Here is a 57,671-nt window from a genome sequence, read left to right on the forward strand (position 1 = left end):
TCGGTAATAAATTATTGAGAAGAGTGGGGAGATATTGAGAGAGAGAAGGGTGGAACCGCCCCCTGGGGAGCGGTTGTCATTACCGATTAATTTGCCACTAGCCGATAAATTTCACCACACTCTCATCCGGGTCGCGGCCCTGGCCGGCATCGCGCAGGCGCTGAAGGTAAGCCTCCCAGTTGGACGAATAGTTTTCAGCTAGTTCGTGCAAATACTCCCAGGTAAAAATACCGGTGTCATGGCCATCGTCGAAATCGATTTTTAGCGCATAGCGGCCAGCCGCCTCCACCGTATCGATACCCACATGTATTTTGCCACTGACCAGCACCGGTTCGCTGGCACCGTGGCCACGCACTTCGGCGCTGGGGGAGTAGACGCGTAGGTACTCTGCCGGCAAGGTAAATTCAGCATCGCCAAATACCAGGTGCAGGCTTTTCTCTGCGCGATTTAATCGGATTTTTTGCGGTTTCATTGATTTACAAAATAAAACGCGACAGGTCTTCGTTCTGGCTTAACTCGCCCAGATGGCTGTCCACATAGGCGGCATCAATATTCAGAGAAGTATTGCCATCGCCCGCATCAAAGGAAATTTCCTCCAGCAAGCGCTCCAATACCGTGTGCAGTCGGCGTGCACCGATATTCTCGGTACGCTCATTCACCTCGAAGGCCACTTCCGCGATGCGGCGAATACCGTCTTCACTAAATTGCAGTTCCAGCCCCTCAGTGGCCAGCAATGCTTTTTGCTGCTCGGTAAGGGAAGCGGACGGCTCGGTGAGGATGCGCTCGAAATCTGCGGAGCTCAGCGAATTCAATTCCACGCGAATGGGCAGACGACCCTGCAACTCGGGAATCAGGTCCGAGGGCTTGGACAGGTGGAAGGCGCCAGAGGCAATAAACAGGATGTGGTCGGTTTTGATCATGCCGTACTTGGTGTTAACCGTGCTGCCTTCAATCAGTGGCAGCAGGTCGCGCTGTACTCCTTCGCGGGAAACATCGGCACCGCCGCTCTCCTGGCGCTTGGCGACTTTATCGATTTCATCGATAAATACGATGCCATTCTGTTCGGCAGCGCGGATCGCACGGGTCTTAACATCTTCGTCGTTGACCAGCTTGGCCGCTTCCTCGTCGGTGAGCTGCTTGAGGGCCTGCTTGACCGGCAGCTTGCTCTTGCGAGTCTTGCCCTGGGACATATTGGAGAACATGCCCTGGAGCTGGTTGGTCATCTCCTCCATACCGGGAGGGGCCATAATTTCTACGCCCATGGGCGCAGCGGCCAGATCCACCTCAACCTCTTTGTCATCGAGATCACCTTCGCGCAACTTCTTGCGGAACAGCTGGCGAGTGCTGGAATCCTTATCGGTGGGCTCGGTGGAGCGCGCCGGAGGCAACAGGGCATCGAGGATGCGCTCTTCTGCGGCATCCATAGCGCGCTGCTCAACACCAGCCATGGCCTGCTCGCGTTCCTGCTTCACTGCCATCTCAACAAGATCGCGGACAATCGACTCTACATCCCGACCGACATAGCCCACTTCGGTAAATTTAGTCGCCTCTACCTTGATAAAGGGCGCGTTCGCCAGTTTGGCCAGGCGGCGGGCAATTTCCGTCTTGCCCACGCCGGTAGGGCCGATCATCAAAATATTTTTCGGCGTGATCTCGGCGCGCAGGTCTTCACTAACCTGCATACGGCGCCAGCGGTTTCGCAGCGCAATGGCTACCGCACGCTTGGCCTCCTGCTGGCCAACAATATGGCGGTCGAGTTCGTGGACAATTTCTCTGGGTGTCATCTGGGACATACAAATTCCTGCAAAAATTCTTGCGGGGGCTTAAACAGCCCGCCAGCCGGTCACTCTAAGGTGTACCCGGTAATCAATAAGCCAGTTCTTCGATGGTGTGGTTCTGGTTGGTGTAAACACAGATATCACCGGCGATCTTCAGTCCCTGCTCCACAATAGAGCGAGCATCCATATCGGTATTGTCCAGCAGCGCACGGGCTGCCGACTGGGCGAAGGGGCCACCGGAACCGATAGCAATCAGGTCGTCTTCCGGCTGAATCACGTCGCCATTACCGGTCACAATCAAACTGGCAGTGGAATCAGCAACCGCCAGCAGGGCCTCCAAGCGGCGCAGGGCGCGGTCGGTACGCCAATCTTTGGCCAACTCCACAGCGGCGCGGGTCAGCTGGCCACCGTGGGCCTCAAGCTTGGCTTCAAAACGTTCGAACAGGGTGAAAGCGTCTGCAGTACCACCGGCAAAACCGGCAATAACCTTATCTTTGTACAGGCGACGCACCTTGCGTGCATTGCCTTTCATAACGGTGTTGCCCATGGACACCTGGCCGTCGCCGCCAATCACAACTTTGCCGTTGCGGCGACAGGATAAAATAGTAGTTCCGCGATACTGTTCCAATGGAGACCTCTCGGATTGCGCGTGTACTCTGGCAGCGGGCATCGAAGTGCCCGCGCCGGGGAATTATCTTCAGACTAGGTAAGTGAGGACGGTTCGCGCCGATTTCAATAAGAGAGGTCACAATTACTGAGTGGGGCAACACACCTTAATAAACGGAATTGATGGTCACTGGGTCGCCGGGCGTTTTAGCACCAGCGGCATCAGGCGATGCTCAGCCAGTGTCTGGCGCGCTTTGGCCATCCGGGAGCGGTTGCTATAAGGGCCCACCAGTACCCGATGCCAGGTTCCCCGGTTATCGGTGGCCGATTCCACTTTGACATCCAGGTTGGCCAGGGTCAGCTCAACGCGCAGGCGCTCCGCTTCAGAGGCATCGCGAAACGATGCCGCCTGCAGGATATATACCTGTGCCGGGGTGCTGCGATCGGGTTCCGACGAGCTACTACTCTGGGAATTGTTGGTGGAGTCACTGCGGCGCGCCGGTTGTGCCACTTTGGGCGGGGGTACCGTGACTTCGTTTTCTTTTAATTTTGTATAAAAATCAAAACGCGGTTGAGGCGATGTTTCCTCTCGCTGCTGTACCGCCTTTGGCTTAATGCTGCTTATTCCCCGGCTGTCCTTGTCCATGCCCTGAAGAAACAGTACGGCCACCGCAAAGCCACCGACAAAATTCCCCAGGACAAACCAAACCCATGCGGGTTTGCCTGCGGCTTTTTTACTGCGGCGATTACTGGTGCGACGGCTCATCGAAAATTTCTTCCCTGCAAGGTTTTAGCGGTTTGTGAATTGTACCGCCAATTTAGTGCCAGGCGCGTAACCCAGCGCATATTCACGATAATTCCTGCGCATCCATATCCACAGCCCAGCGCAGGCGGCGATTTTTATTGCCCTCCGCCCAAGCACACACTCGCGCCAGCAGCGGCTGTAAGTGGGCTCGGTTTTGTGCAGTGACCTGAATATAAAATCGGAAGCGCCCGGATTTGCGTTCCAGTAGTGCCGGCACCGGCCCCAGATATTGGATCTGCGGCGATGGGGGTGCCAGGGACTGCATAAAGAGTCGCGCATTTTGTAGAAACTCTTCAGCCCAACCAGGCTCTTCACACTCCGCTCTCACCAGTGCCATAGCACTCGCGGGAGGCAACTGTGCAACCGTGCGATCCCTCAGCAACTGGCGCGCAAAAGCGCCATAGCCTTTTTCCAGCAGCAATTGTAAAAGCGGGTGCTCGGGGAAGCGGCTCTGAACCAATACCCGCCCACTGAGACTGCCGCGCCCCGCACGACCCGCCACCTGTTCCAATAACTGGCCGGTACGCTCTGGCGCGCGGAAATCTGCGCTGAACAGGCCGCCATCGGCATCCTGGATCACTACCAAAGTGACCTTGGGCAAATGGTGCCCCTTGGCCAGCATCTGGGTTCCCAGCAACAGGCAGGGCTCCCCCTCTCGCGCCGGTGCTAACAATTTATCCAGCGCCTGTTTGCTCGCCGTGGTATCCCGGTCCACACGTATCACCGGGTAGTCGGCAAAGCGACGGGCCAACAGTTCCTCGCTGCGCTCCGTGCCGGCACCCAGGGCCGAGATCGAACGGCTGTGACATTGTGGACAGCTATCAACCAGCGGGCGGCGGTAATCGCAGTGGTGGCAGCGCAACTGGCGTTGCCGCCGGTGCATAGTCAGCTTGCTCGAGCAGTGCGGGCAGTCCGCCAGCCAGCCGCAATCATCACAAGTCAGCGCGGGAGCAAAGCCGCGCCGGTTGATAAACACCAGGGCCTGCTCACCTCGCGCTAGGGTATCGCCGATATGGCGCAGCACCTGGGGAGAAAATCCCTCTTCCAAAGGCTCCCGCAGTGTCGGTACTACGTGAATTTGCGGCGGCTTGGCATCACCGGCGCGATAGCGCATACGCAGGTGTTGATAGCGCCCATTCAGAGCGTTGTGCAAGGTTTCCAGAGAGGGCGTGGCCGAACCCAAAACCACCGGCACATTATTATTGCGCCCCAAAACCACGGCCAAGTCCCGGGCCGAATAGCGCACACCGTCCTGCTGTTTAAAAGAAGCATCGTGTTCTTCATCGACAATCACAACGCCGAGCCTGGGCAGGGGGGTCATAATGGCTGAACGGGTGCCGATCACAATATCTGCCTGCCCACCCGCTGCCGCCAACCAGGATTGAGCGCGCTCGCCGTCGGCCAAGCCAGAGTGCAGCGCTGCAATACTGTGCTTGGGAAATCGTGCGGCAATACGCCTCAGCGTTTGCGGCGTAAGTCCAATCTCCGGCACCAATAACAATGCCTGGCGGCCGCCATCCAGAACCCGCTGCATCAGGCGCAGATAAACTTCGGTCTTGCCACTGCCGGTGGTGCCCTCCAGTAGTGAGGCAGAAAAGCTGCTGCAATCGATACTGTCGAGCACCTGTTGCTGTTCGCTGTTCAGCTCCGGGGCCGCTGTGCTCTCTGCAGCGGGCAATGGCGCAGGTACGGTAGGGCCTAGAATCCACTCCACCAGGCCGCGATCCTGCAGGGCACGAATCACGGGGGTATTGTGGCCGAGGGCCTTAAGGTGGGTTCGGCTCTGCTTGCCATCACTCAACAGCAACTGGAACAGAGCCTGCTGCTTGGGCGCGCGCGCCAGTGCAGTTTCCGGTAAGCCCTTTCCCTCTGTCGTGAGCTGAAGCCACTGCTCCGCCCAATGATCAGACGGCTTACCTTTGCGCAGCGCCACGGGCAGGGCAGCGGCGTAGACCTCGCCGAGGGGCGCCTGGTAATAGTCGGCAATCCAGGACAGCAGCTTGCGGCTGCCATCACCAAACAGGACCTCCGAATCCACCAGTTCCAGCGCTAGCTTCAAACTGCTGTGCGGCGACTCCTGCACTATATCCAATAGTACTGCCACTAACTTACGCCCGGCAAAGGGCACCCAGAGGCGCTGGCCGGGCCGCAGTGACTCCGGCGACAGTCCCTCTGGCGGCAAATAGTCAAACAAGCGCCTCAGGGGCACGGGCACTGCCAGCCTTAAAATGACTCTTTGTTGGACTGACTCCTGCACCTGGCCCCCACTCACTCAAACAAAAGGCGCTAGTGTAATAGCAGATGTGGCAAGTTGCAGGGCTTCGTCGGGGATAATGGTTGTTATGACCGAATTGGCGACTTAGGCGTCACTGAGGAATTAGTGAGGTCAATTGTTATCAAAGCTGTTGTGCAATGCTAACAAGTGGCCATCCTCAGTTATTTCGCCACCCAATTGTGCTTGAACCGCGACATTAATCTGATAGTATGCGCCGACTTTTTAAACAGCCTGGAACCATACTGGTTCCTGCACCAATGACGATGCCGTGCTCGGCAAAAGATCGAGTGGCGGTTTCGAAAAGAGGCAATCATGAAAGCAGATATCCATCCTAACTACACCGACATCTCCGCTACCTGTTCCTGCGGCAATGTTGTAAAAACCCGCTCCACTCTGGGCAAAGACCTGCAAATCGACGTTTGCTCCCAGTGTCACCCTTTCTACACTGGCAAGCAGAAGCAGGCTACCACTGGTGGTCGTGTTGACCGTTTCAAGAAGCGTTTCGGCAGCCGTATCGGCAAATAATCCGGGCTCTTCGCTCGAATGGACCCGCCGCTTGCGGCAGGGTCCATTCCAAAAAGGCACCTCGCTCTGCGATGGTGCCTTTTTTGTATCTACTCATTCCCCATCATATCCAGCAGCCGTAAGCGTCTGTGTACAAAATCAAAATCGACTTGAATCGCTTAACCTTACCGCTATTGGCGACCATTTTATCCTTATAAATCAAAATATTGCGGCTATTTATCCCGAAAATCGTCGATAGGCACGATAAAAATAGAAGCCCGTACCACATATTGCAGATTTTCACGCTTGTAGCGCCAAGCTTCCCTCGGTTATTCTCTGGCCCCCGCAGTAACCGGGATAACACTTAAGTGTTGCCCACAGTATTCGAGAGAAAAGCCCCCAAATGACGGATTCATTGCGCCAGGCAGCGCTCGATTACCACGCGCTCCCCAGTCCCGGCAAACTTTCAGTAGAACTGACAACCCCTGCCGAAACCCAGGAAGACCTGTCCCTGGCTTACAGTCCCGGCGTTGCCGAACCGGTGCGAGAAATCGCCAAGGACCCAGAAGCAGCTTATCGATACACCGGCAAAGGTAATCTGGTAGCAGTCATTTCCAATGGCAGTGCCATTCTCGGTCTCGGCAATCTGGGCCCGCTGGCCTCAAAACCCGTGATGGAAGGCAAGTCTCTGCTGTTTAAACGCTTTGCCGATATCAACTCAGTAGATATCGAAGTTGATGCCAGCAGCCCGGAACAATTTATTCAGACCGTGGCCTCGATCGCCAACACCTTCGGTGGCATCAACCTCGAAGATATTAAGGCGCCCGAGTGCTTCCATATTGAAGAGACCCTGATCGAGCGCTGCCCGGTACCGGTTTTTCACGACGATCAGCACGGTACTGCCATTGTGACCGTTGCCGGTATGCTCAATGCCCTGGAGATTCAGGGTAAGAAAATCAGTGAAGTGCATATGGTCTGCCTGGGCGCAGGTGCCGCCGCGACCGCCTGCTGCAAACTACTGCTGGCCGCCGGAGCGCGCAAAGAGCAGATCACCATGCTCGACAGCCGTGGGGTTATCCACTCGGGTCGCACGGATATCAACGCCTACAAAGGAGAGTGGGCGCGGGATACCGATATGCGCACCCTCGACGACGCCATCGCCGGTGCGGATGTATTCCTCGGTGTGTCCGGTCCGGACCTGCTCTCCGCCGAGCAGCTACAGCGCATGGCACCAAAACCGGTGGTCTTCGCCTGCTCCAACCCCAACCCGGAGATTAAACCCGAGTTGGCTCACAGTGTGCGCGACGACCTGATTATGGCCACAGGCCGCTCCGACTACCCGAACCAGGTTAATAACGTCCTCTGCTTCCCGTTTATTTTCCGGGGTGCCCTGGATGTTCGCGCTGCGCGCATTAATGAAGAGATGAAACTGGCAGCGATCGAGGCGATCCGCAAAATTGCCCACCTGCCGGTGCCGGATTCAGTGCGCGAAGGTTATGGCGGTATCGAACTCAGCTTCGGACCCAACTATATCCTGCCCAAGCCAACCGACCCGCGTTTACTGCCTGAGGTGGCTTCGGCTGTAGCTCGAGCCGCCGTAGACAGTGGCTGTGCGCGCCTGCCCTACCCGGACAACTATCCCCTGGAAACCCTGTAAAGATCACAGATTTCCTCACTTAACCCGTTAGAGCAGGCATTTACCGCTTTCGCTCTAACGGAGTTCTTGAGCCATAAAGCCCCCGTCGCTAAACTGCCTTTCTGTCACAGCATCAAAGTTGCCCAACATAATGAGTCATGTGTACGTGCTGACCAATCAGCACCAGCAGTTCCTGAGTAAAAGCGGCGAATGGACCGATGGCCGCGAGCCGAACAAACTGTTTCGCAGCGAGCATAAAGACGTCGCTATCAACCAGATGTTCGAGGCTAATACTCGCAATGTGAGCCTACGCATTGAATTGCTACTGTGCGAACTCAGCATTAAGGGGCAGCCCCAGATCCCCGAGGAAGCTCTGGCACCGGTATCCAGTGATGTGAGTCAGGGTGACCCTGAAATCACCCCCTCAACACCTGAGGAACTGCCAGAGCAGGCCAACCCGGAGATAGAACCCCAGCCTGCGCCTGAAGTCGCACCGGAAGAAGCGCCTGAGGTTGCCCCGGAACCAGCGCCCGCTGAAACGCCCGCACAGCCTGACGAAAACAAATCTGAATCCGCCGCCTGAGCGCCAGAACATTCAGCACCGGCACAGAGAGTCGCCCGAGATGGCAGCGATAAAGAAGCGTTCCGGTAGTACCAAGGAGATTCGAGTGCCCATTTCCCACCTGGCCGCGCTATCGCAAGCCAAACCAGCCCAACTGCTCAAAGGCATCCTCCGCGGTGTCGAGAAAGAAAGCCTGCGTGTCGCTCCCGATGGCGCCCTTGCGCAAACGCCGCATACCACAGCGCTGGGCTCCGCACTCACCCATGAGAGTATTACTACCGACTTCTCCGAGGCCCTACTGGAATTTATTACGCCGCCAGTAGCGACCCCTGAGGAAGCGTTACAGGTCTTGGATCGTATCCACCGCTACACCTACAACCAGATCGGTGACGAGCGCCTGTGGGTTAACAGCATGCCCTGTGCGATTGGCGAAGATAAAGATATTCCCGTTGCCCGCTACGGCAGCTCTCACAGCGGCACAATGAAAACTATTTACCGGCTGGGCCTGGGGTTGCGCTACGGCCGCGCCATGCAGACTATCGCCGGTATCCACTACAACTTTTCGCTTCCTGAAGAGTTCTGGCTGTGGCTGCATGAAATCGAAGGCAGCAGTGAGGATTTAAAAAGTTTTAAAACCCGTCGCTACTTCGATCTAATTCGTAATTTCCGCCGCAATTACTGGTTGCTGATTTACCTGTTTGGCGCCGCACCTGCGGTATGCGCTTCTTTTGTCGATGGTCGCGAGCACAGTCTTGAGCCCTTCAATGGGGATGACCACACTCTGCACGTGCCCCACGCTACGTCCCTGCGTATGGGCGACCTGGGCTACAACAGCAACGTGCAGCAGTCACTAGTGGTTTGCTACAACGACCTGCGCAGCTATTTATCGACGCTCTGTTCAGCGATCAGCAGTTCCTACGGCCCCTACCAGGAAATGGGGGTTAAAAATGAAGGCGGCGACTACCAGCAATTGTCCACAGGCATACTGCAAATCGAGAATGAGTTTTACTCACCGATCCGTCCCAAAAACCCCGCCAAACGCGGCGAAACAGCGCTGTCTGCCCTGGATAATCGCGGTGTTGAATATGTTGAAGTGCGCTGTCTCGACCTGAACCCCTTCGCCCCCCTGGGAATTGACGCCCAGCAGATGCGCTTTCTCGATAGCTTCCTGCTGCACTGCCTGCTCACTGACAGCCCCAAAACCAGTGATGCCGATTACCGCAGTACCCAGGAGAACCAACAGCGTATCGTCTACCGGGGTCACGAACCGGAACTAACACTGCTGGATAACGGTGGCGAGCGTAAACTGAGCGACTGGGCCACCCAATTATTGGAAGAGGTCGACTCAGTGGCAGAACTGCTGGATAACGCCTGGGGCGGCTCGCAATACCGCGGCTCAGTGGGCGTGCAGAAGGCCAAGGTGAAAGGGGATATCCTCACACCGGCACAGCAGATACTGGCAGAGATGCGCGGACAAAACATTACCTTTTCCCAGTGGGCTATGGATAAAGCCGAACAGCACCGCCGCTACTTCCTGGAGCGCCCTCTGGACAGCGACTATCTGCAAGACTTCCTACAGCAGGCAGAAACCTCACTGCTCAAGCAAAAAGAAATTGAAGCGCAGGATAGCGGTACTTTTGAAACATTCCTGAGCCGTTACTATGCCCAATACAACTGCTGCCAGGACTAGCGGCTGATACAGTGCCGCAGCCTGAGCGAGGCTTATGAACTATCTGGCACACCTGTTACTGTCCGGGCCCAATCCGCGCTGGCGACTGGGCGGGCTCCTGGGGGACTTTGTTAAAGGTCCCCTGGATGACAGTTGGCCAACGGATATTGAGCATGGTATTCGCCTGCACCGTCGCATCGATGCCATCACCGATGCTCACCCGGCCTACCGGGATGCCCTGTCACAACTGGACCCGCGCTGGCGTCGCTATGCCGGTATCGCACTGGATATATGGTTTGATCACCTGTTGGCAGAAAACTGGCAGCAGTGGCACTCTGAAGCGCTGGATGAGTTTTGCCGGCGCTGTTGGAGAGACTTTCATTTCGACAGCCGGTATATTCCGCCACGCGCAATGGCATTTATTGAGCGCGCCGAGCAAATTAAACTGCTACAAAGTTACCGCGAGGAGCGGGTAATCGAGCTGACCCTGGAGCGGGTTGGACAGCGGTTGCGCCGCCCGGTAGCACTGCAGGAGCTACTGCCTGAACTTATCGCCGGGCGGAACAAACTGGAAAGCAATTTCAATAAACTATTAACCGACTTGAATCTCGAAGCGAACCGCTTTCGACAGCACTATTCAGGACCCGAATTACCATGACCTTACCCAACCCGCGCATCACTTTTCTTCTGGTCTTCCTAATGGTGGCCTTTTTACTCGGCTCCGCCTTTTATCTCGAGTACGTGCAGGGGCTGGAGCCTTGCAAATTGTGTATTACCCAGCGGGTAATGCTATTGGGTGTTGGTGTAGTTTCGTTGATCGCATTCCTGCACAACCCAGCCACCATTGGCCGTCGTGTCTACGGCCTGCTGGTATCCCTGTGGGCAATGGGCGGTCTCTACTTTGCCGGTCGCCAACTGTGGCTGCAAAGCCTGCCGGAAGACCAAGTGCCGGCCTGTGGTCCAAGCGTCAGCTATATGATTGAAGTTTTCCCGATGGCCGATGTGCTCAAGGCGCTGCTGAGCGGCGATGGCAATTGTGCTGAAGTACAGTGGACCATGATGGGCCTGAGTATCCCCGGTTGGGCCGCTATCGGTTTTGCCGGTCTGATCCTGTTCGGTGGCTGGCAAGCATTCCGCAGAGCTTAACAATCTCCGGCGGCTTTACCGGCCGCCATCTCCTACATGTCAAAATCCACGCTGCACAACATACTCCGCTGGCTGGGGGAGCTGCCATTCTGGTTGCCTGTACCTGGCTGGGCAATTTCACCAGCTCAAGCCTGTCACTACCCATTCCGGGATCTGTCATAGGGATGCTGATGCTACTGGTGATTCTCGTGTTCAATGGTGGGGCTCCCGCAGGCCTTGCCAAAGTCAGCTCACAACTGCTTTATCTATTGCCGCTGTTATTGCTACCGGCGGCTGTCGGGGTATTTTTTTCCAGGGCCTGACTCTATCCGACTGGCTAGCCTTAATCGCCGCTATTGTGATTGGCACACTGATCAGTATCGCTATTTGCGCACAGCTATTAAAGAAATTGCTGATTCGCTCTGGGGGTAATAGAGAGTGAATGAATTTCTGGCGAGCCCAATCTTTGTATTGCCCTTGAATATCATAGCTTTTCTTGTCGGCGTTACCCTTTACCGGTGCTACAAGACTGTTCTGCTGCACCCTATCATCAGCGCTAGCATTTTGACCGCAATAACATTGAGTGCTCTCCATATCCCCTATGAGAGTTACCAGGGCTCCAGTGCATTACTGTACAGCTTGCTAGGGCCAGCAGTTGTTGCCCTGGCTGTCCCTCTCAAACAAAATCTAGTGATTATCCGCAAAGCCGGCTGGCCGCTACTTGTCACTATTTTTGTGGGTGCGATTTTGGCCCCAGTTATAGCGGTATTAATCGCCTTGGTATTTGGCGCGGGCAAGTCAGTACTACTGGCGTTGAGCGGCAAATCTATTACCACACCCATCGCATTGGCCCTAGCGGAAACAATCCACGCTTCTCTCAGCCTCACTGCAGCTATTGTGGTCTTGACCGGGGTGGTCGGTGCTATCGCTGGCCCAGCTCTAATGAGTAGGCTCAATATTCACGATGAGCGCATTGTCGGTATCGTACTCGGCATCAATGCCCACGCGGTGGGGACCGCGCGGGCATTAGAAATCAGCGCCCTGTGCGGCGCCTGTGCAGCGTTGGCGATGGGTACCTGCGGTGCGCTCACCGCGCTGATTTTGCCGCTCATTATCAGTGGATAAAACACCCTAGATTTGCTCCACCGAAGATCGCCGCAGGCATCGTTGTATTCTGGCGTAGATCACACTCTGCGCCTTGCCGTCGGCGGGGGAATCTCCTATCTTCTTAGGGCCTTCGGGATCAGCAATAAAGCTGGCTATCACGGCAACAGTAACCAAAGGATTCTTGGAGATGCTGGAAAATTGTAAATCTGCGCGCGAGCGCTGGGGTGGCGTCAGTGAAATCATTGACCGCTGGCTACAGTCCCGACAAATCCTGCTGGTAAGTTACTACCATCTATCTGAGAAGAAAGAATTTAACGATGGGGATTCGGAGACCGAGAACGGTGTTCGTCATCTTTGCCAGTTGCTGGTGGACTACGTCTCTGCGGGACACTTTGAGGTATACGAACAGCTCATACTTGAAGGCCAGGCTTTTGATGATAAACAGGGGCTGCAACAAGCGCGGGAACTCTATCGGGATATTGATGTGACCACTGATGTCGCTGTCGATTTCAATGATAAGTACCAGGAAACCGACGATCTATCCAGCCTGAACCCGGATTTGTCACAGCTGGGGGAAGCACTGGAAACCCGCTTTAGTTCCGAGGATCGAATGATCGCACTTTTGCACACAGCCCATAAAAACCAGCTGGTCTAAAAAACTGAATTCATCACTGTAAAGGCGATGGGAAGCCGGCGCCTTTAATCGAATATTTTTGCTGTTGATTTTTCAAGGTAAAAAATAAAGGCGCCCATTGGGCGCCTTTATTGAATCCAAAGTAGTAAATTTAATTACTCGCTTTTGGGCTCTTCTTTTTTCTCTTCTTTTTTCTCGGCGCCATCTTCCTTGCCAACATTGGCTTTGTGCAGCTCCACTTCAAAAATCAGCGTTGCGTTAGGGCCGATCTTACCGCCTGCACCACCCGGGCCATATGCCAGCTCGGAGGGGATGTAAAGCTCCCACTTGGAACCCTCTTTCATCAGTTGCAACGCTTCGGTCCAACCTTTGATGACACCATTAACCGGGAACTGGACCGGCTCACCACGGGCGTAAGAGCTATCAAACTCTTCACCATTAATCAGGGTACCCTTGTAGTCCACTTCAACAGTGCTGTTCTCACTGGGCTGGCCGCCGGAACCCTCAGTAATCACTTTGTACTGCAGGCCGGAATCAGTGGTAACAACACCATCTTTCTTGGCATTCTCTTCGAGGAAGGCTTTTCCTTCCTGCAGGTTTTTATCAGCAGTTTCTTTGAATTCTTTCTCTTGCTGAGCCAGCATTTCCTGCTGCTTCTTCTGCATTTGCTCTTGGAAGGCAGCGATAGTTTGCTGCTTTTCTTCTTCAGTCAAACGGGATTCATGGCCGCTGGAGACATCCTTAAGAGCCATCATCACTACTTGGGGATCTAATTTCACATCCTGAGCTTCAAGGCGCTTCGCCATATCTTCGGCAATGATGTAGCTGACCTTCTTCTCCTGGGTGTCCAGGGCAACTTCTTTTTCCTGCTTAGATCCCTGTTCGTTACAGCCGGTCAGCGCCAGGCCAAGGGCAATTGCTGCAGCCAAAGGGTATTTATTCATGGGTGTTGTCTCTTTGTCCGTATTGCGTTGAATGATTCGCGCTTGACCCTGGGTCAATGCCTGCGGCGGCTTATCAAGTAATCCTGAATCGGCCCTTAGCCTCCAGGCGCACCTTTTCCGCCAGTCCGCTCAAGTCTAACCTAAGGCGACTGCAAGTGCATACCGATGACGCGCACACTGTGCAGGACACCACATTCCACCTTAAGGTTCCAGGGACCAGCGAGAAAAAAATACATTTACAGCACTATTTTCGCTGCTTACGGCATACATTTTTTTTAAAAACAGCGCTATTATCGACCAGTCGCCGGTTATTGTTCCGGACTGTTTGAGGTGCTTTTCAGTTTCAGAACAATTTACAGTGTTCAGATCCCCGATTTAAATATGTCTATTACAGATAGATCTGATCCGTACACTGTCCGGATGTTCCAATTGATAATAAACGTCAGGACATTTACTCATGGCTGCCAAACAAAGAGCTGTCAATTCAGTCGCAGAACTGGAAGCACAAATTTCCAAGCTAACCGTCAAGCTGGACAAAGCCCGCAACAAGAAAGTTACCGATGCCGGCAAAAGTGTTTTAAAAGCCGGAAAAGCACTGACTTCCGCAAAAGAAAAATTAGCTAAAGCGAAAACCAAACTAGTAGACGCTAGAACTGCAGCCAAGACACGAAAGACAGCTGCCACTCAAAAGCGTGTAGAAACCGCCAAGGCCAATGTAGAAAAGCATAACGAAGTACTCCAGCAAGCAAAGGCATCACACGCCGAAGCAAAGGGTACTGAGTCCCAGGCAAAAGCCGAGCTGAAAGCTGCCGAAGCTGTACGTAAGGCCGGTGTAAAAGCAGAAAAACTGCTGAACAAATCCAAGCCAAAAGCCCGTAAAGCTACCACCTCAAAAAAAGTAGCCGCTCCTAAAGCAACAGCAGCAAAGAGCCGCACTAAAGCAAGCACTACCAACACCACCAAAACAACGAAAAAGACAGTGGCAAAAAAAGCCACAGAAAAGAAAACTAGTGCCAAGAAAGCGCCGGCAAAAACCGCCGCTGCCACTAAAGCAGTAAAGAAAACTCCCGCAAAGAAAGCCTCCTCTGCTGCGAAAAAAGCGCCAGCCAAGAAAGCTTCTACTGCCGAGAAAAAAACTTCAGCGAAGAAAGCTCCAGCTAAAACTACTGCTGCCAAAAAACCAGCGGCGAGCAAACCCTCTACGGAAGCCAAGCCTGCAACAGTCAAGCCAAGCGTGGAAACTCCGAAGGTGAAGGCTGCCAGCAAGCCAGAAACCGTAGAGAAGCCCAAAGACGATTCAAAAACCATGGCTCCAGCTGAGCAGCAGAAACCTATGGATACTCCGCGCCCAGCAGCAACGATTACTCCTAGCACTCCGGCAAACAGCCTGTTTTCTTCGGAGCAACCCAGCGGCGAGTAGTCTCGGAACTCCTCGCAGCCAAATACGCTGCTGCTTAATTGAGCTCTGTACTTTTCACGACTGTATTACCGGCGACCCCAGAAAGTACAGTGCCCAGAGGGGTGTAACAGTGGCTTAACCCGCTGCCCCCCTGTGAGCCAAGTAGCTTTCGATCAGGCCCGCCCAGCGGGCCTGATCTTTTTGCTGCAAACCATATTGCTGGGATGCTAGCTCCAGTGCAGAACGATCCCCCGGCCAGTCCTCAGCATAAATTTTCCACAGCGCAGCCAACTGCAACTGCTCCAGCTTCAATTCATAGCGTTTACACAGTGCGTAGGCCCGCTGGGTATGGGGGCGCAAACTCCCCAACCAACGACGCAGGTGCCGCACACTGCGAATCATTCGCCTGCGCGGCGCAACGCCTCGATCTGCGACTCTCCATCCCTCTTCACTGATTTCCTTGCCACAAACGGCTGTATAGCTCGCCCACAGTAGAAGACACACGTCAGCGCCATTTCTGTCTTGGCAGTCAAGTAGGAACTGTTCGACATCCTGGTAGGCATAAAAGTCCAAGCTGAACTGCCAGAGGGGGTTTTCCTTGGGGGAAGATGGAGGTGAAGTATTTGTCACGTTAGAATCCCGACCCTTTGCTGATCGGCATAGTGCCCCAGTCTCTGTGGAGTCCGGGTCTGTTCAATAGCCTAGCATTCATCGGCCTATTCATATGAGGTTTTTCCAGTGATCAATTTACAAGGGGTTTCTCTGCACCGAGGTGAGCGCGACTTGCTTGACAGCGCAGATTGCAGAATCTTCCCCGGCCACAAAGTCGGAATTATCGGTGCCAACGGCTGTGGCAAGTCAACTCTGTTCAAACTGCTGCTTGGACAACTGGAAACCGATGCAGGGCGGGTAGACCTCCCCAGCACCTGGCGTATCTCCCATATGGCTCAAGAGGTAGAAGCTAGTGAGCAGTCAGCACTGGATTACGTTTTAGACGGCGATAGCGAGTTGCGGCTATTGCAAAAGCAACTGGCAGAGGCCGAAGCGAGCGGCGATACCGACGGTCACAAACTGGCAGAACTGCACGAGCGCATGGCCAGTATTGATGGCTATAGTGGCCCGGCGCGCGCCGCGCAACTCCTCGACGGGCTCGGCTTTTCCCACGAAGAGCAACAGCGCCCCGTTCGCAGCTTCTCAGGTGGCTGGCGTATTCGCCTCAATTTGGGCCGTGCCCTGATGTGCCCCGCAGATCTTATGCTATTGGACGAGCCCACCAACCACTTGGATCTGGATGCCACCCTTTGGCTGGAACAGTGGCTGCAACGCTTCCCCGGTACCCTGCTGATTATTTCCCACGACCGCGACTTTCTCGATGCAGTGGTCGACGGCATTGTCAGTTTTGAACAGCAAAAACTGGTCTTGTACAGCGGCAATTACAGTGCCTTCGAGCGCGCTCGCGCTGAGCGCCTGGCCCAGCAGCAAATACAGTTTGAAAAACAGCAAGCCGAACGCGCACATATGGAAGACTTTGTGCGGCGCTTTCGCGCCAAAGCGAGCAAGGCCAAGCAGGCACAAAGCCGCCTGAAAGCCCTGGACCGGATGGCTCTGATTGCCCCAGCCCATGTGGATTCCCCTTTTCATTTTACTTTGCCATCCTCAGAGAAAACCTCTAATCCGTTAATCGACCTGCGCGAGGCGGATATCGGCTATGCCGAAAAAATAGTGGTGAAGAACGTTCAGCTGGGCATTCAACCGGGACGCCGTATCGGCCTGCTCGGCCCCAATGGTGCGGGCAAGTCTTCTCTAATCAAAACCCTGGCTGGCACACTCGCCCCCTCAGCGGCGAGCGCCAATGTGGCGAACACTTGGCCATCGGCTACTTCGCCCAGCATCAGCTGGAAGCACTGGATAGCAACGGTTCCCCATTGCTGCACCTGCAAAGGCTGAGCCCCGATGCCTCGGAGCAATCGCTGCGGGATTTTCTCGGCGGCTACGGTTTTATCGGCGATCGGGTTTTCGAAACGGTAGGGGGCTTTTCCGGCGGTGAAAAAGCCCGTTTAGCCCTGGCACTACTGGCCTGGCAAAAACCTAACCTGTTGCTTCTCGATGAACCGACAAACCACCTTGATTTGGAAATGCGCCACGCCCTGACCCTGGCGCTGGCGGAGTTTCCCGGTGCCGTCATATTGGTTTCCCACGATCGTCATCTACTGGCCAATACTGCCGACGAATTTATTCTGGTGGCCAATGGCCGCGCCGAACCCTATAGCGGCGACCTTGATGACTACAAACAGTGGCTGCTCGGCTTTAACCGGGAAAAGAAACGCAAAGAGGAGAGCCCCTCCACTGTTACTGGCACAGAGGAAAAAGCCCCTGAGGATAAGAAGGCCCAAAGGCGCGCCGCCGCCGCTCTACGCGAACAACTGAAGCCCCTGACCAACAAACTCAAGAATATTGAGCGACAGATGGCTACGGCAGAAAAGGCATTGGCCGCAGTACAGGAAAAACTTGCCGATGAAGCGCTATATAGCGGCGGCCAGCAGGAAGAAATAGCTCGACTTAATAAAGAGCAGTCGGAGCAGCAGGAATTAATGGAAGAACTGGAAATGGAATGGCTGGAAATTTCTGAGAAGCTCGAAGAAATTCGCAGCGAGTAATTTTATAGAAAATCATTTTAAACAATATCTTCAGCGGGCTTCAGAACTTTTCTGCCGCCCGCTGAAGAAATCGATTTTAGTTGCCCTTAACGAATACAACCGTATTCATCCACTGCAATACCAATCGGTGTATTTGGGCATTGATCGATATAGCTGGGTACACCATCAAAATCTGTATCCAGCGGGCAGCCATCTAATTGCACATCGATTCCCACTGGGGTCTGCGGACATTGATCAGTGGCATCAATAACACCATCGGCATCTTCGTCATACCAAAAATCCGGATATTCAAGCCATTGATAGCCGACCGCCAAGCTGGCAAAACCATCGACACCACCTTCTTCGACCCCCTGGAAAAGCCGTATATCTGCGCGGGCCTGCCAACGGGGCCCCAGGTGATATTTAATTCCCATTCCCACATTCACCATATTTTGCCGGTCATGCCAGTCACAATGGTTAGGCGGGTAGGGATAATGGTGGCCGTCTGGCCGATCCTCAGGGACATAGAATTTCTTACGACAATCCCAAGGATAGGGATAGTATGGGTCGTAGGGATGATCCGGATCATAGACATACTTTGGGTCATCTGGATGCCAGTGTTTTTTACGGTAACGCCGGTCGTAATTAATACGCATTTCACCCAGGCCAAACGCGACATAGGGCTGCCAACAAAAATTACCGCAGAACTGCCCTCCAAATTGATATAGGAGATCTATGCGGTAGTTATACACATCTACTTTCTCGGGCGTATCCGCAACACTCACGACGAAATAGTCGACAACCCCTTCCATCGCCCAATGATTTGTCATGTTAAAGCCAAAACCGGCACCGACACCTGAGGTATCTCGCATTTCAAAACCACGAAATGGTGTGCCTTGTAGGCGGTCGCCATCAAACCAATGCTTACCCCCATTAACATAGAGGTTTAAAGTTCCAACAAAATCAGCACGGACTTCAGAAACTGTAAAGAGTAAGATAAACGGCAGGCTATAGAGAAATGAAAGCAGAGGGTCACGCCTTCTCATTAGAAACACCAAGATTCCTTCCTTGATCAACCCCCCAAATTATTATTAACATCAATATCTATTAATAAAAATAATTCGGTTTTGTTTTCGCGATGCTTCCTGAATCCGGTTCTTATTGGAAATAAAATTCGATAATCACAGCACCACTAGAAGCATAGACGGCTAGTGGCGAAAAACAGTAATAAAGACAGGAGAGTTAACCCTTGCTGGCACCCAATATCGATAACTATGTTAGGAACTTGGTTCACCCACAAAACATACAAACCACCTGCTATGTCCCCAAAAGTATCCGTGAGTACGCACAGGACTTCCAAAATAATTCCAATAGCAACAGTAAGTGGTATCACAAGCGCAGTAGTGATGGACTAACCCGGATCGACCAATTAGTAAGCCAGGCAGTACAAATTCAAACAAATGATTATGGAAGGATTACCCGTGTCGCCAAAGTACTAGTGGAAACCCTATATACCTGGCTTACTGGATTTGATCCCTCCACACCCACCAAGCTACTCGATAGCGATGGAATAACACGCCGTAAAGATGCCGTTTTAGCTTTACTCGGTGGAGCTTACTGCTGGTATCGACAGGCCAGTGAAGCTTTCAGCTCTGAGAGGAGAGCAATATCCAACATCGAAGCCCATTTGGACGTCCCTTTCTCACTATTTAATTACCGATTTAGCCGCAGTGGTTTTAATCTGCACACAGTGACAACACTGTTATACCGTGGCGATACCCGCCCACCACAGAAGCTGTGGCAAGCCGGGGGATTCTTTCCCTGGATGAATCAAAATGGCCGCTTTGATCCGCACTTGGGTACCGGAGCATCTAACCAAGTCATCTCAACCACTACCAATGCAAATATTGTTGCGCGCTTTGCCTGGCACAACAAAACTTATTGCCCAAAAAGGTATTATTTTGTGCATGGAACAAATGAGGGTGATTTAGCCACTACCGGTTTTATCTATGAACTCGATAAAAGAAACCACCAATGCGTAGAGGTTTCCACTGTCACCCAGGGACGTGAAGTTGCCTTTATGGCTATTCCCAACCAATTTATTCGCCGCTTTCGCATGCGTTATTTTGCGGGCACCCAAAATAATATTGAACTGTCGGACTGGATGTCTTATGACAGTAACACCATCCGCAACCTGAATGTTGTCGAAGACAAGCGCCGATGGGAAGCCGCCAAGAAAAACTGGAATGAGTTTTTCTAACAATAGAGGTGGGTTGTTGCTTGCCACTGGTGCCATGTTAGCACCGGTAGCAAGCATTGATCGTCAGTGCGAATTATTCGCCTTTGGACTCTTCAGCGGTTGACGCATCTACGTCAGAGGTAGTGAGCGGCAGCGCTTCACCAGGTAACCTGCGGTATACCAGATCCCAAACACCGTGCCCCAGTCTCTGCCCTCGACGCTCAAACTTGGTCTCTGGGCGCCATTCTGGCCGGGTGACATAATCACCCTCACTAGCGGTATTTTCTAGCAGGTTTTCACCCTGCAATACTTCCAGCATATGCTCGGCATAATTCTCCCAATCTGTCGCCATATGCATAAGACCGCCGGTTTTTAACTTGCTGCAAATCAGGCGAACAAATTCCGGCTGCACTATCCGGCGCTTGTGGTGCTTCTTCTTGTGCCAGGGGTCAGGGAAGTACAGCTGGAAACGATCCAGGCTCCCATCGGCAATACAATCGTTTAGGACATCGACCGCATCGGCCATGTAAACACGCAGGTTTTTGATACCTGCCTTGCCGGCATTATTGATCAACCGGCCAACCCCCGGCGGGTGTACTTCAATACCAATAAAATCCTTATCTGGCTCGGCTTCAGCCATGGCCAGCAGGGAGTCACCCATACCGAAACCGATCTCTAACGCCAGTGGCGCCTCGCGGCCAAAGACCTGTTGGCGATCCAGAGGTCCATCAAATAGGGAGAGTCCATACTGCCCCCAATAATTGTCAAAGGCATTGCGCTGCCCCTCTGTCATTCGCCCCGCGCGAATCACATAGCTGCGGATAGATTTCTTCTTAAATTCTGTGCGGTAGGGAAAATCTTCCGCAGATTCGTCTTGCATTGTTCGCGACCTCTTATGCGAAACGGTTTATATCTTGATGTTTTATTCGGGCTCGGTATCTGAGTGTAAGCCCTGAAAAGCTGGCTACTTAGAGAAATTAAATGCGGCAAAAAACAGGACTACCCAACCGGCAATCATCATCAGCCCACCGAGAGGGGTGATTGGACCTAACCATCGGGGGCCTCCCAGTACCAGGGCATAGAGACTGCCGGAGAAGAAGATAATACCGAAAGTAAAAAGAGCACCGCTCAGGGTCAGCGATAAACGGTTTCCCCAGTTTTGCATGAGTAGTACCACACCAAACAGCGCCAGGGCGTGGATCATCTGGTACTGGACTCCGGTTTTATAGGCCTCTAGCAGGTTCTCTGCCACTTTACCGCGCAGGCCGTGAGCCCCAAACGCCCCCAGAGCCACACCACTGGCGCCAAAGAGTGCGCACAGCAGCAGATAGAGTTTGGCCATTACCTTCCCTTTTTGTTTTACCCAGTGGTGACAGGTATGCCTGTAACAGGCGGGACAAAAAAACCGCGCTACTGCGCGGTTTTCTACCCGTGTACCAGAACGCCGATTTAGGCTTCCATAGCAGCACGCACTTTCTTCATGGCATTTTTTTCCAGCTGGCGAATTCGCTCAGCGGAAACACCATACTTATCAGCCAACTCATGCAATGTGGATTTCTCCTCACTGAGCCAGCGGGCCTGAATAATATCGCGGCTGCGATCATCCAGTTGTGCCATGGCACTGGCGAGGCTGGTCAAGTTGGTTTCCTGCCAGTTATCCCGCTCAAGCTGGGCGGCCGGATCAAAACTGCGGTCTTCCAGATAGTGAGCCGGAGCCTGCCAGGCGGTATCGTCATCGTCATCGACACCCGCATCAAAAGCCGCATCGTGTGCAGCCAGGCGGCCTTCCATTTCATGGACCTGGGTGACATCCACATTCAGGTCTTTGGCGACGGCCTTAGCTTCTGCATTGGTCAACCAGGCGAGTTTTTTCTTCTGACCGCGCAGGTTGAAGAATAATTTGCGCTGCGCCTTGGTGGTGGCAATTTTAACAATACGCCAGTTGCGCAGAATAAATTCGTGGATTTCAGCTTTAATCCAATGTACCGCAAAGGATACCAGGCGCACTCCCTTTTCGGGATTGAAGCGTTTGACGGCCTTCATCAAACCGACATTACCTTCCTGAATCAGGTCGGCTTCATTGAGCCCGTAGCCGGAATAAGATTTGGCGATATGCACTACAAAGCGCAGGTGTGACATGACCAGCTGGCGTGCAGCATCGAGATTTTCGCGGTAATAGAGGTCTTCTGCCAGGTGCTTTTCCTGTTCAGCGGTCAGTACGTCAAAACCACTGACGGTCTGGATATAAGCTCCCAGGTTGGCGCCCGGAGACAGCGTATGCACTGGCTGTAGGCTGGTTCCCATTCAGGTCTCTCCTGTCATTATTAGTCGGCCGATATTACCGGCCGCTGCCGGCGGATACTGTATCCGGCGACAAGCTGGACTCAGTGTAGCACTTGCACGGGCAGATAAGAAAGCCCGCCAACAACTACCGTATTCTGTTGTATTTCGCGGAATTAGAGGGGCTTTTTACGCCTCAGGTTCCCTTTGCCAGAACACTTTACCCTTCTTGATCAGACTCACCGGTCAGCGGGGTTCTATCTTGCGAGTGTGTCGCGCTACCGCAAGCCAAGCCCCTAATAGGCCCAGCGAGGAGGCCCCCAAAGTTAATTGAAAGAAGTAACTGGCGCCCGGCCCTCTCAGTTCGAAGCTGCTGCCATAACTTGATGACAGACTCTCAACTGGCCCAGACAACATAGCCACACCACCTGTAAGCAACAGCCACGCCAACAACCCGCCAAATAGCCCATAACAAATGCCACTGTAAAGGAACGGCCGTCGCACAAACGCATTAGTGCCGCCAACGAGCTTTACTACCAGGATCTCCTCCCGACGACTTTCGATATGCAGTCGTATGGTATTGATCACCACCAATACCACTCCCAGCGCCAATAACAGGGCTAGACCTGCGGAGAGACGCTGTCCCAGTTCGGTGATCTGGGCGAGGCGCTGGACCCAGGCAAGATCCAAGACCACTGAATCCGTCAGTGCCTGGGCTCTCAGATTCTCCACCAAAGCCTGTAGTTTATCGCCGTCCTTCGCATCCCTTGGCCGCAGCAACAGCACTGCCGGCAGGGGGTTGGCATCCAGGCCAACCAATACATCCCCAAGCCCCGAGGCCTGTTCAAACTCTGCCAGGGCATCTTCCGGGGAGACATAAGTTACCTCCGCGATAGCGGGGTCACTGCGCAATTTGTCGGCCAGGGAATTAACCGCAGCCTGTCTCGCATCTTTGTGCAGAAAAACAGAAATTTGTGGCTGCCCATCCCAACCAGCCACCGCGCGCTGGAAATTCAACAGGCCCAATTGCAATGCCGCCGGCAGGGCCAGGGCAATAGCAATCACCAACGCCGTCATTGCACTGGCCATCGGTGCGCTAAAAAATCGACTGACAGAGTCGGCGGCCATCTCACGGTGATGCCCCAACCAGCTATTCCATCGATCGCCCAACCCTGTTTGTGCAACAACAGCGCCGGTGCTGCGCACACGTTTGTCTGCGGCAGGGTTGGCCTGCCGTTGCGCTTTAGCTTGGGTGTACTTCACGGCTCGGAACTCCGTCGTATATCAGTTGGCCAGCCTGTAGGGTCAATACCCGTCGGCGCATCCGTGCAATCAGTTCCAAGTCGTGGCTCGCCACCAGCACCGTAACTCCCACTGCGTTAAAGTCGGCGAATAACTGCATGATTTCCTGCGAGAGTGTTGGGTCCAGGTTGCCGGTGGGCTCATCGGCAACCAATATCGCGGGCTTGTTAACGACTGCGCGGGCAATCCCAACCCGCTGCTGCTCACCACCAGACAACATAATGGGATTTTGCTTTTCCTTGTGCAGCAAGCCGACCTTATCCAGGGCTGCGCGAACCCGACGCCCCACCTCGCGCTTATTGCAACCAGCAACAGACAAGGGCAGGGCAATATTGTCAAAAACGCTGCGGTCAAATAGCAGCTGGTGATTCTGGAAGACAATACCCAGATTGCGGCGGTAGTAGGGGATCTGGCCATTGCGCAGGCGGTTGAGATTCTGTCCGGCGACAAGAATACTGCCCTTAGTAGGGCGCTCAATCGCGGTCAGGAGTCTCAGTAAAGTACTTTTACCCGCACCGGAGTGACCGGTGAGAAATACCATATCGCCACGGGGGATTTCCAGGCTGACTCGCACCAGGGCATCCTGCCCCGATACGTAACGCTTGTTCACATTATCGAAAGTGATCACGGCTTCTGTTGTTCTTGTTATTTCCTAGGCGAATTATCAGGCCTTATCGCGGCCAAACAGGGCGGATACGAACTCACGAGCGCGGAATGGCTGTAGATCTTCCGCCTGCTCACCCACACCGATAAAACGCACCGGGATACCGAAACGACGAGCCAGGGCAAAGATAACGCCGCCTTTGGCAGTACCATCCAATTTGGTCAGCACCAAGCCAGTAACGCCGGCCGCCTCACGGAACTGAGAGGCCTGGTTAATCGCATTTTGGCCAGTGCCAGCATCCAGTACCAACAGCACCTCGTGGGGCGCACTGGGGTCCAATTTGCCCATCACCCGGCGCACCTTGGACAACTCCTCCATCAAGTTGGATTTGGTGTGCAGGCGCCCGGCGGTATCGGCAATTACCACATCGACGCCGCGCGCCTGGGCAGACTGAACCGCATCGAAAATAACTGACGCACTGTCAGCACCGGTATGCTGCGCTACAACCGGTACATCGTGGCGCTGCCCCCAAACCTGCAGCTGCTCAACTGCTGCGGCACGGAATGTATCACCGGCAGCCAACATCACCGACTTGCCTTCACCGAGAAAGCGGTGGGCCAGCTTGCCGATTGTTGTGGTTTTACCCACACCGTTTACGCCCACTACCAGAATGACGTAAGGCTTCTTGCTGATATCGATTTCCAGGGGAGCATCAACACTATCGAGTAAGTCAGCCAGCTCCTGCTGCAGTGCCTTGTAAAGTGCATCGCCATCGGCCAATTCCCGACGGGATACCCGTTCGGTCAGGCGCTCGACGATCTCGCTGGTAGCCTCAACTCCTACATCTGCCATTAACAGCTGTGTTTCAAGTTCTTCCAGCAGATCTTCATCGATTTCCTTGGCCCCGAGGAACAGGTTTCCCATCCCCTCGACAAACTGGTTGCTGGTGCGGCTGAGGCCGCGACGAATACGCGCAAAGAAACCCTCTTTCTTTTTGGCTTCCGGTTTCGGCTGCTCTTTGGCTCTGGGTTTTGGAGCTGGCTCGGGCTGAATCGGGGCTGGCTTTTCGGCTTCCTCTTTTACAGGCTCTGCTGCTACAGCCACCTGGGGGGCTTCGACAACGGCCTCCGGCTCGCCCGCCGCATCAGCATGCTGCGCCCAGCCGGCACTTTCCTCTTGGGGGACAGAAGCTGGGGCAGTGGGTTCATCGATAGGGGCCTTTGCCTCCTCCAGAGCGGAGGTTTCTCCCTGGGCAGACGACTTTTCCTCTATGTCTGAGGGCATTTTGTCCAGCGCCGAGGGCTCTTTATCTAGAGCTGAAGGCTCTTTCTCTAGCGCTGAAGGCTCTGGGCTCTGCGCCGATGATTCCTCTTCAGACGCAGCAGTGACCTCCGCCTGGGATTGCTGGGGCTCACTTTGTTCGGGCTTGCGCTTCTTCTTTTTGCGCAGGAAGTCAAAAATCATTCGTATGTCCGGATGTACCGCTTGCAGAAAGACGCTAATCTTAGCATCGCTAAGCCCCCAGTAGAGAGTTACCTTGGCCAGAAGTTCATCCCGAAAGCAAAGCCCGCAAAACCTTTCACAGTTACGCATCATTGGCGGACAGTGGCGCGGGCGAAAATTACAGTTTGCCCCAGTGGAGGGCTTGAGACCTACCGGCGACCGACTGCGGGAGGTTCTGTTTAACTGGCTGCAGTTCTACCTGCCCGACGCCCGCTGCCTGGACCTCTTTGCCGGTTCAGGAGCCCTGGGTCTGGAGGCGCTATCCCGAGGCGCCGGTTCGGTAGATTTTGTCGAGCTGAATACTCGCGCTGCGCGAACCCTGGCGGAACAGTTAAAACAGTTAAACGCCCGGGAAGCCAAAGTCCATAACTGTAGTGCAGAAGAGTTCCTCGGAAGTAATGGAAGTAAATACGACCTCGTATTTATCGATCCCCCTTTTGCTGACAATCTTTGGCAGGCAACTCTAGGCGCCCTGTCCGGCCATCTTTCGCAGGATGCATTAATCTATGTGGAAACACCGCGAGACACAGTGGTTGCATCCGTACCTGGCTGGGAACAGGAAAAAGAAAAACGTGCAGGACAGGTGTGTATGCGCTTGTTTCGCCGCGCCGGCCCATCGGTTTAGGGAAGAATAAAAAGATTCGGTTTTGACCTTAGCCGTAAATTGTTTACCATTCGCATCCCATTCGGCCCGCATTTAAGCCCTGGCGTATGAAAAAAGTCGTCTATCCCGGAACCTTCGATCCCATCACCAATGGTCACTTGGACTTGGTGGAGCGCGCATGCCGCTTGTTTGACCACGTTATCGTGGCTGTGGCTGCCAGCAACCGCAAAAACCCCTGTTCACCTTAGAGGAGCGGGTAGAACTTTCACAAAAAGTTCTCGGCCACCTGCCCAATGTCGAAGTCATTGGATTCGATATCCTGCTCGCCGACCTGGTGCGCCAGGTAGATGCTTATGGCGTACTGCGCGGTCTGCGCGCGGTGTCCGACTTTGAATACGAGTTCCAATTGGCCAATATGAACCGCCAGTTAGCGCCCAATATGGAAAGCCTGTTCCTGACACCGGCAGAACATTTGTCCTACATTTCATCCTCTTTAGTGCGTGAAATTGCCTCCCTGGGCGGCGATGTCACCAAGTTTGTTCCGGCTGCTGTACAAAGCGCGCTGGAAGAGAAATTTCGTTAAGCCGGAATCTGGCTATTTCTGATACACTCGAGCGGATTTATCCACAATCTGCGGAGTGTTACGTGCGCAACCTTCTCGCCGCCTTTGCACTGGTTCTGAGTCCCGCTTTCGCTTTTGCCGATGAACCACAACCGGAGTTTGATACCGGTCGCACAGCCGTTAAGTCCTCAACGGCCAACTTCTATATGGCAGTCACTGCCAACCCCCATGCCAGCCGGGCTGCCGAGCAGATTCTCGCCCTGGGCGGCAGCGCTGTGGATGCCGCCATTGCCGCTCAGATGGTATTGGGATTGGTAGAACCACAATCCTCCGGGATTGGTGGCGGAGCATTTATGCTCAGCTATGACGCTGCGGCAAAGAAGCTCAAGTACTACGACGGGCGCGAGACAGCCCCCTCTCAGGTAGACGAAAATTACTTTATCCGCGACAACAAGCCGCGTTCATTTTTTGAGTCTGTAATCGGCGGCTACTCGGTCGGCGTTCCCGGTGTTGTGCGAATGCTGGAAATGGCTCACGAGCGCGATGGCAAGTTACCCTGGGAGCAGTTATTTCAGCCGGCCATACACCTGGCCAAATCCGGCTTTCAGATCTCACCGCGCCTTCACCAGCTGTTACTGCGCATGCCGAAGGTGGCTGCTCGACCGGCAATTGCCAGCTACTTCTTCAACAGTGATGGCAAACCTCTGCCCGTGGGTCACAACTTGAAGAACCCAGCTTACGCGGAAACCCTGGAGGCAATTGCCCAGGGCGGTGCGGATGCCTTTTATCACGGCGACATTGCCAAGGCTATCGTAAAAGCTGTGCGCTATGACAGTGCCAACCCAGGGCTCCTGAGTCTCGAAGATATGGTTAGCTACCGGGCCAAGGAGCGCCAGCCCCTGTGTTCGGAGTTTCTCGAATATCGTGTGTGTGGTGCCGATGCCCCATCGTCCGGAGGTACCACGGTAGGCGGTATTCTGGGCATGCTGCAACAGTTCCCACTGGAGCGCTTCGAGCCTGGCAGTGATCTGCTCACCCACTTATTTATCGAAGCTTCGGAACTGGCATTTGCCGATCGCAACACCTACTCCGGTGATTCCGACTTTGTCCAAGTACCCAGTAAATCGCTGGTGTCCAGGGATTATTTGGCTCGCCGCGCGCAGTTAATCGACCCGGACTCCGCCACAGCTGCGACTCCGGGTACCCCAGCCGAACTCGGGGTGAAGCGGGTGATGGCCCAATCGCCAGAGCTGCCCAACACCAGTCATTTAGTGATTGTCGACCGCTACGGTAATGGCGTCAGTATGACGACCAGTATTGAAACCGGCTTCGGGTCGCGCCTGATGGTAAAGGGCTTCCTGCTCAACAACCAGCTCACCGATTTTTCCTTCACTCCAAAAAACAGTAGTGGGGAGCGGGTGGCCAACCGCATTCAAGCGCGCAAGAGACCACGCTCTTCCATGTCCCCCACCATCGTTTTCAACAAAGATGGCAGCATGCGCCTTCTGGTGGGTTCCCCCGGCGGCTCACGAATTATTGACTACACCGCGCGCACCATTCTCTACCATCTGGGCTTGAATATGCCGATTGCCGAAGCGATTTCTGCGGGAAATATCGGCGCTATTGGTAAGAGAGTCGAATTGGAGCCCGGCTTTTTCAGCCCCGATACTATCGAGAAACTCGAAGCCCGTGGACACGAGGTTGTCGAAAGGGGCCTCAACAGTGGTATCCATGCCATCGCTTTGCAAAATAACAAGCTGTACGGTGGAGCCGACCCCCGCCGCGAGGGCAGCGCAGTGGGCCGCTAAATGGCCCACCCTCGTGGTGATTAGCCTGCCCACTCACGCTCCCAAGCAAAAACCATTGATCCCCCGCCAACCCTGCCATTAACCGAGTCCACCTTAGTCCATACTTCTTTTTGCTTAATCGAGTAAGAGAGCTTGGCAAGTGAAAAAACCAAAAACCGAGTTGGGGGGACTCAGACTCCTACACAACCCGATAACCAACAAAGGCACAGCCTTTACTGCAGCAGAACGACAAAAATTTGGTCTCACAGGCTTAATTCCAGATGCGGTTGAAACCATAGAAACCCAAGTAGAACGGGTAATGATGCAGTTGAGTCACAAGCATTCAGACATTGATCGCTTTGTTTACCTCACTGGGCTATTGGACACCAATGAAACGCTTTTCTACCGCGTGGTTATGTCCGACCCAGAGCGCTTTTTACCTATTATTTATGACCCTACCATCGGTGAAGCTTGCGTTAAATTTAGCCATATCATACGCCGGGTTAGGGGCGTTTACCTTTGCACTAACCACCGGGGCAAAGTCGCCGAATACCTGCACCATTGGCCGGATCAGGAAATCCGTTTTATCTGCGTAACTAACGGTGGACGAATTCTAGGACTGGGCGATATCGGAGCCAATGGCATGGCCATTCCCATTGGAAAATTACAGCTATATACCGTGGCGGCAGCTATACCACCAGAACATTTACTGCCGCTCTTTTTAGATGCGGGGACGAATAACGAGGCTATTCTCAGTGACCCCTTATATATCGGCTTACGAGAAAAACGTCCCACCAGTGAAGTCCTATATCCCTTTGTCGATGAGTTTGTTGCTGCTGTTCAGGAGCAATATCCCAACTGTTGTTTGCACTTCGAGGACTGGACTGGCAGTGATGCTGTACACCTGCTGAAACGCTACCGGGACAAAGCTTGCTGTTATAACGATGATATTCAGGGAACCGCCGGAATAGTTCTCGCAGGCATGCTCAATGCACTGAAAATCAAAGGTAGTACGCTAAAAAATGAGCGAATATTTTTTGCCGGAGCAGGGTCGGCAGGCATAGGTATAGCTGACTTACTCGTCAGTAAAATGATCGAGGATGGGCTAAATGAAAAAGATGCCCGAGCTAGAATTATTATGTTTGACCAAAATGGCCTATTGGTTAAAGGTCGGACAGATTTATATGATTTTCAGCAACCCTATGCGCATGATTTACCCCCTACCAATGACCTGTTTACCGCTGTAAATACACATAAGCCAACTACTCTTATCGGCGTCAGTACTGTTGGGCAGCTATTTACGCGGCAAGTAGTAGAGACTATGGCAAAACTTAATCAAAAACCAATAATTTTTGCCTTATCCAATCCAACCGAGCACGCTGAATGTACAGCGGAGCAAGCTTATCAGTGGTCTCAAGGCACAGCTATTTACGCTGCTGGAGTTCAGTTTCCAAATTACAACTTTAATGGGAAAAATTATTTACCTGGACAGGCAAATAATTTCTACATCTTCCCTGCAGTTGCTCTTGCAATCTATGCGACCAAAGCAAAAAGAATCCCAGATGAGCTATTTATAGAGGCGGCTATTGGTGTTGCAGAACAGGTCGCAAACGAACTTCTTGATCAAGGCTGCTTATTTCCACCACAAGCGGACATACTTAAAGTGTCATTGCACACTGCTGTCAGGGTAAGTGAAAAAATATTCAAGCTTGGTCTGGCCGAAATACAAGAGCCCAAGAATCTATATAAATTCATTGAAGAGTTAAGCTATAAAGCAGAATATAGGACATTCACATAAGCTTCATATTTTACTCTAAAGTGCAACCACCAATTTATTAATGGATTTTTTAGTATACCTGCCTACCTTTATAGTAGGTATTTAACACTCTAACTTTATCAATTTCAGCTGATTTTATTTTCAATAAATTTCCATCCAGAACGATAAAATCAGCCCACTTTCCCACCTCTAAGCTTCCTACTTCATTCTCCAGATGAATAGCATAAGCCCCCCTAATTGTGAGCAACCTTATCATAAGGTCAACTGGAACCTTATGCTTAGCTCCTGTGTGTATAATGGAAATCGGATCTCGTATCACATTTAGGCTATTCATCTGCCCTTCTAGCTTCCCATCACCTGCAAAAAATAAAATTTTACCCCCCATATAAGAACCTGTGCCTTCTGTTAATTTATCGACATTAAAGGTTGGCAACTTACCCTCATAAACAATTGCTGCCGCATTATTTTTCTCCAACAAATCAACCAGTAAGAATTCTGGAATATTTGATACGATATTACGGACCCCCTGAAACTCCGCATTAATTAACTTTTCAACTTGGCCCCTTAATATGCCACTTTCATAACTCCCTTCAGGAAGGCTAAAATGCACCTGAAACTTATATAAATTTGCCTGATGAAAAAGATCGACAAGCCATGCAGAAGTATCTTTTACACTTTCTCCCAGCTCGTCTTGAATTAGATAATTATAATTTGAAATAGAGTCTGGAATTACGAAACTAATAGCAATCACTTTAAAATCATCTGAAGAAATTTTATCCGCATAATTCCTAAGGGATATAAATCGATCAGAAGGCATGTTCATAGGAACCGTTAAAAACGCTCTAATACGAACATCACGATTTTCCAAAGAATTTGATTTTTTAAATTTTTCAGCTTTATTTTCACTTTCAAAAAAAGGAATATGAAATGAATGTAAAGTCGTGACCCCCATGGAAAGGGCTACATCCTTTAGCTCACTGAGATTATGAAACTCTTTGCTCACCTTGTCTTCAGGAATTAGACTACTAAAAACACTTACTGCTCCCCTACCTTGAAATAGGCCAATAGGAATTCCATCATCACTTCTTTTAATAAAATTCTCAGTCGAACTATTGGTGCTCATATCTATTCCAGCCGCCGCTATAGCTTCAGAATTAGTCCACACATATGAGTGATCCGCTGAGAACATAATAATTGGTACTAGATCATTAATCTGATCAAGCATTGCTTTATGGGGCTCGTCGTCACCAAATACTTCCATTTTCCAGCCACGGCCGACGACAATTTGGGCCTCAGGATTATTGAGAATGTAATCTTGAATCTTATTTTGATAGGCTTCAACTGATTGAAACAGAGACAAATCCAGACCGCTATAATCGGTATTGTTTGAAATTGACTGGATGAAACCGGGAAGTACTAACCTTCCTTTCAAATCATTAACCTGAGTGTGAACTCCGACATACCTATTCACTCCATTTTCATTCCCCAAATAGACTATGCGCCCATCGCGAATTGCCATTGCCGAGGCAATACTACGGGCCGGGTCGACGGTATAGATATACGCATTCCTTAAAACGTGCTGGGCGGGTTCAACACTGGCGGCCGGCAAGGGGATTCAGCTCGTTCACAAGCAATTAACAATAGTGAAATGAGCAGGCAGGCCAGACGCATAGGGACTCCTCACAGTTTTCCGTAATTCCCCGGGACTCGGGTCTTATCAGGAAAAGTGTAGAAAGCTCGGACACATTTGTGTGCCTAACCTCGAGACCACAACCAGTGATACCCAAATGACCCACTGGTGCAGGGACCCAGACCGCACTCGAGGAGAACCGCGACTAAATTGGCCAACACGACAGTGAAGAAAGAGATGGCAATGCACTTTTCAATCAAAGTTAACTCTCTAGTGGCAAAACTTCGTCGCTTAAAGCCAAACATTAATGCAACGCCACAGTAGATCAGTAAGACAAAGAAAATCAGTGCAGACCAAGTGTATAAATGCAAGCCCAAGACTGGGCTGCCAAACCCTGGATCGCCAGGGGTGATATGCAGCAATACCTGCCTTACAGCAGCAGCCAGACCGGCTAGACACGAAAGAATAACAACGCCGTAATGCCCTGCACGAATACTAAAGCGCAGGTTCAACATCAATCCCATGCCAATCATGGCAAAGGCAACACGTTGTAAGAGACAGAGAGGGCAGGGGTGTTGGTGGGATGCCAACTCCATGATCAAGGCAATCCATAGGATTATGCTTACCGCTAACAGCGCCAAGCTATCCAGCCTTCTGACCATAAACACCATCATGGGCACGGCCCCTAGAAAGACAGCGACAGTGCTCGCGTCATATGATATCCACACCACGTAATGAAGATCAGCAAGGTCAACAACCACCAGCCCATTGCAGAGCGGCGACGACCATTCCAAACGGCCCAAATCGACAGGGTGACCGTAAGAAAAGGCAATATCATGACCACTAAGCAGCTCCTTATCGACAATACGATGATATTAGTATTGTCTAAAGCTGCCAGAAGGATGCGATTTAACGTTGGCAGCTAGAGCAGAAAAAGGTATTTCTCTGGCCCAAAACCATATCTTTGACTGCTCGGCCGCAAGAGGGACAGGACTCACCCGCACGGCCATAAACATTTAGCTGTTGGGCGAAATAGCCAGGTTTTCCATCACCGCCAATAAAGTCCCGCAAGGTAGTCCCACCTTGGGCGATTGCCTGACTGAGAACCTGCTTTATGGACTCAGCCAAGCGCTGGTGTCGGGCTTTGGAAATAGAACCGGCCTGTCGATCTGGGCGAATGCCCGCCAGAAAAAGAGATTCACTGGCGTAAATATTACCCACCCCCACAACGATACGGCCATCCATGATGAAGGTTTTGACCGATTGCTTACGTTTGCGCGAGGTTTCAAACAGATACTCACCACTAAATTCTTCCGAGAGAGGCTCTGGGCCCAGATGGCTGAGTAAGTCGTGGGCCAGTGGGTCCGCCACTGTCCACAGTAGGGCACCAAAGCGGCGCGGGTCGCGGTAACGCAGTGTGAGACCACTATCCAGGCGCCAGTCGATATGATCATGCTTTTCCGGTGCCTGTGCAGCCTCGACCATACGCAGGCTGCCAGACATTCCCAGGTGCCAAATAGCGCAGCCCTTGTCAGTATGTACCAGTAGGTATTTAGCCCGACGCTCCAGTTTCAGTATCCGGGCATTGCGGACACGGCGCTCAAAGTCTGCTTCCACGGGCCAGCGCAACTGATGCTGGCGCACTTTTGCGGAGCGAATTTTATGCCCCTCCAGGTGAGGTTGCAGGCCTCTGAGAGTGGTTTCTACTTCTGGGAGCTCTGGCATCGTCTGGAGTTACCCTGTGTAAACTGGCTGCTCAATTTCCAATACGCACAAAAAAGCCCGGTTAAAACCGGGCTTTCTGTACAGTAGCGGTAGGCAATTACTTAATTTTGCCTTCCTTGTACATTACATGCTTGCGTACAACGGGATCGTACTTTTTGATCTCCATTTTCTCAGGCATGTTGCGCTTGTTTTTGGTAGTGGTGTAGAAGTGGCCAGTACCGGCGCTGGAATTCAGACGAATCTTCTCACGCATTGCTCTATCTCCAATCTATTAGCTGGGCTACAGCCGTTACACTTTTTCGCCGCGGGCGCGCAGCTCAGTCAGGACAGCGTCGATACCTTTCTTATCGATAACGCGCATGCCTTTCGCGGAAACACGCAGCTTCACAAAACGCTTCTCGGATTCAACCCAGAAACGGTGGCTGTGCAGGTTCGGCACGAAGCGACGCTTGGTGCGGTTCTTAGCGTGGGATACATTGTTTCCGGTGACCGGACGCTTACCGGTTACCTGACATACCTTGGACATCTGTTGGCCTCTTCAAAACGCTTGTGCCCGCATGGCGCCAATCCTGAAGAGGAAAAGGTAGTGCGGGAACATAAAAATCGGGATTCTAATCCGGTTCCTGGATGGCGGCGGAACCTGTGCAGAATCTGGCCCGGCCGCAAAGAGCGGCGTTTTATACCAAAAGAGCCCGTAGGGAGCAAGTTTTGTACAACATTTCAACGCCGGGAACGACACCTTTACATCAATCCCTGCTCTGCAAAGGATAGCGCCTTGCCCTCACCGACGATCAAATGGTCCAGAACCTTGATATCCACCAGCTCTAGTGCCTGGGTCAACCGCTCGGTAATCCAGATATCTGCCTGGCTGGGCTCACTGACACCAGAAGGGTGGTTGTGCGCCAAAATAACCGCCGCAGCCCCCTTCAACAGCGCTTGCTGTACTACTTCGCGCGGGTAGACATTCGCTGCATTCAGAGTCCCCTCGAACAGCTCCTCAAAAGCGATCACCCGGTGTTGATTATCCAGGTAGAGGCAGCAGAACACTTCCCTGCGCCGGTGCCTGAGCTGGATTGCCAGGTAATCCCTGACCGCCCCGGGACTGCACAGTGCGCTGCCGTGCTGTATCGTCTCCGCCAAGTGCCGCTTGGCCATTTCCAGCGCCGCTTGCAACTGAGCAAACTTGGCGTCGCCGAGCCCTCGCGCGCGGCAAAAGTCATCTCGCTCGGCCTCTAATAGGGGGCGCAAGCCACCAAAGTCATTGAGTAGTCCCCTGGCCAGATCCACTGCTGAGAGGCCAGGTAGCCCCACGCGCAGAAAAATTGCCAACAACTCTGCATCCGACAGGGCTTCAGCCCCTCTCTCCAACAGCTTTTCCCGAGGCCTCTCACCTGCCGGCCAGTCCTTTATTTTCATTTGTAGCCCAGTTAGTCAGTGTCTTATCTATCGCACATCTACTGAACACCTTTTCCATGCTGCCCTTGTGAGGCGCTACTGCAGTCTTATAAGAAACGACACAGAAATGCTAATCTTACCGGCTCGCACCAAATCGGAAACAGCATTTATGTCCTCTCTGGCCGACAAACGCATACTTTTAGGTATCAGCGGTGGAATTGCCGCCTATAAGAGTGCCGACCTGGTTCGCCGGCTCAAAGAGCGCGGTGCCGATGTCCGAGTGGTAATGAGCGCCGGAGCACAGGAGTTTGTGCAGCCACTGACCTTTCAGGCGCTATCCGGTAATCCGGTGCATACAGACTTGCTGGATCCCTCGGCAGAAGCCGCCATGGGTCATATCGAACTGGCGAAATGGGCTGACCTTATCCTGATTGCTCCAGCCAGTGCCCAGGTAATGGCAAAGTTGGCTGCCGGTATGGCTGATGACCTCCTAACTACCCTTTGTTTGGCCAGCGAAGCCCCCCTGGCCCTGGCACCAGCCATGAACCAGGCCATGTGGCGCCACGCAGCTACCTCAGCCAATGCTCAGACCCTAAAGGAGCGCGGAGTCATATTCTGGGGCCCGGGCGCTGGTAGCCAGGCCTGTGGCGACGTGGGCCCCGGCCGTATGTTGGAACCAGAAAACCTGGCGGAACACACTGAGTCCCTGTTTCGCACAAGCCACTCACTGCAGGACCGCAAAGTAGTAATCACTGCCGGCCCTACCAGGGAAGCCATCGACCCGGTGAGATTCCTCAGCAACCACAGCTCTGGAAAAATGGGCTTCGCCCTGGCCGCAGCGGCGCAGAGTGCCGGTGCCGAAGTGACGTTGATTGCCGGCCCCGTAAATTTGGATACGCCGCCAAAGGTCAATCGTATCGATGTTATCAGCGCCCAGGATATGTATGAGGCCGCCAAAAGTGCCGCCGATCACTGCGATATCTTTATCAGTGCAGCAGCCGTTGCTGATTTCCGTCCGGCCCAAGTCGCTGAGCAGAAAATCAAAAAGAAAGACGGGCAAGATGATGATGCAATTGCCCTCATCAAAAATCCCGATATTGTTGCAGCCATAGCCACGCGTACTGAGCTGCGGCCGTTCACTATCGGGTTCGCCGCAGAGACAGAACAGGTTCTCGCCCACGCCCAGAGCAAGCTGCAGCGGAAAAACCTCGATATGATCATTGCCAACGATGTGAGCCAACCGGACTCGGGATTTAACAGCGATCACAACGCTGTCACTGTGATAGATGCGGATGGTCAGAGCCGACTGGCTCCCGCATTGAAGACCGACCTAGCCCGACAACTCATTGAACTCATCGCCTCCAAGGCTCAGTGACAAAATTTACGCTCAAATCAGGGATATCTGTGGGCTCCAACAACAAAAAGAAACCAGGCGGTACCATGCAGAAAGGGTTATTTTTACCGTTATTATTAGTAGTTGTCGCTTGGCTGGGCGGTGCCTATCTGTTAATCCAGTATCTTGTAATACCCCACAATTACTCGCAGATTGAGCTAGCCGCCAAGCAAAAAACTGCCGAACTAGCTGAAGTCGTGCAGTCTTACGTCGCAGACTATTCGAAGCGCCTGCAGGCCCTTGGATCAAGGAAGCTCCCTGCAGCAACACTGATTGAATCTACCAAATTACCTGAGCAGGTATCCCTCCAGGCCTTTTCTTCCGAACAGGTTCGAGTGGGCTCAGGGCAAAATCCCTCCCTGAACTTTGCCTTGGTCGATCTGTTAAAGCGCAGTCAGGAAACACCTGAGCAACCGATGGAAGTACTGCGTACAGGTGTGGAAAATAGCTGGCAACTTCATAGTGTTATCAACCTGGAAAATGAACAACTACTGGCTACCCAACCCTTTTCCGTGCTGGAAAACATTTTAAAAAGTCTGGGCGGTGGTCATGGACAAGTTCAGTTAATGCAGAAGTTTCCCGATGCCCACCGACAAACTCTGTGGCGCGCAGGCACAGGAAAAGGCCACAACACTATAGAGCAACTTGAGGACAGCTATTTAAGCCTCCACTTCAGTCCCTCCGAAACCTTTGTCGAACAGCACAGTCTGCCCACATCCTGGATTTATATCGGAGCCGGCATTGGAATATTGGTGAGCCTATTCGCCCTACTGAAGTTCCTACCTCGCGATTCGAGAGCCCCATGGGAAAGAAGTAAGGATGCTAGTGGCAGCGAGCTTAATAAGGCGCACCCACAAGCCTCTGATGGAGGAACTACACAGGCTCCCAATACAGATTTTCTGCCGCAGAGCTTGGCCTCAGCACCCAGTATCTCGGACTCTGATTCAGAGAACTCAGAGTCCGAAGAAAAAGAAAATAGTTCAAAGGACTTGCCAGAAAGTGACGATGACAAGCCCGAGCTGCCTCTGACCTCTGAGTATCCCCAGCATGTTTTCCGCGCCTACGATATCCGTGGAATCGCCGGGCAGGAAATCAACGAACCTTTTGCCTATCAACTAGGCAGAGCGCTCGGCACCCTGGCACAGCACGCTGGAGAACATCTCTTACTAGTTGGCCGAGATGGACGCAATAGCAGTGAGACACTTAGCCAGTGCCTGATTGAGGGAATTCTAGATAGTGGCTGCAACTCTATTAATCTCGGCCTGATTCCATCACCACTTCTCTATTACGCTTGTGCGAAAGGAAAAAATACCAGTAGTGGGGTCATTGTTACCGCAAGCCACAACCCTGCGGAATACAACGGCTTTAAGATCGTACTGAAAGGTCGCGCCCTGGCGGAAGACAAACTGCAGGGGCTCTACCAGTTGATGAAAAAAGGCCCATTCAAAAGTGGGGAAGGCGCCAATCGGGAGCAAGAAATCACCGATAAATATATCGATGAAGTTTTCAATAATGTCGCCCTCGCCGGGCAACCGCACTTGGTTATCGATGCTGGCAATGGCGCCACCTCTAACCTGGCTCCCCGCCTCTTTGAGCAGCTCGGCTGTGCTGTAACACCGATCTATTGTGAGGTGGATGGCAACTTCCCCAATCACGCACCGGACCCCTCCAGACCAGAAAACCTCGAAGCCTTGACTGAAAAGGTTCTGGCTACAGGAGCAGATCTGGGCGTGGCCCTGGATGGTGATGGTGATCGTGTTACCCTGATTTCAAGCAGCGGCCGTATCGCTTGGGCAGACCAACTGGTTATGTTGCTGGCAAGGGATATCCTTGCGCGCAATCCAGGAGAAAATATTGTCTTCGACGTTAAGAGCAGTCGCAGTTTATCCCAGCTAATCAGCCAGTATGGGGGCCGCCCCATTATGTGGAAGACCGGACACTCGCCCATGAAAGCCAAGATGTTGGAGACCAAAGCCATTTTGGGCGGCGAGCTTTCTGGACATATCTTTATTAAGGACCGCTGGTTTGGTTTCGACGATGGTATCTACGCTGCTGCGCGGGTACTAGAAATTATGGCACTACGCGAACAAAGTCTTGATGAACTCCTCGACACCTTGCCGAAAATGCACAGCACCCCTGAGATCCTGCTACCAGTAGAGGAAACTGAGAAGTTTTCACTGATAGACCAGCTGCGCGATAAGGGGAATTTTGGCAATGCCGATATCAATACTATCGACGGCCTGCGCATAGAGTTTCCCGATGGCTGGGGGCTTGTACGTGCCTCCAATACCACTAGCGCACTAACCCTGCGCTTTGAGGCTGAAAATGAACAGGCCCTGGAGCGCATCCGTACTGAGGTGATGGGACAGCTCAGAAAGATTGCTCCCGCAATTACTGTACCCGACTGGCAGCTGCTCGATTAAGATAAAACGGCGGAATAGACTGCGCCGCCATCGGGCCACTGCCCCTATTGCTTAGAAAACAATCCACCACATTTGCTTTAAATCGTTGGCGACTCAAGTCAGGCCCCCAAACCTGATTGCCTGTCGCCCTGTGTAAGGAACTGCCCATGTCCCTAGATCTAAACTCTGCGCTGAAAAGTGCCCAGGTCCTCAATGAAGCACTGCCCTATATCCAGCGCTTTACAGGCAAAACTATTGTGGTCAAGTTCGGTGGCAACGCCATGGTGGATGAGCAACTACAAAACAGTTTCGCGCGAGACATTATCCTGATGAAGCTGGTAGGTATGAACCCAGTGGTAGTGCACGGTGGCGGACCTCAAATCGGGCAGCTGCTAAATAAGCTCAGTATTGAGTCCCGCTTCGTAGACGGAATGAGAGTCACCGATAGCGAAACCATGGATGTTGTGGAGATGGTGTTAGGGGGTACCGTCAACAAACAGATCGTCAATTTGATTAACAAAAATGGGGGCCGCGCGGTAGGTATCACCGGTAAAGACGGATTACTGGTTAAAGCGCGAAAGTTGACCCGAAAAAATGAGAGCGCGGGACTACATGCCTCTGAAATCATTGATATTGGCCAGGTTGGGGAAGTCGAGAAAGTTAATATTGATGTGATCAATATGCTGGTCCACAGTGACTTTATCCCGGTTATCGCGCCCATTGGAGTCGACGGCAATGGGGTTTCTTACAATATTAATGCCGATCTCGTCGCTGGGAAAATCGCCGAAGAATTGAAAGCAGAAAAACTGATGTTGCTCACCAATGTCGCCGGCCTGCAGGATAAGGAGGGAGAGGTTCTCACCGGACTGACTACCAATGAAGTAGAGGGCTTAATTCAGGATGGCACCATCTATGGCGGCATGCTGCCAAAAATCACCTGCGCTCTGGACGCTGTTCAGGATGGGGTAAATTCCGCTCACATCATCGACGGCCGTGTGCCCCACGCCATATTGCTCGAAATATTTACAGATCGAGGCGTGGGTACCCTGATTACCAACATCGAAGCGCAAACTGTGGACCACTAGCCCCTTGGCAATTGAAGACAGCCCGGCGAATCGGTAGGATTCCGCCGCCGTCAAAATAAGACGACAAGAGCAAAACTAAATTCCGCCCCCAAGCGGACCAAAGGCAGTCAATGAGCAGCGAAAAAATCAATCGGCGTCAACAAATCCTGGAAGCTCTAGCACATATGCTGGAAGTCAGTCCCGGCGCACGTATTACAACAGCAGCACTGGCCAAGGAAGTTGGTTTCTCTGAAGCCGCGCTATATCGTCACTTCCCCAGTAAATCCAAGATGTTTGAAGGGCTGATCGAATTTATTGAGGAGACCATTTTCAGCCGTATCGCAATGATCCTGCAGGAGGAGCCCTCGGCTCTCAATCGCTGCCAGAAAATTCTGCAGCTCCTGCTAGCTTTCTGTGAGCGCAACCCAGGAATCACTCGCCTACTCACAGGCGACGCGCTTACCGGTGAAACTGAAAGGCTACATGGACGAATCCTGCAGTTGTTTGATCGACTGGAAACTCAAATTAGACAGATCTTGCGCGAAGCCGAGTTGCGCGAACACCTGCGCCCGACTCTTCCTCTCGGTGGTGCTGCCAACCTGCTTTTGGCGAGCGCGGAGGGGCGTATCGTCCAATACGTGCGCAGCGGTTTTAAGCGTAAGCCTACAGAGTACTGGGCAGAACAGTGGCCCGTATTAACGGCTGGTTTCTTCCGTGAGACAGTGGCTGCAGCCAGATAACCATTTCCTCATGAGGGCTGTTTAGCGGTAGCCCTCCGAAATTATTCAGGCATTGAGAAATTAGCTAGCTCTCAGCATTAAGTTCGGTATAGCGGGCTACCGCCTTATCAAAATCAACCCCTATGGTATCCGCTTCAGCCGCACGCCGGCTGAGGCGCTCCTCAAGCACTTCCATTTCTTTTTGTAGATCTGCAATTCTCTGCAACAATTCGGGAGCCACCTCACGGCCGCCCCGCTGCGTGCGCGCAGCAGAGGCTTCTTCCTGGGCAATTTGCCGGCGTAGACTGCTGATATTTGACCGCATGATAGCCATATCCTGCTCTACGACAGCCAACTTGCGCGACCGAGCACTCTCAATATCCGCAATACTGTTATAGCGCTTGAGCAACTTACGATCCGCCTCACGCTGGGCCTCCAACTTAAGCTGGGCCTGGTACTCTTCAGGACTGAGCTGCGGTGCGATTACTTCAACTACACGACCGGTAAGAGTGAGAATCTCATATCCATTTGGAACAAATTCCGGTGGAATAGCATCGTTGATCACCAGGACTCCCTGGTGATCAGTGTATCGATACAAAACCCGGCTATTGTTACCATAAGCCTCTACAGCCAACATCAAAAGGGTGCTGACCAATAGAGGTACTAAAGGGGCGATTCGCATCGCTCTTCTCTCTGAATTAACCGGCCCACAGCTAGGGGGGCAATATTTATTGACCCGCGACACCGTAGCGCTGCCGGTAGTCCACAATTTTCTGCAGAGTATCGCTATCATTCGACTCCTGCTCGAGAAAGCTGATCACATCGTCTAACTGCACGATGCCGACCACAGGAATATTGTACTGTCTCTCAACTTGCTGAATAGCGGAGAATTCACAATCTTCACTAGCCTTTTCCTGGCGGTTGAGACCAATCACAACTCCCGCTGCTTCTGCGCCATGAGATTCGATAATTTGCATCACTTCGCGTACGGCTGTGCCCGCAGTAATAACATCATCGATAATCAAAACCTTGCCATTAAGCGGCGCACCCACTAAGGTTCCGCCTTCACCGTGATCCTTGGCTTCTTTTCGGTTGTAACAGAAAGGCTTATCGATCCCCTTTTGGGCTAGAGCCACAGCAGTCACCGCACCCAGCGGGATACCTTTGTAGGCCGGTCCAAAAATGACATCGAACTCCACTCCCGAAGCGATTATCGCCTCGGCATAGGCCTGCCCCAGCGCTGCCAGTGCAGCACCGGTGTGGAAACGGCCGGCATTGAAAAAGTAGGGGCTTTGACGGCCCGACTTCAATGTGAAGTCGCCGAAACACAAAACCTGATGATCCAGGGCAAGTTGGATAAAATCGCGCTGATATTGCTGCATGGAAAATTGTTAACTATTGGCTAAGGTGAAGGGAGACCTCCCCGTAGCATTCCCGGGGGTAGGCATGCATATAATGTTTCTAATGATACACAGTCCGCTGGTAAGGGGCTAATAATGCGAATAGTAAGCTTGTCGGTAGACGGCGTTCATCAGGCCGCCCAACGCGGTCTCTACGATTGGTTGGCGGAGCAGGACGCAGATATTATCTGCCTTCAGGATCTGCGCTCTCTCGAGCCTGAATTGGACCACCCAATATTTCACCCCGACGGTTATTACAGTTACTTTTTCGACTCGGGAACCCCCACGAAAATGGTGTGGCTATCTACACCCGCAGCCAGCCCAAAGCCATCATATTCGGCATGGGCTTCGCCAATGGTGAAGATATGTACGGCCGCTATCTACAGGCGGATTTCGAGCGACTGAGCGTTGGCTCTCTGCTCGCGCCAGTCGCCTCCGATGAGACGTCGTTAGAGAAAAAAGTCCAATTCTTTGAGGACATGCAGGCGCACTTGCTAAAAATAAGCCGCAAACGCCGCGACTTTATTTTCTGTGGTAACTGGGGCATGGCTCACCGTCGTGCAGACGTACAGAATTGGCAGGATCATCAGGATTCTCCCGGCTTTATGCGTCACGAACAGCGCTGGCTGGACCAACTGTTTAATGATGTTGGCTATGTCGATGCTTTTCGCCGTGTAGTAAAAGATACCGACGAATTTAGCTGGTGGCCCAGCGGTACTGTCGGAGAAGGAGATGGCTGGCGTACTGATATGCAGATCGTCTCTCACGGTCTGAAAAATCGCATTGAGTACGGTGCAATCAATAAGAATGTGAAATTCTCCAGCCACTTGCCGGTCATCATGGACTACGAAATCGAAGTCTGAATCACACGGAGTTCCGGCCCCTTCCCTATTGAGAGAGGGCCGGATACAAACCAAGGGGCGGCAGCTTTACTCGTCCAGCGCCCGCTTTTGCAAAGCGATCAATTCATCGATACCCGCCTTGCCCAACCCCAGCATCTGCGCAAACTGCTTTTCAGTAAATGGCTCACCCTCTGCAGTGCCTTGAACCTCGATCATGCCGCCATCTTCGGCCATCACCAAATTCATATCGGTATCCGCTGAACTGTCTTCCGGGTAATCCAGGTCCAGTAGCGGCTCCCCCTCATAAATTCCCACTGATACCGCTGCTACCATATTCTTGAGCGGATCATCGGCAATGATTTTTTCTCTCTGCATATGACGTAGGGCATCAACCAACGCCACACAGGCACCTGTGATTGCTGCGGTCCGGGTACCGCCATCGGCCTGGATAACATCGCAATCGACGGTGATTTGATTCTCACCCAGCTTCTCCAGGTCTACCGCTGCCCGCAGTGAGCGCCCGATCAAGCGCTGAATTTCCACGGTGCGCCCACTCTGCTTGCCCTTGGCCGCTTCCCTGGGCATACGAGAGCCTGTGGAGCGTGGCAGCATGCCGTACTCTGCAGTAATCCAACCGCTGCCCTGGCCGCGTAAAAACCTTGGGACTTCACTGGATAGAGAGGCATTACACAAAACCTTGGTATCACCAAACTCCACCAACACAGACCCCTCCGCATGACGGGTATAGTTGCGGGTAATTTTTACCGGGCGCAATTGCGCAGGGGCGCGGCCACTGGGACGCTGCATAGTCCACCTCAAATATTGAATGAAAGCCCCGCATTATATACCCCAGCATGGCGATCCAAACGCTGTGTTATTATGCCGGGCCGATTAATACGCCTGTAGGGGATCAGCTATGGCCAGTCAACGGGAACAGAACAAAGTGCGCAGCATGACAGCCTTTGGACGCGCCGAGGCCAATTACGCAAACGGCACTGCTATCTGGGAACTGCGCTCGGTCAACCATCGCTACCTGGAACCACATTTCCGTTTGCCCGAAGCGGCTCGCGCCATGGAAACACAACTGCGTGATACGCTGCGCAAGACGCTGTCCCGCGGCAAAATTGAACTGACCCTGAGCCTGAAGACCAATAGCGCCGAAGATACTGGGCTGGAAATCAATCAACCCCTCGCCCAGGCGCTGATTCAAGCAGCAAAACAGGTAGCGGGTGGCGAGGATGTTCAACCACTCAATCCCTTGCAAATTCTCCAGTGGCCCGGTGTTATCAGTGAACCTGAAGCAGATACCGATAAACAGACGGCAACGATATTAGAGGCTTTTCGCGAGGCACTGGGACAGCTGCGCGCAAACCGTGAACGCGAAGGCGCTGAGCTAGCCAAGTTTATTGAGGCCCGACTCAAGGGAATCGAAGAGCAGGTAGCCAATGTTCGAGAACTGCTTCCCCAGATTCTTGAAGCACAGCGAGACAAGCTGCGCAGCCGCCTGGAAGAGTTGCAGGTGGAGCTGGACAAGGACCGGCTCGAGCAGGAGATCGTCCTGTTGGCCCAGAAGGCTGATGTGGATGAAGAGCTCGACCGCCTCAGTGCGCACACTTCTGAAACACGTCGGGTTTTAGCCGGCGGTGGATCAATCGGCCGGCGGCTGGATTTCCTGATGCAGGAGTTTAATCGCGAAGCCAACACCCTCTCCTCAAAGTCTGTGGTTACCGACACAACCCAAGCTGCGGTAGAGCTCAAAGTATTGATCGAGCAGATGCGCGAGCAAGTACAAAACATCGAGTAATCCTCTGGGGCATTCTCACCGAGACTGCGGATGCCCCTCTACCACCAGACAGGGGGATTTGTGATAGCTCACCTTTTAAGGAATATTTATGCGACAAAACCTGAAGTGGGTCGGCGCTATTTTTTTAGTGCTTGCTGCAATTGAAATTATTAATATTCTTAGCGGCCGATCGCTTAATTACTTTGGTATTGTTCCCCGCTCAATCAACCACCTCCCCCATATCTTTTCTGCACCATTACTGCATGGAAATAGCTGGCATTTCTTCTCGAACATATTCACTCTGTGCATCTTCAGTTTCTTAGTGCTGCAGTACGGGGTAAAAACTTACCTTAAAGTGACCCTGTTCATTGTGATCACCACCGGACTGGCCGTTTGGCTTTTTGCTGGCAGGGGCAATCATTTGGGAGCTAGCTCAGTTATCTATGGCTATTTCGGCTTTTTGCTTCTTGCGGGATTTATCAGTAGGAAATTTAGCCGTTTATTAATATCTATTGTGGTAGCCGTCCTTTATGGAGGGCTTATTTTCGGTGTCTTGCCACGGGGTGGTTTTATCTCCTGGGAGTCCCACCTATTTGGATTTATCTTTGGGTTGCTGGCTGCAAAGCTGTGGGCCAAAGTTCCCAGTTATAGCAAGGCCAGATAAACACAAGTCCTAACACCAACCTTTCAACCTCAAACCCCAGTAGTAGCCAGCAAAGGTTTTCATTACTGGGGTACCCTCAGGAAACAGGCCCCAAAGCCAAGCTACGTAAATGCTACGTACACGTCACTAAGAAGCGTTTAGCGATTCATCTTTTCTACGCACGATAATTCTTTTATCTGAAAATATTCGCTTATTAACCAATTTCCCCCTGTGAACCCCTCCACATCTCTCCCGTAGATAAATTCTCACTATCAGATTTTTTTCCCAAAACTTATAAATTTGTCGCCAAAAGCCACACAAAATTAAAGGCTTAAGCTGAGGATAATAATTTCACGAACGTTATAAAGAAGTACCATTTTGAAACTTTGGTACCAATTTTGGTCAAACTGACTTACCGACTGTGAGAAAGACAGTTTCTAGGCCTATCCGTTAAGCAAATTTATTTTGTTAGTGCGGAGTTTTTCAGGAGTCTCCGGTCTATCGGAATACTGATAGCCGGATTTAAAATATCTCGGAGATATAACAATAATGAAATCATCATTGAAAAGTCTTTTGCAAAAGACGACTCTGGCGAGTGCGTTTTCGTTACTGTGTGCTACCCCTTTCGCTACTCACGCAGCGGACGCGGAAAAAACACTGCTAACCGACCGCATCATCGTAAAGTACAAGGAGAGCGCTAAGGTTGGGAAGGCGGCCACCATGGCCACAGAGACGGTCGAAAAAGCTTCCCGTCGCGCCGGCCACAAGATGCGCCACCTCCGCCGTATGGCCACTGGCGCCCAGGTAATGCGCCTGGAAGGCCGTAAAAGTAGAGCTGAAGTAAACGCGATCATCGATCGCCTGAAACAGGATCCGGATGTGGAATACGCAGAGCCGGACCTGATTATGAAAGCGATGGCCGAGCCCAATGACCCGAGCTATCTCAGCCAGTGGCATTACTACGAGTCCACCGGCGGATTGAACCTGCCCTCAGCTTGGGACGTTACCCAGGGCGATGGCGTAGTGGTTGCCGTACTCGATACCGGTTATCTCCCCCACGCCGATCTGGTAGACAATATCCTGCCAGGCTACGATATGATTTCTGACACTTTCGTCTCCGTAGATGGAGATGGACGTGATGACGATCCCACTGACCCAGGTGATTGGTATGAAGCCGGCACTTGCGACGATACCTCTGAGAGCGATAGCAGCTGGCACGGCACCCATGTAGCAGGCACTATCGCCGGGGTTACTAACAACAACATGGGTATCGCCGGTGTTGCCTACGATGCGAAGATCGTGCCCGTGCGCGTACTTGGACGCTGTGGTGGCTATACCTCGGATATTGCCGACGGAATCATCTGGGGTGCCGGCGGTTCTGTCAGCGGATTACCGAGCAACCAAAACCCAGCCCAAGTATTGAACCTGAGCCTCGGCGGTAGCGGTAGCTGCGACACTACCACGCAAAGTGCTATCGACACTGCGCGCAGCCTCGGCGCTACCGTGGTTGTCGCCGCTGGTAACAGTGGTGCCAACGCAAGCCAATACTCGCCCGCCAGCTGTGATGGGGTTATTACCGTTGCGGCAACTGACCGTACCGGCGGCCGCTCTTATTACTCCAACTATGGCAATGTAGTTGATGTCGCTGCACCCGGTGGCGCACAGAGCTTCGCAAACGATTCCGACGGTATCCTTTCCACCTACAACAACGGCTCTACCGATGCGGGCAGCGATAGCTACTATTACAGCCAGGGTACCAGTATGGCGGCCCCCCATGTCGCCGGCGCAGCTGCGCTGATTTATTCGGTTAACCCCGACGTTACTCCGGATGAAGTTGAGTCGATCCTCACCAGCACTGCTCGCAGCTTCCCCTCTTCTTGCAACAACTGCGGCTCCGGTATTGTGGACGCGGCAGCAGCTGTAGCTATGGCGAGCGGCGACGATAGTGGTAATGGCGACGACGACGATGACGACAGTGGCAGCAATGGTTCAGGTTGGACAGAAACTAACCTTTCTGGCAGCCAGGGCAGCTGGAATGACTTCACTATTGATGTTGAGTCTGGGACTTCCACCCTTACTATAGAGATGTCCGGTGGCTCCGGCGAAGTTGATCTCTACGTGCGCCACGGTAACTATCCTACCCTGCGTCGATATGACTGTCGTCCATACCTCTGGGGTAACGAGGAGAGCTGCACCATTAGCAACCCGGATTCCGGCACCTGGTACATCAGTGTCTATGGGTATGAATCCTACAGCGGTGTGACTTTGGAAGCGGAAGCTAGCGAGTAAATAGCGACCCGTTCAGAGTAAAAAAAGACCGGCATTTGCCGGTCTTTCTATTTATAAACTCCAAAGAAAATCCTATCACGAAGAAAACCATGATTAAACATCGAAAGTCGCACCTAGCCGTGGTACCAATTCGACGTATCGCATGCTCTTGCCAATCTTTTGGTTAGTGCCAATCAGGCACCACTTTTGTAAACCTGAAAGTTAATTACGTCAAAATCCCTTCAGCGAATACTGACTGATTTCAGAATCCATACATCACTGGCATATGCGGCCCAGTAGCCGTGTGGCAGAGTTCAATAGATACGCTATCTAATAATAAAAATATGGGGTTTCTGTGGACCTGCTTACTTTCTCTATTCCATTTTTTCTGACCGCCATGCTTATGGAGTTCGCCCTGGATCGCTGGAAAGGCTGGGGGCTCTACAGGCTGAATGACACTATTGGCAATCTCAGCACGGGGATTCTCAATCGTATTATCGGGCTTACCTATAAAAGCTTATTCCTCGTTATCTATATCCCGCTGTTTACGTTGCTACAACCCTACTATCAATGGGTTGGTTTCAACTGGTCTATCGACAATGTCTGGCACCTGGCCCTGGCGGTTCTCGCATACGACTTCTGCTACTACTGGAAGCACCGTATCTGTCACGAGGTAAACATCTTTTGGGCAGAACACCTGGTGCACCACCAGAGTGAGGACTACAACCTGAGCACAGCATTGCGCCAGTCTTCGGGGGGCTACAGCTGGATTGGATATTTTATCTACCGCTTCTATTGATTGGTTTGCCGGCAGAAATTGTTATTGTCGCCGGCGCAATTGATCTTATTTACCAGTTTTGGGTTCACACACAAAAAATACCCAAGATCCGCTGGTTGGAGTGGTTTGTCATTACCCCCTCGAATCACCGGGTACACCACGCCCAGAACGCTGTCTACGTAGATAAAAACTACGGCGGAATATTAATACTTTGGGATCGCTTATTTGGCACCTACCAGCAGGAACTCGAAACTGAGCCCTGTCTTTACGGTGTGCGTAAGCCCCTGAATACCTTTGATCCTGTAGCAGCCAATTTACAACACTTAAAGCGCATGGCAATTGATGCCTGGCATACGAAAAGCTGGTGGGACAAGTGCACTCTTTGGTTACGCCCCACAGGCTACAGACCCGCAGATGTAGAAAAATCCATGCCAGTAGCCTCTACCGATCTGACAAACTTTAAACGTTTCAACCCTGAAATTAGCCCTGGTTTGCGCAACTACGCATTCGCACAACACCTCTGTTACACCGCCACAACCTTATCTCTCCTCTGGTTCACCAGCGTATTGAGTTTCTGGCAACTTATGGGCTCGGTTATTGCCTTGATTATTTGCCTGGCAATTAATGGAAGGATACTGGATGGTCATCCTATTTCAGGGCGCCTCGAAACTTTGAGACTCGCAGCACTCATCTGCGCTATTCCGCTACTAAACAATACATATGTACCACTCTTCATATCCTACTTGCTCGCAAGCTCTTTGGTATGGTGGTGGTTGGCAACCCGGCGCAAAGAGGATAGAGTCACTTTCGTTAGCGATTAACAACAGGGAGATCCCCTTAATCACAGGTGGTTGGCGGTGATTGAGAAACTCCCGCGAGGCTATCCCGGCCGGGCCCAGGCGCGCAGGTGGTAACGCGCCCTGAATCTCCCAACAGATACCCCCACCCCGGTCGGGGGCTAGCCTTGTCCCTTCATGACACTCTTTCATCTCCAGACGCAAGCTTCGGTTATAATGGGCTCTTTGCTCGCGAACAGGATCAGTTGTGCAAACAGGAACCCTCTACACCGTCTCCGCTCCCTCCGGTGCAGGAAAAACCAGCTTGGTCAAAGCGCTGGTAGACAGCGACAGCCAGGTTACCGTATCGGTTTCCCATACCACTCGTGCCATGCGCCCAGGCGAAACTCACGGCGTTGACTATCACTTTGTCGAGCGAGAAGAATTTTTGGCAATGTTGGAGCGCGATGCTTTTTTTGAGCACGCCCAAGTTTATGGCGATAATTATTACGGCACCGCCAAAGCTGAGATCGAAGAGACTCTTGCCAGTGGTCGCGATGTAATCCTGGAAATCGATTGGCAGGGGGCCGAACAGGTTCGTCGCCTGCGCCCTGATGCAGTGGGTATTTTTATTTTGCCTCCGTCCCAGGAAGCCCTGCGTGAGCGCCTCACCGGACGCGGTCAGGACGATCAAGCGGTCATTGATCGCCGTATGGACCAGGCCATCGACGAAATGACCCATTATGTCGCCGCAGATTACCTGGTAATCAACGATAACTTCGAGCAAGCGTTAACAGAGCTGCGTGCCATTATCGTTGCCCAGCGACAGCGCTTAGAGCTGCAGCAACTGCGCCACGGCGATCTACTTCAGGCACTGTTGCGCCACTGAACCAATTGATCGAATTGCATACATTTCCCGGTCCGGTAAAATAGCCGGTCCCCTGTACAGAATTTGCCTTCGGGCACAGCAAATGGAAACGAAAGTTTATGGCACGTATTACCGTTGAAGATTGCCTTGAGCATGTGGACAACCGCTTCGAGCTCGTTATCGTCGGCAGCAAACGCGCCCGTCAGATCGCTACAGGCGGCAGGGATCCATTGGTTCCCGAAGAAAACGATAAGCCCACGGTAATTGCCCTGCGCGAAATCGAAGAGGGCCTGGTGGATGCCGCCATCCTCGACGAGCCGGAACGCGAAGAGGCACCTGCTCCTATCGTTGCCCCCAACTACCTAACAGATCAGCAAGTCTGATCAGGTCTCTTACTGGGTACTTTTTGTGTTTTACGAGAGGCGCGCGCGGCATTGCACACCATAGATAGTTTGGCCCACCGCCTCTCCTCATACCTTCCTCCCGACCAGATCCAAATCGTCCGCCGCGCCTATTTTTACGCGGAGCAGGCTCACGATGGTCAGCAGCGCCGTTCCGGCGAGCCCTATGTCACCCACCCGCTGGCAGTTGCCACTATTCTCGCGGGCATGCATATGGATCACGAGAGCTTGGCGGCAGCCATGTTGCACGATGTGATCGAGGATACGGGTATCCCCAAGGCAGCTTTGGCCGAGCAGTTTGGTGGAGAGGTTGCCGACCTGGTCGATGGGGTCTCCAAACTAACCCAGTTCGAGACCGACAGCCCTGCAGAAAAGCAGGCGGAAAACTTCCAGAAGATGGCGCTAGCCATGGCCCGCGATATCCGCGTGATTCTGGTCAAACTGGCCGACCGCCTGCACAATATGCGCACTCTTGGTGCACTGAAACCGCAGAAGCGTGCCCGTATTGCCCGCGAGACGCTGGAGATCTACGCACCCATCGCCCACCGACTGGGTATGAACGACGTTCGTATCGAGTTCGAGGATCGCGCTTTTTTTGCCATCTACCCACTACGTGCCAGCCGCTTGCGCGCCGCCCTGGTCGCCGCCCGCGGCAATCGCAAAGAGCTGCTGGAACAGATTCAGAATGCTATAGAACTGCGCTTGCAGCGGGAGGGCATCAGCTCTCTGGTGATTGGTCGGGAAAAGCACCTATTTAGCATCTACCAAAAGATGCGCGCCAAGAAGAAGTCCTTCAAGGAGATAATGGATGTCTACGCTTTCCGCATCATTGTGGACAGTGTGGATACCTGTTACCGGGTTCTCGGTGTTATGCACAGCCTGTACAAACCGGTAATCTCCGAGTTTAAAGATTACGTCGCTATCCCCAAATCCAATGGCTACCAGTCACTGCACACAGTGCTGCTGGGTATGCACGGGGTGCCCATTGAAGTTCAGGTCCGCACCAAGGAAATGGATGAAATGGCCAACAGTGGCATTGCCGCCCACTGGCTGTACAAAGCCTCCGGCGATGAGGTGATCAATACCGGTGGCACCAGCCAGGTGCGCGCACGGCGCTGGGTCCAGGGACTGCTGGAGATGCAGCAGCGCGCCGGCGACTCGTTAGAGTTTATTGAAAACGTAAAAATTGACCTGTTCCCGGATGAAGTTTACGTCTTTACCCCTAAAGGGCAGATCGTTGACCTCCCCGCAGGAGCCACTGCCGTGGACTTCGCCTATTCCGTACACACGGATATCGGCAACTCCTGTGTTGCCGTGCGTATCAATCAGCGCCTGGCCCCTTTGTCCCAACCTCTGGAAAGCGGGCAAAAAGTCGAGATTCTCACGCGCAAAACTGCACAGCCAAACCCTAACTGGCTCAATTTTGTAGTAACCGCCAAAGCGCGCAGTGCTATCCGTCACTTCCTCAAGCACCAGCGTCACCACGATTCCATTACCCTGGGCCGGCGCCTGCTGGAAAAAGCACTCAGTAAGTTCGACACGAGCCTAGACGCGCTATCGCCAGAGCAATTAGAAGCGGGCCTCAAAGAGGCGAAATGCGCAACTTTGGACAAGCTGCTGGAAGAGATAGGTATGGGCAGTAAAGTGGCCTTCTCTGCCGCTAAATTACTCGCGCCCGTCACCAGTGAAGAGACTGAAGCCAGCAATATCTCTTCTCCCTTAACGATCGATGCCCAAGAGGGCATGATGATCAGCTTCGCTCGCTGTTGCCGTCCTATTCCCGGGGATGCCATTATCGGCCATATCAGCTCGGGCAAAGGCGTAGTAGTACACCGCGACACCTGCCGCAATACCGGTGATTTTCGCGAGCACCCAGAAAACATCATGCTGGTGAACTGGTCACCGGATGTGACAGGAGAGTTCCTCGGTGATGTGCGGGTAGAAGTCGAGTCAGAGAGAGGGATTATTGCCCGACTGGCTACTCGTATTACGGAAGAGGGCGCCAGCATCGAGCAGATCAATGTGGATGAGAAGGATGCTCACAACAGCGTGATCTCCCTGACCCTGGAAGTCAGTGGCCGTGTACATTTGGCTCGGGTTATGAAGCGCCTGCGCAACCTCCCTTCTGTCATACGCATCGCCCGCCCTTGAGGAACACAAGGGAATCCCATTGGGAACTGCCATTAGGCTTCAAAGCGCGATATATTTAACCGACTTCTGAAAGCCCCGCAAATAAGTAAGGGATTAATCGGAAGTTCCGTATAGGTCTTCCTTTTCAACAATATTGATAAGTAATGGAGTACCCCATGCCCAATCGAGCCGTTATTAAAACCGACCGGGCACCCGCCGCAGCTGGTACCTATTCCCAGGCAGTAAAAGTGGATAATACTGTTTACCTGTCGGGACAAATCGCTCTGGACCCAGAGACACAACAGATGATTAGCGGAGGTTTTAGCGATGAAGTCCACCAGGTCTTTCGCAACCTCAGCGCAGTCTGTGAGGCCTCTGACGGATCGCTTCAGCATATTGTGAAACTCAATCTCTACATTACCGACAGCAGCAACTTTGCCGCTGTAAATGAGATAATGGCAGAGTTTTTCGAAGAGCCTTATCCCGCCAGGGCAACCGTCGTCGTCAAGGAGTTGCCGCGGGGAGCCCTTTTTGAAGCCGAAGCGATTATGGTGACCTGAGGCAAGAAGTTCTCGCCGATGCTGTGGCAATAATTGAGGAGGGCAGCTCAGCCCTCCGACTCCAACAGAGCGCTATAGCCCACCTTGTAATCTGGATATTTCAATTCGTAACCACTGGACAGCATCAACTGATTGCTGAGCTTTTTCGAGCGGCGCTCGCTCGTTTGCACAATCTCGCGCAGGTGGGCACTGGTATATCCCATCGCTTTTACCAACCACTGTTGTAGCTCGTACATCGGCACAGGCTGGCTATCGGCGCCTATATAAAGGGGCTCCGGGACCCACCCCTGTTTGTGCCTTTCAATAAGGTGCAATAAAAAACCAATACAATCATCGACATGGATGCGATTGCTATATTGCGGTGGCTGGGGAGGAGCGCAGCGACCAGCGCGAACCTGCGACAACAAGCGATCTCGACCAGGCCCATAAATTCCCGCAAAGCGCACAATGCAACTGTTGGGAATTGCGTTGCGAATGATCTCTTCAGCTGCCAGCAAACTATCTCCCTGAAAACCACTGGGCAGGGGTAAGGTTTGCTCATCGATAAAGTCGTCACCGCTTTGGCCATAAACACGAGTAGATGAAACCCAAATAACCAAGCGCGGTGGGGATGGAAGGTGCGGAACAACTTCAGCGACTGCCTTTGCCGTTTCCACATAGGCGCGGTGATAGCCGGTTGGTGTGTGCTCAGTGGGGGTAAATGTCGCGAGAATGACATCCGCCCCCGTAGACAACAAGCGTTCAATATCTTCTTTCTTAGTGGCATCCCCCCGGCGCCAATTCACCACATCTGCCCGGCGCTTACTCGCCAGAGCTACCAGGGGATTGCGCCGCATTCCATAAACCGCGTATTGCTTTCGGTCTATATGCAGTGCCAGTCTCGCCCCGAGGTCACCACACCCAAGGATCCAAAGCTTTTCTTGTTGTGTCATATAGTTCCCGGTGAACAATCTTTGCTGTCCACCTTATTCCCTTGATTCAGTGCTATTCAGTCCTAAGGTGCTGGGGTCATTTGGGCAAATATCAAATTCGGAATGCTTATAGTTCGCCGCCGAGGCTCTCCCCAAAGGCGGACTAGTTGCCACGCCTTTTGAACATGCGATAGATCGCAAGAAAAATTATCGCACCAATCGTAGCCGTTATTATGTCGCCAATTCCGAAACCAGTCACTGGGCCACCGAACCCAATCAAGGCACCCAGCCAGCCTCCAATAAAGGCACCGACAATGCCGATGACCATAGTGACTATCCAACCACCAGGATCTCTCCCGGGCATAATCCACTTTGCCAAAGCGCCGGCAATCAACCCGAGAATGACCCAGGACAGAACTCCCATGACGTATCTCCGTTCGGTGTGCCCCTTACAGATATAGCAAAATTTTGCGCCTCAATCCCACCTGAATTCCCAAAACTAGTAAATTTTCCCAATATTCGCTCTCAGCTTACAGATTGAGACAGGGTATTGGCCAGCGGCGATTATTTATGAATAATTACTATTACTAATGGCCATCTAATTGCCTCGACCATGACTCTCAATGAACTGCGCTATATCGTAACTCTCGCCCAGGAACAGCATTTTGGCCGTGCCGCCGAGCGCTGTTACGTCAGCCAACCGACACTCTCTATCGCGGTAAAGAAACTGGAGAAAGAGCTCGGTGTCGCTCTGTTTGAGCGCTCAAAAACTCGAGTGCAGGCAACCCCATTGGGCGAGAGAATTGTCGCCCAGGCCCAGCTGGTTCTGGAACAATCAGCAGCCATCAAAGACATCGCCAGCGCCGGCAAGGACCAGCTGGCGAGCCCCCTGTCAGTTGGCGCCATCTTTACTATTGGGCCCTACCTGTTCCCACACTTTATTCCCCAACTACAGCATTTGGCACCAGAAATGCCACTCTATGTTGAAGAGGGATATACCGCCACGCTGAGACAGAGGCTACGCAAGGGCGAACTGGATGCCATCATTATCGCGCTCCCCTTTACCGAGCCCGACGTTGTCACCCAACCCCTGTACGACGAGCCATTTGTTGTATTGATGCCCGCAGGCCATCCACTTACAAAGCAGGAGGTTATCTCCCCGGATCAACTCACTGAAGACAATGTGCTTCTGCTGGGTGAGGGCCACTGCTTCCGTGATCAGGTACTGGAAGCTTGTCCGCACCTGCAACTAACCATGGAAAAAGAAGCCGGCGGCGGCAGCATACGCACAGCCGCAGATGGCAGCTCACTGGAAACACTCCGCCATATGGTGGCCTCAGGGCTGGGGATAACCGTATTGCCACTCTCAGCCGCCACCGCATCACAGTACGCCAGTGGCCTGCTGGAGACCCGCCCCTTTACCGCACCGGGCCCACGCCGCACCGTAGCACTGGCCTGGCGGGCAAGCTTCCCCCGACACCGCGCAATCGACATACTGCGAGAGGCCATCAGCCAGTGTCACCTGACCGTGGGATAGATAACAACCTGGCCGAGCTGCCCGTTACCACCCTCAAAGGCGTGGGGGATAAATTTGCTCAGGTGTTGGCCAAACTCCATATCAACTCCCTACAGGATTTGGTTTTCCACTTGCCCCTACGCTACCAGGACCGCACCCGGGTGGTGCCTATTGCCGGCCTCACCGCCGGTATGGATGTGGTAATCGAAGGGGAGGTCAGTGCCGCCGATGTCGTATTCGGCCGCCGCCGCAGCCTGGTGGTCAGATTACAGGATGGCAGCGGCACCTTAACTCTGCGCTTTTTTCATTTTTCTGCCGCACAGAAAAGCCGCTTTGCCCGAGGAACCCGAATACGCTGCTTTGGGGAGGCCCGTCGCGGAGCCAACGGCCTGGAGCTCTACCACCCGGAAACGGAAATCGTCGGTATCGAAAACGCGGAGACCGCAGATACCCTTACGCCGGTTTACCCGCTAACAGAGGGGGTGAGCCAGGCCCGTATGCGAGGATTGGTGGAGCAAGCACTGGTTCTACTGAAAAACGGCGCTGTTACCGAGTTCTTGCCGGCAGAGCTATTACCCAAATCTCTGCGCTACCCCCTCAGGGACGCCTTGCTGTATTTGCACGCCCCTCCTGCTGGCACCCAGCTAGATCAACTGGCAGCAGGTACTCACCCCGCCCAGCAGCGTCTGGCCCTGGAAGAGTTACTGGCACACCATCTGAGCCTGCTGGAGTTGAGGCGCAATAGCGCTAGGGTAGCGGCACCACCTCTGTCCGTTAACCGATCCCTGGAGCGAGACTTTTTGTCGCGTCTGCCATTTTCCCTCACCGGCGCACAGCAGAGAGTTTGCGAGGAAATCGCTGAGGATCTGGCTCAACAAACCCCGATGATGCGCTTATTGCAGGGAGATGTGGGCGCGGGAAAAACCCTGGTCGCCGCTATGGCTGCCCTAAAGGGCATTGGGACCGGTGCTCAAGTAGCAGTCATGGCACCGACAGAAATCCTGGCAGAGCAGCACCGGATCAATTTTTGTAATTGGCTGGAACCTTTGGGTATTGAAGTTGCTCAGCTAACGGGCAGCTTAAAGGCTGCCGAGCGGCGTAAACAGCTGGGCAAGATCGCCAGTGGCGATGCCCAGTTAGTGGTGGGCACCCACGCACTTTTTCAGGAAGAGGTGGCTTTCCACAACCTGGTGTTAGTGATTATCGATGAGCAACACCGCTTTGGCGTACAGCAGCGCCTGGAGCTGCGTGAGAAAGGGGCGGCAAGTGGAGCTACCGGCAGGCTGCAACCCCACCAGCTGATTATGACCGCTACACCGATTCCCCGCACCTTGGCGATGTCCGCCTTCGCTGACCTGGATTGCTCAATCATCGATGAGCTGCCGCCAGGGCGACAACCCATCAACACCGTTGCCATTGCCAATGATCGGCGCGACCAGGTTATGGAACGGGTGCAAAGCGCCATCGCCGAGGGCCGCCAGGCCTACTGGGTTTGCACCCTTATCGAGGAGTCGGAAAGCCTGCAAGCCCAGGCCGCAGAATCCACCGCTGAAGAACTCGCTGAAATGCTCGAAGGCGTTCGCGTGGCCCTGGTACACGGCCGCCTGAAGCCCGAGCAAAAAGAGCAGGTGATGAGCGCCTTCAAGGCCGGGGAAGTGGATTTGCTGGTGGCAACCACGGTCATTGAAGTGGGCGTAGATGTGCCCAATGCCAGCCTGATGATTATCGAAAACCCCGAACGCCTGGGCCTGGCCCAATTGCACCAGTTGCGCGGCAGGGTCGGGCGCGGCTCCATCGCCAGCCACTGTGTGCTGCTGTACGGCACACCGCTATCGCAGAATGGCCGCGCCCGCTTGCAAGCGCTGCGTCAACACAGTGATGGTTTTGCTATTGCAGAGGAAGACCTGCGTCTGCGAGGTCCCGGGGAAATCCTCGGCACCCGCCAGACAGGGGAGATCCAGCACCGCATCGCAGACTTGCAGAGGGATGCTGAGCTGCTGCCGCAAGTGCAAAAAATTGCTATTTCCCCTCAATTGACAGAGGGCATGCGACAACAGTTGATTAAACGCTGGTTACAGAACAAGCCCCGATTTGCCGAGGCTTGAGGAGAGCGCCCTAGTGGGCGCCTA

The 57,671-nt window shown here is 52.9% G+C and carries 55 protein-coding genes and 3 pseudogenes (1 of these 58 running past the window's edge); 31 read left to right on the top strand and 27 right to left on the bottom strand.

Translation table 11 applies throughout. From position 1 onward, the window contains the following. Positions 1 to 97: 97 nt before the first annotated feature. From QT397_02555 to QT397_02575, 5 genes are all read right to left on the bottom strand, one after another. Positions 98 to 472 (bottom strand): DUF971 domain-containing protein, encoded by a 375-nt coding sequence (locus QT397_02555; protein WNZ56267.1) that lies wholly within the window; start codon positions 470 to 472, stop codon positions 98 to 100. A 4-nt stretch (positions 473 to 476) separates the two neighbouring features. Next, positions 477 to 1,793, bottom strand: a complete 1,317-nt coding sequence (gene hslU, locus QT397_02560) for an ATP-dependent protease ATPase subunit HslU (GenBank protein ID WNZ56268.1) — start codon at positions 1,791 to 1,793, stop codon at positions 477 to 479. Between the two features lie 73 nt (positions 1,794 to 1,866). Then, entirely contained in the window at positions 1,867 to 2,406 is a 540-nt protein-coding gene (gene hslV / locus QT397_02565; GenBank protein WNZ56269.1) for an ATP-dependent protease subunit HslV, read from the bottom strand. A gap of 165 nt (positions 2,407 to 2,571) precedes the next feature. After that, the gene (locus QT397_02570; protein WNZ56270.1) at positions 2,572 to 3,150 is read right to left on the bottom strand and encodes an SPOR domain-containing protein; all 579 of its coding nucleotides are present in this window, start codon (positions 3,148 to 3,150) and stop codon (positions 2,572 to 2,574) included. 82 nt (positions 3,151 to 3,232) lie between these two features. Then, positions 3,233 to 5,446, bottom strand: coding sequence for a primosomal protein N' (locus tag QT397_02575; protein WNZ56271.1), 2,214 nt, complete (start codon positions 5,444 to 5,446; stop codon positions 3,233 to 3,235). A 330-nt stretch (positions 5,447 to 5,776) separates the two neighbouring features. Between QT397_02575 and rpmE the strand changes: the two genes are divergently transcribed. From rpmE to rsd, 8 genes are all read left to right on the top strand, one after another. Beyond that, positions 5,777 to 5,989: a 50S ribosomal protein L31 gene (rpmE, locus tag QT397_02580; GenBank protein WNZ56272.1), complete on the top strand. Its 213-nt coding sequence runs from the start codon at positions 5,777 to 5,779 to the stop codon at positions 5,987 to 5,989. Positions 5,990 to 6,371: 382 nt separating this feature from the next. Next, entirely contained in the window at positions 6,372 to 7,625 is a 1,254-nt protein-coding gene (locus QT397_02585; protein ID WNZ56273.1) for a malic enzyme-like NAD(P)-binding protein, read from the top strand. A gap of 130 nt (positions 7,626 to 7,755) precedes the next feature. Beyond that, on the top strand, positions 7,756 to 8,187 hold the full coding sequence (locus tag QT397_02590; protein ID WNZ56274.1) for a hypothetical protein: 432 nt from the start codon (positions 7,756 to 7,758) through the stop codon (positions 8,185 to 8,187). A gap of 40 nt (positions 8,188 to 8,227) precedes the next feature. After that, positions 8,228 to 9,856 (top strand): glutamate--cysteine ligase, encoded by a 1,629-nt coding sequence (gene gshA / locus QT397_02595; GenBank protein WNZ56275.1) that lies wholly within the window; start codon positions 8,228 to 8,230, stop codon positions 9,854 to 9,856. 34 nt (positions 9,857 to 9,890) lie between these two features. Beyond that, positions 9,891 to 10,493 carry an ACP phosphodiesterase gene (locus QT397_02600; protein ID WNZ56276.1) on the top strand — a complete coding sequence of 201 codons (603 nt, stop codon included), beginning with the start codon at positions 9,891 to 9,893 and terminating at the stop codon, positions 10,491 to 10,493. Further along, positions 10,490 to 10,981: a disulfide bond formation protein B gene (locus QT397_02605; GenBank protein WNZ56277.1), complete on the top strand. Its 492-nt coding sequence runs from the start codon at positions 10,490 to 10,492 to the stop codon at positions 10,979 to 10,981. The genes QT397_02600 and QT397_02605 overlap by 4 nt, the downstream gene beginning before the upstream one ends. 417 nt (positions 10,982 to 11,398) lie before the next feature. Continuing rightward, a complete protein-coding gene (locus QT397_02610) occupies positions 11,399 to 12,085 on the top strand; it encodes an LrgB family protein (GenBank protein ID WNZ56278.1) in 687 nt (228 codons plus the stop codon). 169 nt (positions 12,086 to 12,254) lie between these two features. Beyond that, positions 12,255 to 12,722 carry a sigma D regulator gene (gene rsd, locus QT397_02615; GenBank protein ID WNZ56279.1) on the top strand — a complete coding sequence of 156 codons (468 nt, stop codon included), beginning with the start codon at positions 12,255 to 12,257 and terminating at the stop codon, positions 12,720 to 12,722. A 134-nt stretch (positions 12,723 to 12,856) separates the two neighbouring features. Here the strand turns inward: rsd and QT397_02620 are convergent, their stop codons facing one another. After that, positions 12,857 to 13,645 (bottom strand): FKBP-type peptidyl-prolyl cis-trans isomerase, encoded by a 789-nt coding sequence (locus QT397_02620; GenBank protein WNZ56280.1) that lies wholly within the window; start codon positions 13,643 to 13,645, stop codon positions 12,857 to 12,859. Between the two features lie 457 nt (positions 13,646 to 14,102). On the opposite strand from QT397_02620, the gene QT397_02625 reads away from it, so the two are divergent. Next, complete coding sequence (locus tag QT397_02625) at positions 14,103 to 15,065, top strand: histidine kinase (GenBank protein ID WNZ56281.1); 963 nt, start codon at positions 14,103 to 14,105, stop codon at positions 15,063 to 15,065. Between the two features lie 114 nt (positions 15,066 to 15,179). On the opposite strand, the gene QT397_02630 is transcribed toward QT397_02625, so the two are convergent. Further along, the gene (locus tag QT397_02630; GenBank protein ID WNZ56282.1) at positions 15,180 to 15,674 is read right to left on the bottom strand and encodes a TIGR02444 family protein; all 495 of its coding nucleotides are present in this window, start codon (positions 15,672 to 15,674) and stop codon (positions 15,180 to 15,182) included. Between the two features lie 108 nt (positions 15,675 to 15,782). Here QT397_02630 and QT397_02635 point away from each other — a divergent pair. Further along, positions 15,783 to 17,701 (top strand): annotated as a pseudogene (locus QT397_02635) (ATP-binding cassette domain-containing protein). Between the two features lie 86 nt (positions 17,702 to 17,787). On the opposite strand, the gene QT397_02640 reads toward QT397_02635, so the two are convergent. Then, complete coding sequence (locus QT397_02640) at positions 17,788 to 18,726, bottom strand: outer membrane beta-barrel protein (protein WNZ56283.1); 939 nt, start codon at positions 18,724 to 18,726, stop codon at positions 17,788 to 17,790. Between the two features lie 203 nt (positions 18,727 to 18,929). Between QT397_02640 and QT397_02645 the strand changes: the two genes are divergently transcribed. Continuing rightward, the gene (locus tag QT397_02645) at positions 18,930 to 19,940 is read left to right on the top strand and encodes a hypothetical protein (protein WNZ56284.1); all 1,011 of its coding nucleotides are present in this window, start codon (positions 18,930 to 18,932) and stop codon (positions 19,938 to 19,940) included. Between the two features lie 73 nt (positions 19,941 to 20,013). Here QT397_02645 and trmB read toward each other — a convergent pair whose 3' ends face one another. The 6 genes from trmB to ftsY all read right to left on the bottom strand — a co-directional run bounded on the left by trmB (position 20,014) and on the right by ftsY (position 25,158). Then, a complete protein-coding gene (gene trmB, locus QT397_02650; GenBank protein WNZ56285.1) occupies positions 20,014 to 20,799 on the bottom strand; it encodes a tRNA (guanosine(46)-N7)-methyltransferase TrmB in 786 nt (261 codons plus the stop codon). 84 nt (positions 20,800 to 20,883) lie between these two features. Next, positions 20,884 to 21,261 carry a DUF423 domain-containing protein gene (locus QT397_02655; protein WNZ56286.1) on the bottom strand — a complete coding sequence of 126 codons (378 nt, stop codon included), beginning with the start codon at positions 21,259 to 21,261 and terminating at the stop codon, positions 20,884 to 20,886. A 107-nt stretch (positions 21,262 to 21,368) separates the two neighbouring features. Further along, positions 21,369 to 22,223: an RNA polymerase sigma factor RpoH gene (gene rpoH / locus QT397_02660; protein WNZ56287.1), complete on the bottom strand. Its 855-nt coding sequence runs from the start codon at positions 22,221 to 22,223 to the stop codon at positions 21,369 to 21,371. Positions 22,224 to 22,445: 222 nt separating this feature from the next. Further along, the gene (ftsX, locus tag QT397_02665) at positions 22,446 to 23,462 is read right to left on the bottom strand and encodes a permease-like cell division protein FtsX (GenBank protein WNZ56288.1); all 1,017 of its coding nucleotides are present in this window, start codon (positions 23,460 to 23,462) and stop codon (positions 22,446 to 22,448) included. Continuing rightward, positions 23,443 to 24,129, bottom strand: a complete 687-nt coding sequence (gene ftsE, locus QT397_02670; protein ID WNZ56289.1) for a cell division ATP-binding protein FtsE — start codon at positions 24,127 to 24,129, stop codon at positions 23,443 to 23,445. Before ftsE ends, ftsX begins: the two co-directional genes overlap by 20 nt. A 36-nt stretch (positions 24,130 to 24,165) precedes the next feature. Then, positions 24,166 to 25,158, bottom strand: a complete 993-nt coding sequence (gene ftsY, locus QT397_02675) for a signal recognition particle-docking protein FtsY (protein ID WNZ58605.1) — start codon at positions 25,156 to 25,158, stop codon at positions 24,166 to 24,168. A gap of 484 nt (positions 25,159 to 25,642) precedes the next feature. Here ftsY and rsmD point away from each other — a divergent pair, with 484 nt between their 5' ends. From rsmD to QT397_02695, 4 genes and pseudogenes are all read left to right on the top strand, one after another. Next, entirely contained in the window at positions 25,643 to 26,233 is a 591-nt protein-coding gene (rsmD, locus tag QT397_02680; protein ID WNZ56290.1) for a 16S rRNA (guanine(966)-N(2))-methyltransferase RsmD, read from the top strand. 86 nt (positions 26,234 to 26,319) lie between these two features. Next, a pseudogene (coaD, locus tag QT397_02685) lies at positions 26,320 to 26,795 on the top strand (pantetheine-phosphate adenylyltransferase). 62 nt (positions 26,796 to 26,857) lie between these two features. Further along, positions 26,858 to 28,582, top strand: a complete 1,725-nt coding sequence (gene ggt, locus QT397_02690) for a gamma-glutamyltransferase (GenBank protein WNZ56291.1) — start codon at positions 26,858 to 26,860, stop codon at positions 28,580 to 28,582. A 139-nt stretch (positions 28,583 to 28,721) separates the two neighbouring features. Continuing rightward, positions 28,722 to 30,359 carry an NAD-dependent malic enzyme gene (locus QT397_02695; GenBank protein WNZ56292.1) on the top strand — a complete coding sequence of 546 codons (1,638 nt, stop codon included), beginning with the start codon at positions 28,722 to 28,724 and terminating at the stop codon, positions 30,357 to 30,359. A gap of 49 nt (positions 30,360 to 30,408) precedes the next feature. Here the strand turns inward: QT397_02695 and QT397_02700 are convergent, their stop codons facing one another. The 7 genes from QT397_02700 to radC all read right to left on the bottom strand — a co-directional run bounded on the left by QT397_02700 (position 30,409) and on the right by radC (position 35,109). Next, on the bottom strand, positions 30,409 to 31,947 hold the full coding sequence (locus QT397_02700; protein WNZ56293.1) for an amidohydrolase family protein: 1,539 nt from the start codon (positions 31,945 to 31,947) through the stop codon (positions 30,409 to 30,411). Positions 31,948 to 32,093: 146 nt separating this feature from the next. Then, positions 32,094 to 32,642 (bottom strand): disulfide bond formation protein B, encoded by a 549-nt coding sequence (locus QT397_02705; protein WNZ56294.1) that lies wholly within the window; start codon positions 32,640 to 32,642, stop codon positions 32,094 to 32,096. Positions 32,643 to 32,653: 11 nt separating this feature from the next. After that, positions 32,654 to 32,806, bottom strand: a complete 153-nt coding sequence (locus QT397_02710) for a DUF5993 family protein (protein WNZ58606.1) — start codon at positions 32,804 to 32,806, stop codon at positions 32,654 to 32,656. Positions 32,807 to 32,877: 71 nt separating this feature from the next. Continuing rightward, a complete protein-coding gene (mutM, locus tag QT397_02715) occupies positions 32,878 to 33,693 on the bottom strand; it encodes a bifunctional DNA-formamidopyrimidine glycosylase/DNA-(apurinic or apyrimidinic site) lyase (protein ID WNZ56295.1) in 816 nt (271 codons plus the stop codon). Between the two features lie 97 nt (positions 33,694 to 33,790). Further along, positions 33,791 to 33,946, bottom strand: a complete 156-nt coding sequence (gene rpmG / locus QT397_02720; protein ID WNZ56296.1) for a 50S ribosomal protein L33 — start codon at positions 33,944 to 33,946, stop codon at positions 33,791 to 33,793. A gap of 36 nt (positions 33,947 to 33,982) precedes the next feature. Then, complete coding sequence (gene rpmB, locus QT397_02725) at positions 33,983 to 34,219, bottom strand: 50S ribosomal protein L28 (GenBank protein ID WNZ56297.1); 237 nt, start codon at positions 34,217 to 34,219, stop codon at positions 33,983 to 33,985. Positions 34,220 to 34,434: 215 nt separating this feature from the next. After that, a complete protein-coding gene (gene radC, locus QT397_02730; GenBank protein WNZ56298.1) occupies positions 34,435 to 35,109 on the bottom strand; it encodes a DNA repair protein RadC in 675 nt (224 codons plus the stop codon). Positions 35,110 to 35,257: 148 nt separating this feature from the next. On the opposite strand from radC, the gene coaBC reads away from it, so the two are divergent. The 4 genes from coaBC (at position 35,258) to slmA (ending at position 40,687) form a co-directional block, all read left to right on the top strand. After that, positions 35,258 to 36,463 (top strand): bifunctional phosphopantothenoylcysteine decarboxylase/phosphopantothenate--cysteine ligase CoaBC, encoded by a 1,206-nt coding sequence (gene coaBC, locus QT397_02735; GenBank protein ID WNZ56299.1) that lies wholly within the window; start codon positions 35,258 to 35,260, stop codon positions 36,461 to 36,463. A 65-nt stretch (positions 36,464 to 36,528) separates the two neighbouring features. Beyond that, on the top strand, positions 36,529 to 38,904 hold the full coding sequence (locus QT397_02740; GenBank protein ID WNZ56300.1) for a phosphomannomutase/phosphoglucomutase: 2,376 nt from the start codon (positions 36,529 to 36,531) through the stop codon (positions 38,902 to 38,904). Between the two features lie 146 nt (positions 38,905 to 39,050). Further along, the gene (gene argB, locus QT397_02745) at positions 39,051 to 39,968 is read left to right on the top strand and encodes an acetylglutamate kinase (protein ID WNZ56301.1); all 918 of its coding nucleotides are present in this window, start codon (positions 39,051 to 39,053) and stop codon (positions 39,966 to 39,968) included. A 110-nt stretch (positions 39,969 to 40,078) separates the two neighbouring features. Beyond that, a complete protein-coding gene (slmA, locus tag QT397_02750; GenBank protein ID WNZ56302.1) occupies positions 40,079 to 40,687 on the top strand; it encodes a nucleoid occlusion factor SlmA in 609 nt (202 codons plus the stop codon). Positions 40,688 to 40,751: 64 nt separating this feature from the next. On the opposite strand, the gene QT397_02755 is transcribed toward slmA, so the two are convergent. Together QT397_02755 and pyrE are read right to left on the bottom strand one after the other, a co-directional pair. Beyond that, a complete protein-coding gene (locus QT397_02755) occupies positions 40,752 to 41,348 on the bottom strand; it encodes a hypothetical protein (protein ID WNZ56303.1) in 597 nt (198 codons plus the stop codon). A gap of 46 nt (positions 41,349 to 41,394) precedes the next feature. Beyond that, the gene (pyrE, locus tag QT397_02760; protein ID WNZ56304.1) at positions 41,395 to 42,048 is read right to left on the bottom strand and encodes an orotate phosphoribosyltransferase; all 654 of its coding nucleotides are present in this window, start codon (positions 42,046 to 42,048) and stop codon (positions 41,395 to 41,397) included. A gap of 114 nt (positions 42,049 to 42,162) precedes the next feature. On the opposite strand from pyrE, the pseudogene QT397_02765 reads away from it, so the two are divergent. Continuing rightward, a pseudogene (locus QT397_02765) lies at positions 42,163 to 42,929 on the top strand (exodeoxyribonuclease III). A 66-nt stretch (positions 42,930 to 42,995) separates the two neighbouring features. Here QT397_02765 and rph read toward each other — a convergent pair. Beyond that, on the bottom strand, positions 42,996 to 43,715 hold the full coding sequence (gene rph / locus QT397_02770) for a ribonuclease PH (GenBank protein WNZ56305.1): 720 nt from the start codon (positions 43,713 to 43,715) through the stop codon (positions 42,996 to 42,998). A 109-nt stretch (positions 43,716 to 43,824) separates the two neighbouring features. Between rph and QT397_02775 the strand changes: the two genes are divergently transcribed. The 9 genes from QT397_02775 (at position 43,825) to QT397_02815 (ending at position 53,115) form a co-directional block, all read left to right on the top strand. Then, the gene (locus QT397_02775) at positions 43,825 to 44,712 is read left to right on the top strand and encodes a YicC/YloC family endoribonuclease (GenBank protein WNZ56306.1); all 888 of its coding nucleotides are present in this window, start codon (positions 43,825 to 43,827) and stop codon (positions 44,710 to 44,712) included. 88 nt (positions 44,713 to 44,800) lie between these two features. Beyond that, a complete protein-coding gene (locus tag QT397_02780) occupies positions 44,801 to 45,355 on the top strand; it encodes a rhomboid family intramembrane serine protease (protein ID WNZ56307.1) in 555 nt (184 codons plus the stop codon). A 528-nt stretch (positions 45,356 to 45,883) separates the two neighbouring features. Further along, positions 45,884 to 47,623 carry a S8 family peptidase gene (locus tag QT397_02785; protein WNZ56308.1) on the top strand — a complete coding sequence of 580 codons (1,740 nt, stop codon included), beginning with the start codon at positions 45,884 to 45,886 and terminating at the stop codon, positions 47,621 to 47,623. Between the two features lie 334 nt (positions 47,624 to 47,957). After that, on the top strand, positions 47,958 to 48,401 hold the full coding sequence (locus tag QT397_02790) for a sterol desaturase family protein (protein ID WNZ56309.1): 444 nt from the start codon (positions 47,958 to 47,960) through the stop codon (positions 48,399 to 48,401). A 5-nt stretch (positions 48,402 to 48,406) separates the two neighbouring features. Further along, positions 48,407 to 49,201 (top strand): sterol desaturase family protein, encoded by a 795-nt coding sequence (locus tag QT397_02795; protein WNZ56310.1) that lies wholly within the window; start codon positions 48,407 to 48,409, stop codon positions 49,199 to 49,201. 223 nt (positions 49,202 to 49,424) lie between these two features. Beyond that, positions 49,425 to 50,045 (top strand): guanylate kinase, encoded by a 621-nt coding sequence (gene gmk, locus QT397_02800; GenBank protein ID WNZ56311.1) that lies wholly within the window; start codon positions 49,425 to 49,427, stop codon positions 50,043 to 50,045. Between the two features lie 98 nt (positions 50,046 to 50,143). After that, entirely contained in the window at positions 50,144 to 50,407 is a 264-nt protein-coding gene (rpoZ, locus tag QT397_02805) for a DNA-directed RNA polymerase subunit omega (GenBank protein WNZ56312.1), read from the top strand. A gap of 51 nt (positions 50,408 to 50,458) precedes the next feature. After that, positions 50,459 to 52,576, top strand: coding sequence for a bifunctional GTP diphosphokinase/guanosine-3',5'-bis pyrophosphate 3'-pyrophosphohydrolase (gene spoT / locus QT397_02810; GenBank protein ID WNZ56313.1), 2,118 nt, complete (start codon positions 50,459 to 50,461; stop codon positions 52,574 to 52,576). A 155-nt stretch (positions 52,577 to 52,731) separates the two neighbouring features. Beyond that, a complete protein-coding gene (locus QT397_02815) occupies positions 52,732 to 53,115 on the top strand; it encodes a Rid family detoxifying hydrolase (GenBank protein ID WNZ56314.1) in 384 nt (127 codons plus the stop codon). Between the two features lie 47 nt (positions 53,116 to 53,162). Here QT397_02815 and QT397_02820 read toward each other — a convergent pair whose 3' ends face one another. Beyond that, a complete protein-coding gene (locus QT397_02820; GenBank protein WNZ56315.1) occupies positions 53,163 to 54,047 on the bottom strand; it encodes a sugar nucleotide-binding protein in 885 nt (294 codons plus the stop codon). A 142-nt stretch (positions 54,048 to 54,189) separates the two neighbouring features. Further along, complete coding sequence (locus QT397_02825) at positions 54,190 to 54,450, bottom strand: GlsB/YeaQ/YmgE family stress response membrane protein (protein WNZ56316.1); 261 nt, start codon at positions 54,448 to 54,450, stop codon at positions 54,190 to 54,192. Between the two features lie 189 nt (positions 54,451 to 54,639). Between QT397_02825 and QT397_02830 the strand changes: the two genes are divergently transcribed. Further along, complete coding sequence (locus tag QT397_02830; GenBank protein WNZ56317.1) at positions 54,640 to 55,563, top strand: hydrogen peroxide-inducible genes activator; 924 nt, start codon at positions 54,640 to 54,642, stop codon at positions 55,561 to 55,563. Then, a complete protein-coding gene (gene recG, locus QT397_02835) occupies positions 55,542 to 57,647 on the top strand; it encodes an ATP-dependent DNA helicase RecG (GenBank protein ID WNZ56318.1) in 2,106 nt (701 codons plus the stop codon). Before QT397_02830 ends, recG begins: the two co-directional genes overlap by 22 nt. A 10-nt stretch (positions 57,648 to 57,657) precedes the next feature. Here the strand turns inward: recG and QT397_02840 are convergent, their stop codons facing one another. After that, a protein-coding gene (locus QT397_02840; GenBank protein WNZ58607.1) for a dicarboxylate/amino acid:cation symporter crosses the window boundary here: on the bottom strand, positions 57,658 to 57,671 show its end. It continues 1,303 nt past the right edge of the window; the window shows 14 of its 1,317 coding nt (coding positions 1,304–1,317); its start codon lies beyond the right edge, outside the window; its stop codon occupies positions 57,658 to 57,660.

Source organism: Microbulbifer sp. MKSA007, assembly GCA_032615215.1.
Lineage (GTDB): Bacteria > Pseudomonadota > Gammaproteobacteria > Pseudomonadales > Cellvibrionaceae > Microbulbifer.

Bases quoted from the DNA above. Each gene is read 5' to 3' on its own strand.
- rpmE (WNZ56272.1), top strand. From the start codon at position 5,777: ATGAAAGCAGATATCCATCCTAACTACACCGACATCTCCGCTACCTGT.
- QT397_02640 (WNZ56283.1), bottom strand. From the start codon at position 18,726: ATGAGAAGGCGTGACCCTCTGCTTTCATTTCTCTATAGCCTGCCGTTT.
- QT397_02740 (WNZ56300.1), top strand. From the start codon at position 36,529: ATGCAGAAAGGGTTATTTTTACCGTTATTATTAGTAGTTGTCGCTTGG.
- QT397_02815 (WNZ56314.1), top strand. From the start codon at position 52,732: ATGCCCAATCGAGCCGTTATTAAAACCGACCGGGCACCCGCCGCAGCT.
- rpmB (WNZ56297.1), bottom strand. From the start codon at position 34,219: ATGTCCAAGGTATGTCAGGTAACCGGTAAGCGTCCGGTCACCGGAAAC.
- QT397_02825 (WNZ56316.1), bottom strand. From the start codon at position 54,450: ATGGGAGTTCTGTCCTGGGTCATTCTCGGGTTGATTGCCGGCGCTTTG.
- QT397_02705 (WNZ56294.1), bottom strand. From the start codon at position 32,642: ATGATGGTGTTTATGGTCAGAAGGCTGGATAGCTTGGCGCTGTTAGCG.
- rpmG (WNZ56296.1), bottom strand. From the start codon at position 33,946: ATGCGTGAGAAGATTCGTCTGAATTCCAGCGCCGGTACTGGCCACTTC.
- rpoH (WNZ56287.1), bottom strand. From the start codon at position 22,223: ATGGGAACCAGCCTACAGCCAGTGCATACGCTGTCTCCGGGCGCCAAC.
- slmA (WNZ56302.1), top strand. From the start codon at position 40,079: ATGAGCAGCGAAAAAATCAATCGGCGTCAACAAATCCTGGAAGCTCTA.
- QT397_02820 (WNZ56315.1), bottom strand. From the start codon at position 54,047: ATGACACAACAAGAAAAGCTTTGGATCCTTGGGTGTGGTGACCTCGGG.
- rsd (WNZ56279.1), top strand. From the start codon at position 12,255: ATGCTGGAAAATTGTAAATCTGCGCGCGAGCGCTGGGGTGGCGTCAGT.
- radC (WNZ56298.1), bottom strand. From the start codon at position 35,109: ATGAAAATAAAGGACTGGCCGGCAGGTGAGAGGCCTCGGGAAAAGCTG.
- hslU (WNZ56268.1), bottom strand. From the start codon at position 1,793: ATGTCCCAGATGACACCCAGAGAAATTGTCCACGAACTCGACCGCCAT.
- QT397_02585 (WNZ56273.1), top strand. From the start codon at position 6,372: ATGACGGATTCATTGCGCCAGGCAGCGCTCGATTACCACGCGCTCCCC.
- trmB (WNZ56285.1), bottom strand. From the start codon at position 20,799: ATGCAAGACGAATCTGCGGAAGATTTTCCCTACCGCACAGAATTTAAG.
- QT397_02625 (WNZ56281.1), top strand. From the start codon at position 14,103: ATGGCTGCCAAACAAAGAGCTGTCAATTCAGTCGCAGAACTGGAAGCA.
- rpoZ (WNZ56312.1), top strand. From the start codon at position 50,144: ATGGCACGTATTACCGTTGAAGATTGCCTTGAGCATGTGGACAACCGC.
- pyrE (WNZ56304.1), bottom strand. From the start codon at position 42,048: ATGCAGCAATATCAGCGCGATTTTATCCAACTTGCCCTGGATCATCAG.
- QT397_02755 (WNZ56303.1), bottom strand. From the start codon at position 41,348: ATGCGAATCGCCCCTTTAGTACCTCTATTGGTCAGCACCCTTTTGATG.
- QT397_02710 (WNZ58606.1), bottom strand. From the start codon at position 32,806: ATGATATTGCCTTTTCTTACGGTCACCCTGTCGATTTGGGCCGTTTGG.
- QT397_02830 (WNZ56317.1), top strand. From the start codon at position 54,640: ATGACTCTCAATGAACTGCGCTATATCGTAACTCTCGCCCAGGAACAG.
- QT397_02590 (WNZ56274.1), top strand. From the start codon at position 7,756: ATGAGTCATGTGTACGTGCTGACCAATCAGCACCAGCAGTTCCTGAGT.
- QT397_02570 (WNZ56270.1), bottom strand. From the start codon at position 3,150: ATGAGCCGTCGCACCAGTAATCGCCGCAGTAAAAAAGCCGCAGGCAAA.
- coaBC (WNZ56299.1), top strand. From the start codon at position 35,258: ATGTCCTCTCTGGCCGACAAACGCATACTTTTAGGTATCAGCGGTGGA.
- QT397_02780 (WNZ56307.1), top strand. From the start codon at position 44,801: ATGCGACAAAACCTGAAGTGGGTCGGCGCTATTTTTTTAGTGCTTGCT.
- mutM (WNZ56295.1), bottom strand. From the start codon at position 33,693: ATGCCAGAGCTCCCAGAAGTAGAAACCACTCTCAGAGGCCTGCAACCT.
- QT397_02785 (WNZ56308.1), top strand. From the start codon at position 45,884: ATGAAATCATCATTGAAAAGTCTTTTGCAAAAGACGACTCTGGCGAGT.
- QT397_02620 (WNZ56280.1), bottom strand. From the start codon at position 13,645: ATGAATAAATACCCTTTGGCTGCAGCAATTGCCCTTGGCCTGGCGCTG.
- gshA (WNZ56275.1), top strand. From the start codon at position 8,228: ATGGCAGCGATAAAGAAGCGTTCCGGTAGTACCAAGGAGATTCGAGTG.
- rph (WNZ56305.1), bottom strand. From the start codon at position 43,715: ATGCAGCGTCCCAGTGGCCGCGCCCCTGCGCAATTGCGCCCGGTAAAA.
- argB (WNZ56301.1), top strand. From the start codon at position 39,051: ATGTCCCTAGATCTAAACTCTGCGCTGAAAAGTGCCCAGGTCCTCAAT.
- QT397_02600 (WNZ56276.1), top strand. From the start codon at position 9,891: ATGAACTATCTGGCACACCTGTTACTGTCCGGGCCCAATCCGCGCTGG.
- QT397_02605 (WNZ56277.1), top strand. From the start codon at position 10,490: ATGACCTTACCCAACCCGCGCATCACTTTTCTTCTGGTCTTCCTAATG.
- QT397_02555 (WNZ56267.1), bottom strand. From the start codon at position 472: ATGAAACCGCAAAAAATCCGATTAAATCGCGCAGAGAAAAGCCTGCAC.
- QT397_02775 (WNZ56306.1), top strand. From the start codon at position 43,825: ATGGCCAGTCAACGGGAACAGAACAAAGTGCGCAGCATGACAGCCTTT.
- QT397_02655 (WNZ56286.1), bottom strand. From the start codon at position 21,261: ATGGCCAAACTCTATCTGCTGCTGTGCGCACTCTTTGGCGCCAGTGGT.